Source organism: Flavobacterium sp. P1_E4, assembly GCF_056405915.1.
Map to the genome: position 1 here is coordinate 1 of NZ_JBFUBE010000006.1, position 57,671 is coordinate 57,671.

A 57,671-nucleotide genomic window follows, 5' to 3' on the forward strand; every position below is an offset into this window, starting at 1 on the left:
ATATAAAAACGGCTGTCAATTCAATATGTCTAGGAACGTGTTCTTCTTGTTTCTTATGCACTAGTCTTTCGATTAGCGGGTGCAAAAGTACAAAGCTTTTTCTTTTCTCACAAGCTTTTTTGAATCTTTTTTGAAAATAAATTTTCAGTTTCAATTCGTTTGCTTGTCAGTATGTGAAAGAACTTGTGCGTTGTTGCGGGTGCAAAAGTAGCACGTTTATTCGTTTAAACAATGGCTTTTTACATTTATTTTACTTTAATTTTACAATTAATTTTTAACGCATTGATATATTGAAATTTACAGATAACCTTTTTTGTGGATTTCAAAATTTCAATAGGCTGTTTCTTATAATTTAATCGCTTTTGCTCCTTTCTGGTTTGTTTTGGGGTTGGAATGGCTTGAAAAAAATGTAAAAAAAACGGATTTCTGCGGCTCTTTCCTTTTTCAAACCGCATCTCCTATATATAAGAAGTGGTTTTCCTTCTGTAAATGGATCTCCTATATATAAGCTATGAATCTTTTGCTTTCTTTCTTATGAAAAACCCAAGCCCTAGCCCCGATAGTAGCGAAAATCCTTGTGGTCCGGGGTTCGGACCACAAGATTGTAGCGGATAGCGGGAAATAGCTCCTGAATATTGGGATTTTGGCTACCTTATATATTACCCCTTCTTTTCGACCTTCTACAAACTATACTTGCGGTTTTTATTACTGCTTAAAAAAAACGAACTTTGCAATCTAAAAATTACATTAATGACACTTCATATAGAAACTCCTGCTTTACTGTTTTCGGCAACTTCATTAATCTTGTTGGCTTACACTAATCGGTTTTTGACACTCGCGACCATTATACGCGGCCTGAAGAAAGCCTATAAAGAAAAGGAGAATCGATTGATTTTGCTGGAAATAAAAAACCTCAACCTGCGATTGACTCTTATTCGCTTTATGCAGATGGCAGGTGTGTTGAGTTTATTTCTGTCTGTTTTTACAATGCTGGTATTATTCTTAGATTATCAGCTGACTGGAATTTATTTATTTGGTTTCAGTTTGCTTGCTCTGTTAATCTCTTTGGCACTTTGCTTTTGGGAGATTAACATTTCGGTTGATGCACTGCGTTTGCATTTGAGTGATTTGACCCATAAAGAGCTCGAAAAAGAACAACAGCCGACTATCTAATCAAAGTCGATTTCTTTTTATCACAAAGAAACATCTAAACACACACATTCAAATATGTTTAAAAACAATACACTCAAAGGAGTATTTTTGGTAGGATTTGGCGCGACTAGTTACGGAATGCTAGCCACATTTGTAAAAATGGCTTATGACGAAGGATATACTACCGCCGAAGTTACTATCTCACAATTCGTATTAGGAATTACCGGAATTCTTATCATTAATTGGTTTCAAAAAGCCAAAAGCGAAAATGACGTTATCAAAGCCACAAAGAAAAACATATTCCAGTTGATGATTGCGGGCACTTCTATGGGACTGACCAGTGTCTTTTATTATATGGCCGTTAAATATATTCCTGTTTCTATTGCCATTGTATTATTAATGCAAACGGTGTGGATTGGTTTGATTCTGGAAATGATTCTGGAAAAAAAAATCCCTTCAACACAAAAAATAGTGGCGGCTCTTGTGGTTTTAACAGGAACACTTTTGGCTACCAACATCTTTAAAAATGAAATTCAGTTGGATTGGAGAGGACTTGTTATGGGAATGTTGGCTGCCTGTTCATTCACAACCACTATGTTTACTGCCAATCGAGTTGCCTTAGGAATTTCTTCAGCACAACGCAGTTTGTATATGCTTTTGGGAGGAGCTGTAATTGTTTTTGCCTTTGGAATCGCGACACAAAACACAGAATTCCATTATACAATATTCCTTAAATGGGGAATCATACTATCCCTTTTTGGTACAATTATCCCACCAATGCTTATGAATGCTGGATTTCCGCTTACAGGAATTGGATTAGGAAGTATAGTTTCGGCACTTGAACTTCCTGTTTCGGTTTTAATGGCTTATTTTCTTTTACATGAAAATGTTGTTTTGTTACAATGGGTAGGTATACTCCTCATTATATTGGCTATCATTATAATGAATATCAACTTCAAAAAAGAGTAATCTCACTGATTATCAGCTTTAAAAAAATACAGTTATAGTTATTATTTGTTAATTTTTTTATAAATTCGTAATCCATACAATTCTTATTAAATTACAGAGGCTTTGTATTGAAAACTATTTTAAACATTTTACCTATTAGCTATTAACTTAATTTTTTTATCATGAAAAAACTTTTTGCAGAATTTTTCGGAACGTATTGGTTGGTTTTTGGAGGTTGTGGTAGTGCATTATTCGCCGCAGGCATACCTGATTTAGGAATTGGATTTGTGGGAGTTTCATTGGCCTTTGGTTTAACTGTTTTGACCATGGCTTACGCTGTTGGACATATCTCAGGAGGGCATTTTAATCCAGCTGTCTCTTTTGGATTATGGGCTGGCGGAAGATTTTCGGCTAAAGAATTACTTCCTTATATAATAGCACAATGCGTAGGTGCTGTTGCAGCTGCCGGAACACTTTATACTATTGCTTCTGGAAAAGCTGGATTTATGATAGATAATACTAAAGCTGGCGCTTTTGCATCTAATGGATATGGTGCTTTTTCTCCAGATGGTTATTCTATGCAAGCTGCTTTTATTGCTGAATTTGTACTAACATTATTTTTCCTTTTAATTATACTTGGCGCCACTGATAAATTTGCCAATGGAAGATTTGCCGGGATTGCTATTGGACTTGGACTTACCCTTATTCATTTAATCAGTATTCCAATTACGAACACTTCTGTAAATCCTGCAAGATCATTATCTCAGGCTATTTTCGTAGGTGGTGAACCACTATCTCAACTTTGGTTGTTTTGGGCCGCTCCTATTTTGGGTGCTATTGTAGCTGGTTTTATCTATAAAAATTTATTGCAAGACCATTCTGAAGCTTAGATTTTATAATCAAAAAATAAATTATAAAGAGAAAAACGAAATACTAGATTTTGTTTTTCTCTTTATTTTTGCAATATGAATTCACTATTTCAATCCGAGCCCATAGTTTTTAATTTACCAGATGCTGAAATCATATACTTCCCTGCTTTTCTTTCAAAAGAAGAAGCTGATTCACTTTTTCAGGAATTACTTGAAAACATTCCTTGGCAACAGGATGAAATTACGGTTTATGGCAAAAAACATCTACAGCCGCGATTAACCGCTTTATACGGGAACGAAGGAAAACCTTACTCCTACTCTAATATCACTATGCAACCTCATCATTGGACATTGTCTTTACAAAAAATTAAATCGCTTGTAGAAAGTGTTTCCAAAACTAATTTCACAACCGTTTTATTGAATTATTACAGAGATGGCAGCGATAGTAATGGATGGCATGCGGATAATGAAAAAGAATTAGGCATAAATCCCGTAATCGCATCATTAAGTTTAGGAGCAGAACGCAACTTTCAATTGAAACACAACTTTGATACCACTCAAAAAAAGAACCTTATTTTAGAAAACGGAAGTTTGTTATTAATGCAAGGAACTACACAGCATTTCTGGAAACATCAAGTCCCAAAAACAGCCAAACCTATCGGGCCAAGAATAAATCTAACCTTTCGAGTAATCAAATAAGCTAACTGAAAAGAAAACAATCGATCGGAAATTAATTTAAACTCTTTTTAAAAAGTATCGCACGTCAAAAAAGAATTAAAAATTTGAATATTTTTTTTAATTAAAATAAAAAGTAATAATTATTTTTATTAATATTGGTATAAGATTTAAAATCAGATTTATTAATCATTAACACCAAATAGAATTAATTTTCACGTGATGAAAAAGAGTAACCGCAAAGAATTAAACTGGGAACAAACAGAAAGACTTGTTACATTGGCCCAAGAAGAAAGAAATCCGTTTGAGATTATCAAGAAAGAATTCGGCTTAGACGAGAAAGAGGTTCTTGAAATTATGAAAAAGAAAATGCCAACCGAAAAATATGAAATGTGGAAAAAGAAAGCTATTGCAAGTAAACCAAAGCCGAAACCTCTTAAAATCGATGATTTTGACGAAGATTTAGATGGAAAATATTACATAAAAAACAAACTAGACTAACCAAACCTTTTAAACTCCTGAATTTCAGGAGTTTTTTTTTATTCCACTTTTAATCCGTTGAGCGCTGTGAATCAAGCAAGTATTAACATTTGAAACAATAAAACAGTTCTTTCCAGCGAGTAGCAGCTACCCTTTTTAGTTATTTTTTTGCAACAACCTCTTTAATTAAAACATTTTTGTAACATTTTTAGTTTTTGAAATACTAATGCACAAAACAAACACTTACAAAATGAAAAAAATAATCTTTGCATTTGCTTTTTCTTCTCTAATTTGGACAAGCAAAGCTAGCACTACAAATCCAGTAGATTCAAAAAAAGAAGAAATTGAAGTCAACATCAATCTTATTGATGTAAAGGATGACCAAGTTTTGGTTACTGTAAAAGCTCCAAAAATCAAAACAGACGAAATCACTTATAGTCTTCCAAAAACAGTTCCTGGAACCTATTCAGTAGATGATTACGGAAAATACGTTGCTGATTTTAAAGCCTATGACAGCAAAGGAAACTTATTGACTGTTACCAAAACAGATGATAACACTTGGTCAATCAAAAAAGCAAAATCATTAGCAAAAATTACTTACCTAGTAAACGACACTTTTGACACTGAAAAAGGAAGAGGTTTTGGAAAAGATGATGTATTCTCTCCAACCGGTACAAACATAGATGTGAATAAAAACTTTATGCTAAACTTACATGGTTTTGTTGGATACTTTCAAGACAAAAAAGAGATTCCTTATAAAGTTACCATTACTCATCCTGAAACAATTTGGGGAGCAACTTCAATGATTGACAAAGATGCTTCTTCAACAGTAGATCTTTTTGAAATGCCACTTTATTCAGAATTAATCGAAAACCCTATCATGTATTCCAAACCTGACTACACTTCTTTTACTGTAGATGGTATGGATATTCAAATTGCAGTATACTCACCATCAGGAAAATTCACAGCAGAGAGTATTACTCCAGAAATGAAAACAATGATGACTGCTCAAAAAACTTTTTTAGGAAAAATCAATTCCACAAAAAAATACACTGTAATTCTTTATCTTTCTACAATGTCACCAACCGATGCAAAAGGTTTTGGTGCATTGGAACATCCTACAGCAACTACTGTTGTTATGCCAGAAATGATGCCAAAAGACGAATTGGTAAAACAAATGAAAGATGTAGTTTCACATGAATTTTTTCATATCGTAACTCCATTAACAATCCATTCAAAAGAAATCCAATATTTTGATTATAATGCACCAAAAATGTCTCAACATTTATGGATGTATGAAGGTGTAACTGAATATTTCGCCAATCTTTTCCAAATCAATCAAGGATTAATAAATGAGAATGAATTCTATTCTCGTATATCCGAAAAAATAGAAAGCGCCAACGCTTTGAATGACACCATGCCATTTACAACGATGAGTGCTAATGTACTAACTGAGCCTTATAAAGATCAATACTTAAATGTATATCAAAAAGGAGCATTAATCGGAATGTGTTTGGATATACAAATCAGAGAAAGTAGCGGAGGAAAAAGAGGAATATTAGATTTAATGCATCAATTATCTAATGAATATGGAGTTTCAAAACCATTTAATGATGCTGATTTATTTGCAAAAATAACGTCATTAACCTATCCTGAAGTTGGAACTTTTTTAACAACATATGTATCTGGACCAACACCTATTCCTTACTATGAGTATTTAGCAAAAGTTGGAGTAACAAAAGTTACCAAAAAAACATCAGAAGGGATATTCCTAAAAGGTCAGGCTCCATACATCGCTGTTAATCATGAAACCAACGAGATTTTTGTAGCTCCAAACAAAGAATTGACTATTTTCTATACAGCATTAGACTTAAAAGGTGGAGATATCATCCTTGCCATCAATGACAAACCTTATTCTCTAAGCAACATTTACGACATGATTTCAGAAAGTCAAAAATGGAAAGAGAACGATGCAATCTCTATAAAAATTAAACGCGACGGAAAAGAGCAAGTATTAAAAGGAACAGTAAAACTTCCTTATATAGATACCGATGGTCTTGAAGCAACCGATGCTTCAAAAGCAGCTTTGAGAGAAGCCTGGCTGAAAGGATAATCTTAATACCGTTTGTTATTTCAAAATACTCCAATAAAAATTGAGCCAAATGAAAATATACAACGGCATTATACCAACCTCATTAGATATAATATAATGACGAAAGGTATAACAACCTTACACAAAATCCCATTCGCGGCGGCGAATGGGATTTTTTTTTGAAATTCACTCTCATTAAAACGGTTCATTCCAACAATTTTCTTTATTTTGCGCCAAAAATAAACAAAACTAAAATCGCCCTAATTCAACAATGAGAATAGCGTTTTTATGTTTCCCAAAAAAACAAATATTATTTACACATGAAAAATTCAATTATTGCTTTTGTTACTCTATTTCTTTTGGTTGCTTGTAACAAAAATGAATCCAAAACAAATCTGCATATCACAGGAAACATCAAAGGATTAAAAGAAGGAACTTTGTACATTCAAAGATATGCTGACTCTTCCCTTGTGGCGATCGATAGCATCAAAATTGACGGAAATTCTGCTTTTGAAAGTAACATTGACTTAAAATCTCCCGAAATGCTGTACCTATATCTTGACAGAGGTGTAACTAACTCACTTGACAACAACATCATGTTTTTTGCAGAACCTGGAACAATCAATATTGACACAAACTTAGATTCATTTATTTCAAGTGCCAAAATTACTGGTTCAAAAAACCAGGAATTATATGAGGAATACAAAAAAATAAATTCTCGTTTCAGTGACGAAAATCTAACCTTGATTGAGCAAAAATTTAAAGCTATAAAAAGCAATAATGCAAAAGCAATAGATAGCATAAACGCTTTGCAAGACAACAATATAAAACGTAAATATCTTTACGCAACCAATTTTGCAGTAAACAATAAAGATCATGAAGTATCTCCGTATATTGCATTAGCCGAAATTTATGATATCAACATCAAATATTTGGATACCATTCAAAAATCAATGACTCCAAAAGTAGCCAAGTCTCTTTATGGTAAAAAACTGACTAAATACGTTAATGCCATAAAAGAGACTGAAGCAAAATAATTCAACTTTATTTTATAAATCGAAACCGCCTATCAAGGCGGTTTTTTTGTATCCATAATTCAACAAAGATTTACTTCATCAGTTCATCAAAACTCATTTGGGCGAGACCCCATTTTCGGGAAGGGCCAAATCCACTTTTTCGCTTATACGGCCCTTTCCAAAAATACGGTCGGGCTATCCACGCTACTTCGGTAGCTAGCTTCTATCCCTCTCGCGAACCAATAGGAATCAACAACAATAGTGAAAGAAATCAAATTCTATTTAAAACAAAAAAGGATATTTGTCTATTGCAACAAATATCCTTTTTGAAATAAAATATTCAACCTTTAAATATACTATCTAGTTAATTTCAAGGCATCGTTCAATCGCAATGCCACATTATCCCAATTGATAATATTAAAAAGTGCATCAACAAAATCAGTACGCTTGTTTTTGTATTTCAAATAATAGGCATGTTCCCAAACATCAATAACCAATAATGGAATCGCTCCCCATTGTGTAAGTTTTTCGTGGTTTTCGCATTGCAAGATTACTAAGCTATCACTGTAAGGTTGATAAGCTAATATCCCCCAACCATTACCATCTACATTTTTGGCAGTTGCAGCAATCAATACTTTAAGTCGATCGAAACTTCCAAAACTTTTCTCAATTCGCTTTAATAAATCTCCTTGAGGCAAATTGCTTTTATTAGTGAGATTTGTCCAAAATATAGAATGTAATATATGAGATGAAAAATGATAAGATAACTTTTTCGTCCAAAAATCAACTGTTTCCAAATTGTTTTCGTCTAATGCCTTTTTTATCATTTGTAAATCCTTGTTAGCTCCTTTTACTGCTCCACCATGATGAAAAGTATAATGCAAATGCAAGGTTTCTGCATCCATATAGGGTTCTAGAAAATTTTCGCTGTATGGCAAAGTTTGCTGAATATAATTACCATTAACATCCACCAATTTGTCAATTGAATTATCGGCTAAATTTTCAGCAAACGCATTGGTCGTAGGAAGCACTAATGCCGCTGCGCCAAATAAAGTACTCGATTTTAAAAAATCTTTTCTGTTCATAGTATTAATTTATAACAATCCCTGCAACTGTTGCAACAACAATAATTTGAAGTTCTTGAATTTTAGTAATTATAAAGTAAAGAAAAAAAATATAAAAATAACCATTAGTACTGTATGAATATGTGACCTTTAGAAATTGACTAAAATCATAAACAGTCATAAAACAAAAAAACCACCTAACAAAAGTTAGATGGTTTTACTAAAGAGCCGGCGGAGGGACTCGAACCCACGACCTGCTGATTACAAATCAGCTGCTCTAGCCAACTGAGCTACGCTGGCGGACTCAATATATTTTGTAATGTGTCAACTTAAATAAAAAACCATCTAAATGAATAGATGGTTTTTTTTAAAGAGCCGGCGGAGGGACTCGAACCCACGACCTGCTGATTACAAATCAGCTGCTCTAGCCAACTGAGCTACGCTGGCGACTCATTACGGGTGCAAATATAAGTCTGAATTTCGTTTTTCCAAAATAAATTCAAACTTTTTTTGCCCTTTTTTTTACTGCAAATCGTTGATTTTACCAATCAATTGATTAGCAGTTTGTTCCAATTCTACATTTATTTGTTTGAAATGTGCTTTTTTGTTTTCAACATTTTTAGCATTCACTTTAGTGATCAAAACATCAAAAGCAGCGATAGCTTCGTCAATCAATGCATTCGTTTCTTCAGTAGGTTTTCCTGTTGTAGAAATTTCAAACAAGTAAACTGCTTCAATAATATCTCCTAAAACGTAGTTGATGTCTTTCTTTAAATTCTTAACGTTTGCCATTTTATTTTTTATTTAATTTGCGTTTGCAAAAGTACACATAATCTTTCTATTCCCAACTATGAAATGTAAATTTCTAAAATAGAAGCTTTTCCCTTCAAATTATAATTCTTCATCGCAGCAGGAACTAGAACTGTATCCCCTTTTTTATATTGATAAATTACACCATCGTAATCAATTTCAAAAGAACCTTCCGCACACATATATACCACAAAAGAAGTCCCGGAATTCAGAACATTTTTCTCATTTTCAAGTGGAATAAAATTAGTGGTAAAGTATGGGCAGTCAACTACTGTATTCGATTTATTTACCTCTTTGGTATATTCTTTATAGGTGTCGACTTTTTTGTAATTTATGGCATCCAAAGCCAAATCTGCATGAAGTTCCCTAGTATTTCCCTGAGCGTCTTTTCGATCAAAATCATATAAACGATAAGTAATATCAGAAGTTTGTTGTATTTCGGCTATGACCAATCCAGCACCAATAGCGTGAACCGTTCCCGTTTCCAAGAAAAAAACATCTCCTGGTTTTGCTTTTACGGTATCCAATATATCAATCAACGTTTTATTACTAAGATGTTCAACATATTCTTTAGAATTGGAATCATGCTTGAATCCTACAATAATTCTAGCATCGGTATCAGCCTGCATAACATACCACATTTCGGTTTTCCCAAAAGAATTATGTCTTGCTTTAGCCAATTCATCATTGGGATGCACTTGGATCGATAAATCTTCACGGGCATCCAAGTATTTAAAAAGTAAAGGAAATTGATTCCCAAATCTTTTATAAACCGCTGTTCCTAGAATTTCATTTGGAAATTCATTGATTAATTCTGTCAATGCTTTTCCTTTATAATCACCATTTGCAACAACGCTTACATCTCCTTCAACGGTGGACAACTCCCAACTTTCCCCAGTAATACTAGATGTAATTGGTTTGTTCAAAATTGTTTTTAGTTTTTCCCCACCCCAAATTCTTTCTTTCAAGATTGCATCAAACTGTAACGGATATATTTTTGAGTTCATATTTTTTATTTGCAAATTTCAACACTTTTATAATCAAACAGTAATACTATTTTGTCAATTTTTTACTGTAATTTTTTAATCGCTTCAAGAGCTTTTGGAATATGCAGTTTAGCCATCATACTGTCAAATACCATGATGACTGTTCCGGTTTTGTCGGCAACATAAGTAACTCTGCCCGGCAATATCCCAAACAAACCGGAAGGCACTCCAAAAAGTTTCCTTATCTTCTTATCCGTATCCGACAAAAGAATAAAAGGCAAGTTGTATTGTTGGCTAAATTTTTGATGTGACTCAATACTATCGCTGCTAATTCCGATTACTTCGGCACCCAAATCTTTAAAATCTTCATATTGATCTCTAAAACTACAGGCTTGAACTGTACATCCGGGTGTATTATCTTTTGGATAAAAATAAATAACTAATGGTTTTTGCCCAATTATTTCCTGACTGTCAAAGTCATTCCCATTGGTGTCTTTTGCCTTAAAATTTGGAATTTTATCTCCTACTTTCAATTCCATTATTCTCCTTTATAGGTTACAAAATTGCGTGGTGTTTCATAAAGAACCACTTCCAAATCCAAATCCAATTTTACTTTTTTACGTATTTTATTCCAAATCACCACTACAATATTTTCTGCAGTGGGGTTTAAATCTAGAAATTCGGGTACATCCAAATTCAAATTTTTATGGTCAAATTGATCCTCAACCTCTTCCTTAATAATATCGGTTAAAAATTTCACATCCATAACATAGCCTGTTTCTTTGTCTATTTCCCCCGTAACACTAACTATTAATTCATAGTTGTGTCCGTGAAAATTAGGATTATTGCATTTGCCAAAGACGGCATCATTTTGTTCGAAAGTCCAATCTTTTCGATACAAACGATGGGCTGCATTAAAATGAGCTTTTCTGGATATGGTTACTCTCATAGGGAATTTTGAGGTTTAGGAGTTAAAATTTTTGATTTCTACATTTTGACCCGAGCGACATCGAACAGGCGAAGCAAATCTAAAATATGCAATCTTATATTGTATGCTCTTCCAGAAAATGATAAAATTCATCAAAAATAATTTTGAACCAAACGGTGTAAATTTCTGGATTTAAAAGCATATCACTTTGTATATCTTCAATTTTCATCCATTTCCAATCTTCAACTTCTTCGGGATTAATCATAGGTTCCTCATTGTAATAGCCAATCATTACATGATCAAGCTCATGCTCAGTCAAACCATTATCAAAAGGAGCTTTGTAAATAAAATTAAAAAGTTCTTTTAACTCCGTCTTAAAGCCCATTTCCTCATACAATCTACGGCTACCGGCTTGAATATTTGTTTCACCGTCTCGCTGATGACTACAGCAAGTATTCGTCCATAATAAAGGGGAATGGTATTTTTGATGTGCTCTTTGTTGGAGCATAATTTCATTTTTATCATTTAGAACAAAAACTGAGAAAGCACGATGTAAAATGGCTTTTTCATGTGCTTCCAATTTGGCCATTAAACCAATTTGTTCATCTAATTCATTTACTAATATTACTTGTTCTTCTTCCATATAATCTATTAATAGAACAAAAGTACAAAAAAGATGTGCTTCCCAAAGGCTTTAACATTCTTTTGCTTTTTGTTGAAGATATTCTTTTCATAAATCTTGGAATTCTAACCCTAGAAATTCTACATTTCCTTTTTGTATATTTGATACTATAAAATTCAGTCGCAACACAATGATTTATACACGAAAAGCTACCCTAGATGATCTAGCTATACTCCTTGAATTTGAACAAGGAATTATCGCCGCCGAACGTCCATTTGACCCAACATTGAAAGAAGGGAAAATAAGTTATTACAACATAGAAAAAATGATTTCGGCTACCGATATAGAAGTCGTTGTTGCCGTTTTGGATAAACAAATAATAGGCTCTGGATACGCCAGAATAGAGAACGCAAAACCATATTTAAATCATTCATTGTTTGCCTATTTGGGTTTTATGTTTACACATCCAGACCACAGAGGAAAAGGAGTAAATACCCAGATTATTGAAGCACTGAGCAAGTGGGTTCGCTCCCGAGATATATTTGAAATGCGATTGGATGTCTATAATGATAATCCTTCGGCAATAAGAGCATACGAAAAGGTAGGGTTCAAAAAACATTTAATCAATATGCGCATTGGTTTATAGAAAAAACTTCATCTAATTATTTTTTTTAAAACCAAAAAGTCGTTTTTAACGTAACTAACAATAGTTAAAAATTCTATAAATAGAAATTGAATTGTAAAATACCCGACATTTTGATTGTTATTTGTCCTTTACATTTGGGTATAAAAACAAACACCTTGAAATCGTCATGATTCAAAAGTCACAAATTAAAATTGAAGAATGACGATACCATTTTCAATTAAAAAACAAATTTAACTTCTAATGAAAACAACATCTTTTTTTTGCATTTTACTACTGCTTCCACTATTTGTTTTTCAAGCTTGTGGACAAAGTAAAGAAACGAAGAGTAATGCGATGGCTTCGGTTGAAACATATCAAAGTAAACCTGGAAATCCATATTACTCACATACCGACACTACAAAACTGAATTTGACCGATGCCGAGTGGAAAAAAATTCTACCAGAAGACGTTTATCAAGTTTCTCGCAAAGCCGATACCGAAAGAGCATTTACTGGCAAATATTGGAACACAGACGAAAAAGGAACCTATTATTGTGCAGCTTGTGGCAACCTCCTTTTTCGTTCGGGAGCCAAATTTTCCAGTAGTTGTGGCTGGCCAAGTTTTTTTGAACAAGAAAACAAAAAAAGTATCGTATTTAAAAACGATAATTCTATCGGAATGGAAAGAATAGAAGCTCTTTGTGGAAGATGTGGCGGACATTTAGGACATTTATTTGATGATGGCCCTGCTCCAACGGGCAAAAGATATTGCATGAATTCCATAGCTCTTGATTTTGTTCCAGATGCTAAATAAAACTCAAATTTTATAAAAATGAAAACAATAATTTTAGCCTGTTTGCTATTTACCGGGACACTATTTTCTCAAAACAATAATACAACTAAAAAAATGACACAATCTAATTTTGAAACCATAACACTTGGCGGAGGATGCTACTGGTGCGTAGAGGCTGTTTACGAAAACTTGAAAGGAGTAAAATCTGTAGTTTCAGGTTTTTCAGGAGGAAAAATTGCAAATCCCAGCTATGAAGAAGTTTGTTCTGGAACTACTGGTCATGCTGAAGTAGTTCAAATTACTTTTGACAAAAACGTGACCAATCTTGATGAAATTTTCAAGGTATTCTTCACCGTTCATGACCCAACAACACTTAATAGACAAGGTGCCGATAGAGGAACACAATACCGTTCTGTAATTTTTTACAATAATGAAGAACAAAAACAAGAAGCACAATCTATAATTGCCGAATTAAAAAAAGCTAAAGCGTTTGATAATCCTATCGTGACTACTATAGAACCCTTCACGAAGTTTTACAAAGCTGAAGATTACCATCAAAATTATTATGCCAATAATAAAAACCAGCCGTATTGCCAAATGGTCATACAACCAAAACTTGAAAAATTTGAGAAAGTTTTTAAAGACAAACTGAAAAGCAAAAACTAAAATAGAAACCGTCTTGTTATAAAACAGACGGTTTTTTTTATATCAAACCATTTGTTTTATATCAATCCAATTTAAAGATTTATATTTGGGTGATAATACATTAAAACTAGCATTAACCAAATAAAAAAATCCATTATAAAGAATGAAAAAAAACAAACTCATTGCCATCTTTTTATTCATAAATGGGATAGCATTTACACAAAACACGAACTTAAAAGTAAAAGTTTCACAAAAAGCCAACTCATTAGAATCTAAAGTCATTGCTTGGCGCAGGGATTTTCATCAAAACCCAGAGTTAGGAAACAGAGAATTCAAAACTGCTGAAAAAATAGCCTCTCACCTTCGTTCTTTAGGAATCGAAGTCCAAACAGGGGTAGCAAAAACAGGAGTAGTAGGTATTTTAAGAGGTGGAAAACCAGGTCCTGTTGTTGCACTAAGAGCTGATATGGATGCTCTACCAGTAAAGGAAAGAGTAGATATTCCTTTTGCATCAAAAGCCGAAGCAGACTATAACGGAAAAACCGTAAACATAATGCATGCTTGTGGTCATGATTCTCATATTGCCATTTTGATGGGAACTGCCGAAATTTTGGCATCAATTAAAGATGAGTTACATGGTACTGTGAAATTTATTTTCCAACCTGCAGAAGAAGGACCTCCTGAAGGTGAAGAAGGAGGAGCAGAACTAATGGTCAAAGAAGGTGTTCTTGAAAACCCCAAAGTAGATGTTATCTTTGGACTGCATATCAATGCTCAAACCGAGGTTGGAAAAATAAAATACCGCCCAAAAGGAACTATGGCATCTTCAGATTGGTTTACAATAAAAGTAAAAGGAAAGCAATCTCACGGCGCATATCCTTGGATGTCGATCGATCCAATTGTCACCGCTTCACAAATTATTTTAGGCTTACAAACTATAGTAAGTCGTAATGTAGAGCTTACAGAATCTGCAGCAGTTGTTAGTGTTGGGCAAATAAATGCAGGAGTTCGAAGTAACATTATCCCTGAAGAACTTATAATGAACGGTACCATTCGTACATTGGATAGCAAAACACAAGATTTAATACATTCCAGAATAAAACAAATTTCAACCAATATTGCCGAAAGTGCAGGAGCAACCGCAGATGTTTCTATTACTAAAAAAACATTAATTACTTATAACGACCCCACATTAACACAAAATATGTTACCGACATTAGAAAATGTAGCTGGAAAAGAAAATGTAATATTGACAACAGCAGTAACAGGAGCTGAGGACTTTTCTTTTTACCAAGCAAAAGTTCCAGGATTGTTCATTTTTTTGGGTGGAATGCCAAAAGGAAAGCAAGCTTCAGAAACTGCCGGTCATCACACACCTGATTTTTATATCGACGAAAGTGGCTTTGTATTAGGGATGAAAGCAATGTCTGAATTAACGATTGACTATATGAATATGAATGCGAAAAACAGTAAAAAATAGTAATAAAATGGAGTGTAGTTAATCTGTAAAACTAAATTAACTTTTGTACTTTTCTTACATCTTTAACAAATAGAATGAATTTACATAAAAATGATTTGACAGCTCAAATTACTCCAAAAGGTATTTCGAAAGATTTAATATTAATCCGAGAAATACTTTCTGGCAATTGTAATTTCAAAATCACCCAACTCACTCTTGAAGCTGAAAGTTCTGAATATGGAGCCTGTACTTTCATCTTAAATAATTTAAACATTCTTTTCCGAACTGCAAAAATCACCCCAACCAAAACAGGGCAATTTGTTACGCTTTGGAAAAGAATAAATCAAGGTCCAATTCAGCCTTTTGATTCTACCGATTCAATTGACTTATTTATTGTCAGCACACGAAAAGATAATCACTTTGGGTTATTTGTTTTTCCTAAATCAATTTTGATAAGCAAAGAAATCGTATCAGATAAAAAAGAAGGTAAACGCGCCATTCGAGTTTATCCACCTTGGGACATAACAACCAATAAACAAGCCCAAAAAACGCAAAAATGGCAATTGGATTATTTCTTGGAAACACAAGAAAACAATTTATTTGATATAGCACTAGCAAACCAACTTATTCTCCAACAAGGCAAATAGTTACCGATATTTTTATATATTTAGTTTAATTTCACAAGTAAATAACCCATGAGTATAAGCCGTTCCATACTGTTCATTGTATTGCTTTATTGCTGTATCCAAAATTGTTTTTCACAGAATTCAATTAAAGAAAAAAACAGAATAGTAGCTTATATTCCTGACCGCGATTTGGGCGAATTATTCATTACCGTACAAAAAGAACATATATTTCCTGACTCCAAAACCTTTGTGGATTGTGTTCCCAATGAAGACCCAGCAGAAATCTTAAGCAAATACCAAAAAGAAAAAATTTCCAATTCTTTTATTTTAAAAGAATTCATTCAGCAAAATTTTACTCTCCCACCAAGCATTCCTCCAACTGTCATTGACACCAATAAAAATATGATTTTACATTTGCAAAATCACTGGCCAAATCTAGTAAGAGAATCAAAATCTGATGACGAATACACCACATTAATTAGTCTTCCCTATCCTTTTGTCGTTCCTGGCGGTCGTTTTAGAGAGATGTTTTATTGGGATAGCTACTTCACAATAATAGGGCTATTGCAAAGCAATCAAGATGAATTAGCTCTTGATATGATTCACAACTTTGCTTATTTAGTCGAAACTTATGGGCATATCCCTAACGGTAATCGAACGTATTTTTTGTCGCGCTCTCAACCTCCATTTTTTGCGGAAATGATTAAAGTATATTCCCAAAAACACGGTATTAATTCTGTTATAGAATTTTTACCAGCATTAGAAAAAGAATATCAATATTGGACAACTGACGCTAAAAATGTATCACAATCGAAAATTGCAGTAAACAAATCCGTTTGGGTAAATGGAACCATTTTGAACAAATATTCAGGGACTCTCACCACACCAAGAGCCGAAGCCTATGATAAAGAACACAAATGGTCATTGGCTTTGAATGAAGAATTACGACCTGCATTTCATCAAAATTTACGTGCCGCTTGTGAATCGGGCTGGGACTTTAGCAGTCGATGGTTTGCTGACGAAAAAAACAGAACCACCGTTCAGTGTGAGAACTTCATTCCGGTTTGTCTAAACAGTTTATTATACAATTGCGAAAAAGAAATTGCCGCTTTATACCAATTTCAATCCAATTCTGAAAAAACCAAAAAATACGAAACATTAGCCGAATCAAGAAAAAAAGCCATTCTTAAATATTGCTGGTCTGCAAAAGAAAATGTTTTCAATGATTATAATTTTGTAACCCAAAAACAGAACTCAGTACTATCATTGGCAACTGTATATCCGTTATTTTTTGGTATTGCATCGCAACGACAAGCCAATCAAGTTGCCAAAACAATACAAGATAAATTCCTGATGAAAGGCGGTGTAGTAACCACTTTGAATACAACTGGAGAACAATGGGATGCACCAAACGGCTGGGCTCCTCTTCAATATTTAACTGTAATGGGACTAGCTCGATACGGACATATAGAATTAGCCAAAACCATTACAAAAAGATGGCTTGCACTCAATGAAAAAGAATATTTAGCCGAAGGAAAAATGATGGAAAAATACAATGTCGTAGATTTAGATTTACCTGGAGGTGGTGGAAATTATACCAATCAAGATGGCTTTGGTTGGACAAATGGAGTTGATATAGCATTAAAGAATTGGTTATTGGCATTAAAGAAGGAATAAATAACTTTAAATAAAAAAAACAATGAAGCGTAAATCCCAACAACCACTAATATTTTGTACAGTTTTTCTATTCTTAGCAGTTATAAGCATCACTCAAGCCCAAGAAAAAAAAGTAGCTCCAACTTCGCAAGAATTGTATACTGAAATTGCAACAATGGATACCAATCTTTTTGATGCATTCAATGCAAAAGATATGGCCAAATTCAAACCCTTGTTTACCGAAGATTTGGAATGGTACCAAGACAATGGAGGACTACTTTCCTATGAAACCGTTTTTAGCAATTTTGAAAAAATGTTTAAAAACGAGAACAAACTGACTCGTCAATTAGTCAAAGGTAGTCTTGAAGTACATCCCATAAAAGATTTTGGAGCAATCGAAATAGCCACTCATCAATTTCGACATATGGAAAACGGAAAAGAGGAAGTAGGAACCTTTAAATTTGTCGCAATTTGGAAAAAAGTGGACAACCAATGGAAAGTTTCAAGAATGATAAGTTATGACCATTAATTTCATTTTTATAACATTCCAAGCGCTCATTAACTCTTAAAATTTAGCTTTCTTTGTACCTTCAAAAAATAAAAAAATGAAAGCACTTACCTTCTCCAAATTTGGAAATTCCGATGTACTTGAATATATAGAAATCCCCTCACCAGAATTAAAATCAGGTGAAATATTGGTCGAAATGAAAGCGATTGGTCTCAACTTTGCCGATGTTTACAGGCGCAAAGGAAATTACCACCTCAAAGGAAATCCTCCGTTTATTGCTGGCTATGAAGGCGCTGGAATTGTGGTGAAAACCAATGGAAATTCAGATTTTAAAATTGGTGACAGAGTAGCATTTGCCGATGTTCCTTTTGCCAATGCCGAGTTGGTTGCCGTTCCTCTTGACCATGTAATCCCAATGCCGGAGAGTATCTCTTTTGAAACCGCAGCTACCATTTTATTACAGGGTTTGACCGCACATTATTTGGCAACCGACAGTCATAAAACTCAAAAAGGAGAAACCGTATTGGTTCATGCTTCGGCCGGAGGAGTCGGACAATTCTTGACGCAAATCAGTAAACTTTTAGGTGTTAGAGTTATTGGACTAACCTCTTCTCCTGATAAGGCTAAAGTTTCAAAACAAAATGGAGCCGACGCTGTTTTTCTATATTCTGAAGATTGGAAAAAACAAGTAATTGATTTTTGTCCAAATGGTGTGGATGCCGTTTACGACAGTATTGGCAGTACTTTGACTGATAGTTTTGAAGTAACCAAAATGTGCGGACAAGTCGTGTTTTTTGGAATGGCAGGTGGTGATCCCGAATTCGTAAACCCACGAATGCTGATGGACACTTCCAAAACACTGACCGGTGGCGATTTATGGAGCTATTTGATTTCTAAAGAAGAACGCATCAAAAGAGCCCATCGATTATTTGATTGGATTACCAATGGAGATATAACTATTGCAGCACCCACAATTTTCAAATTATCCGAAGGGAAATTGGCCCATGATTATCTGGAAAGCCGAAAAAGCACTGGGAAAATCATATTGATTCCTTAAAAAAACTTCATTTCACTAATTTTCAATTTTGTTCCTCCAGCTAAAGCTGGAGGCAATTCAAAGCTGGAGGCAATTCAAAGCTGGAGGCAATTTAGATTTTTTGATGAATGGAGTGAATGATCAGCAAAAACCAAACTTTATTCTTTCAAAGCTTCGGCAATTTTCAAAGCACATTTTTCTCCATCAATGGCGGCAGAAATAATTCCACCAGCATAACCTGCCCCTTCTCCACAAGGATACAATCCTTTTATCTGTAAGTGCTCATAGGAAATTGCATCTCTAGGAATACGAACAGGTGAGGAAGTTCTGGATTCTGGTGCATGCAGAATAGCTTCGTTTGTCAAGTAGCCTCTCATGGACTTTCCAAATTCGGTAAATCCTTCCCTCAATATTTGGGATAAAAATCCCGGAAACACCTGTCCCATTTCTACGGAAGTAGTCCCTGGAACATATGACGTTTTTGGTATACTAGAAGAAACTTTATTTTGTGTAAAATCAACCATTCGTTGTGCTGGTACTTTTTGTGTTTCCCCAGCCAAATGCCATGCTTTTTGTTCGATACTTTTTTGAAATTCCATTCCTGCCAAAGCTCCAAATTTTGCAAAAGGTTTGAAATCTTCCAATTTCAATTCTATTACAATTCCGGAATTGGCTGTTGCTTGGTCTCTTTTGGATGGTGACCAGCCATTGGTTACAACTTCTCCTGGGCTGGTAGCGCAAGGTGCGATTACTCCTCCCGGACACATACAAAACGAATACATTCCGCGACCATTAACCTGTTTCACTATAGAATATGGTGCGGGCGGTAAATGCTCCCCGCGATAATCACAACTGTACTGAATACTGTCGATCAACGATTGTGGATGCTCGGCTCTTACACCCAACGCAAAAGGTTTTGCTTCAATAAGCACTTTCTTTTTATCCAACAATTCAAATATGTCACGAGCTGAATGTCCTGTCGCCAGAATTAATTTATTTGCTAAAATCGTATCTCCACTTTGGGTTACAATTCCTTGCACTTCATTATTTTTTATCAAAATATCGGTCAAACGGGTTTCGAACAAAACTTGCCCACCACATTCGATAATTTTCTCTCTAATATCTTGTATAATTTGAGGTAATTTGTTTGTCCCAATATGCGGATGGGCATCTACCAATATATCTCCAGTAGCTCCAAAGGCGACAAGTAACTCTAATATTCGAGTGACATCACCTCGTTTTTTGGAACGTGTATATAATTTTCCGTCAGAATAGGTTCCTGCCCCTCCTTCTCCAAAACAATAATTGGAATCCTCGTCAACAATATGATCTCTATTAATAGCTTTCAAATCGCGACGACGACCACGAACGTCTTTTCCGCGTTCAATTACTATTGGTTTCAAACCCAACTCAATTAATTGCAAAGCGGCAAAAAGCCCCGCTGGTCCTGCACCTACAACAATAACTTCTTGGGCAGCTGAGACGTTTTTATAATCGGGAAGTTCTATTTTATGCTCCTGAAAAGGTTCTCCTTTCAAATAAATTGAAACTTTCAAATTGATTTTGATCGCTTTTTGACGCGCATCAATGGATCGTTTCAAAATTGCAACATGCTGAATCTCATTTGCAGAAACTTTTATCTGTTTGGACAAATAGTCGCTCAACAACATTTCGTTTGAAGCTATTTCTGGTGTTACTTGAAGTAAAAGTTCTCTTGGCATTGTATCTTATTTATTCTATTAGCTTTTCTTTTTATGAAAAGAACATGCAAAAATAACATTTTGAAATGAAATTAGTTCTTTAATATAAAATCCATTTTCAAAATAGACTTTGTACCTTTGCTTCTTTGAAACTTTGCACCTATAAAATAATGTCCAGAAAAATAAAACTAATATGGGATTTTCGTGGTCCTGCTTCTGCAAAAACAGCCGAACATCACGAAATTCATCTGAAAGAATTCATCGCCATTGAAAAATTACCACTAAACATTACTGGATTTCAAATCTTGGATGAAATGTACGCGATTGCTTATATGGTAGTAACCGACGAAAATATGATTCAAGTACGCGATGCATTGAAACCGCACCGTGGGGAAGTTTATCAGTAATCAGATAGCAAAAAGCAGACTTCAGTTATGCAGAAAACAAAAAAATCCCATCTCTATGAAATGGGATTTTTTTCTATAATCTGCATTCTATATTCTGCTAACTAATTAGCCACTTCGCTAATGAATTTTATTCGCATTAAGCGTAATTCATCCAAATCATAGTCACCATCAAATTCTTTTAGCGCTTTCTCTATATTATCGGATTCGGATTCCATAAAATACTCATGAATTTCTTCTTGTTGATCGTCATCCAACATTTCGTCTATCCAATATTTGATATTCAATTTGGTTCCCGAATAAACAATTTGTTCCATTTCTTTGATTAAATCGTCCATTTTCAACCCTTTTGCGGAAGCGATATCCGTCAAAGCCAACTTTCTGTCGATATTTTGAATAATGTATAATTTATTGATTGAGTTAACTCCGGTAGATTTTACAACCAAATCATCAGGACGAATAATATCGTTCTCTTCAACGTAACGGTTGATTAACTCAATAAATTCTTTACCATATTTTTTTGCTTTTCCTTCCCCAACACCGTGAATATTAATCAACTCAGCTTGAGAAATTGGGTATTTCAAAGCCATATCTTCCAAAGAAGGATCTTGAAAAACCACAAATGGAGGAACACCTAATTTTTTAGCCACTTTTTTACGCAACTCGCGCAACATTGCCATCAATAATTCATCGGCAGTTCCAGATGATTTTGCAGCTGTTACTATAGCTTCATCTTCAGACTCATTGTATTCGTGGTCTTCAGACATCATGAAAGATTCTGGATTTTTCATAAAGGCCAACCCTTCCTTCGTAATCTCTATAATACCATAGGTTTCTATATCTTTAGACAATAAACCTGCAACAAGTACTTGTCGCAATAATGCCATCCAAAATTTCTCATCATGATTAGAACCTGATCCAAAAAAGGACTGAGAGTCTGTTTTATGGGCATTGATAACTGCATTCACACGACCAATTAAAGTAAAAACTATCTCTTTTGATTTGTATATATGTTTGGTTTTCTTGACAACTTCCAATAGCTTAATCACCTCATCTTTGGCTTCCACTTTTGTTTTTGGATTACGGATATTGTCATCCATATCAGCTCCTTCACCAGTTTCGCTGTCAAATTCCTCTCCAAAATAATGCAATAAGAATTTACGTCTCGACATCGATGTTTCGGCGTAAGCTACAACTTCATGCAATAAAGCAAAGCCTATTTCTTGCTCGGCCACTGGTTTTCCAGATAGAAATTTTTCTAATTTCTCAACATCTTTATAAGAATAATAAGCTAAGCAATGTCCTTCGCCACCATCTCGACCGGCTCTTCCCGTTTCTTGATAATAGCTTTCTAATGATTTTGGGATATCGTGATGGATAACAAAACGTACATCGGGCTTATCGATTCCCATTCCGAATGCGATCGTTGCCACTACAACTTCTACATCTTCCATCAAAAACATGTCCTGATGTTTGGCACGTGTTTTGGCATCCAATCCTGCGTGATAAGGAACGGCACTTATTCCGTTTACTTGTAAAACTTCGGCAATTGCTTCTACCTTTTTACGACTTAAACAGTAAATAATTCCAGATTTCCCTTTATGTTGTTTTATAAACCGAATGATATCCGATTCAATATTTTTTGTTTTGGTACGAACTTCATAAAACAAATTAGCTCTATTAAATGACGCTTTAAATGTAGTCGCGTTGGCCATTTCTAAATTCTTCAAAATATCCTCCTGCACTTTTGGAGTAGCCGTGGCGGTAAGTCCAATAATAGGAACTTCGCCCAATTGCTTAATGATATTTTTTAGATTTCGATATTCCGGTCTAAAATCGTGACCCCATTCTGAAATACAGTGTGCTTCATCAATTGCTACAAATGAAAGAGGCACTGTTTGAAGAAAATTCACATATTCCTCTTTGGTCAAGGATTCAGGAGCTACATATAATAATTTTGTAATACCCGCTGAAATATCGGCCTTTACTTGAGCAATTTCTGTTTTGGTAAGAGAGGAATTTAAAACATGGGCAATTCCATTTTCGGAAGAAAGACTTCTGATAGCATCTACTTGATTTTTCATTAATGCTATCAAAGGAGAGACGACGATTGCAGTCCCATCTTGGACTAAAGCAGGCAATTGATAACAAAGTGATTTTCCTCCTCCTGTTGGCATAATAACAAATGTATTTTGTTTATTAAGCAAACTCGTTATTACTTTTTCTTGCAGGCCTTTGAATTGGCTAAAGCCAAAATATTTCTTTAATTCTTTGTGTATGTCAATTTCGTTTGAATTCATTCTTTAATATGTGGTATTTTATATAAATTTGCGGAACATAAAGATACAACTTTCTTTTAGACTTACAAATTTAAAATTATCAGTTTTGATTACAAAGGAAAATATACTGGCCAATGCCAAGAAAACTATTGAATCTGAAAGCCAATCTATTGCAAAATTAATTGATTTCATCGATGATACTTTTGCCGAAGCGGTACAGTGTATCTACAATTCCAAAGGAAGGCTAGTTGTTACAGGAATTGGCAAAAGTGCCATTATTGCTCAAAAGATGGTAGCCTCATTCAATTCAACCGGAACACCTTCTTTATTTTTGCATGCTTCCGAAGCGATTCATGGGGATTTAGGGATGATTCAAAAAGACGATGTTATCATTTGCATTTCCAAAAGCGGTAATAGTCCAGAAATCAAATCATTGGTTCCACTTTTGACTCGTTTTGGCAATAAATTAATAGGGATGACAGGAAATATGACTTCCTTTTTGGCCAAAGGTTCTCATTATGTTTTGAATACAACCGTTGATTCTGAATCTTGCCCATTGAATCTTGCGCCTACAAACAGTACTACAGCACAATTAGTAATGGGTGATGCCATTGTAGTATGTCTAATGGAAATGAGAGATTTTAAAGCCGAAGATTTTGCTGTTTATCATCCAGGTGGTGCTTTAGGTAAAAAATTATTACTTCGCGTAAAAGATATGCTTGAACATACACTAAAACCAGAAGTAGGTCCTGAAACTTCAATTAAAAAAGCAATTTTCGAAATTTCAGAAAAACGTTTGGGTGTAACAGCTGTAGTAGAAAACAACAAGGTAATCGGAATAATTACCGACGGAGATATTCGAAGAATGCTAAACGACAGAGATACTTTTGCCGAATTGACCGCTAAAGACATTATGACGAAAAACCCAAAAACAGTACAATCAACAGATATGGTAGTAGATGCCTTCAACATTATGGAAGATTTCTCTATCACACAATTAATCGTTGTTGACAACGGAGAATACAAAGGCGTATTACATTTGCATGACATTTTAAAAGAAGGAATCGTATAATGGCAAAGAAAAACCTAGGCGAAATGTCCTTTTTAGACCATCTTGAAGAGTTAAGATGGCTTTTAGTTAGAAGTACAACAGCTGTGATAATCATGGCATGTGTAACCTATTTTATTAGTGATTACTTGTTTGACACCATTATATTTGGACCAACAAGACCCACCTTTTTTACCTACCGTTATTTTTGTGAATTATCACATCAATTGGGTTTTGCTGATAGCATTTGTATAACCGAAATGCCTTTTATCATTCAGAACACTGAAATGGAGGGACAGGTAAATATTTTTGTTTGGATGTGTATCTTGGCCGGCTTCATTTTGAGTTTCCCCTATATTTTGTGGGAAGTTTGGAAATTTATCAGCCCTGCTTTGTATGAAAAGGAAAAGAAAAACGCCAGAGTATTTATATTTACTTCTTCACTGCTTTTCTTTTTAGGAGTACTATTTGGATATTATGTTGTTATTCCAATGTCGGTGAATTTTGTGGCCACGTTTTCAGTAAGTGATATGGTCAAAAACCAATTTACTTTGGACTCCTATATTGGAATGGTAAAAACCAGTATTTTGGCTAGTGGATTGTTCTTTGAACTTCCAATAATCATTTATTTCCTAACCAAATTAGGCCTGGTAACACCCGAATTTTTAAGGAAATATTGGAAGTATGCCGTTGTAATAATCTTGATTGTTGCCGCAATTGTTACCCCACCTGATGTGGTGAGTCAAACCATTGTTGCCATTCCAATGCTGATTATTTATGAAGTAAGTATCTTGATTTCAAAAATTGTAACATTAAATAAAAAGAAAGAAAATGTCTGATATCGTAGAAGAATTCAATGAATACCGTTCTAAAATGAACGAAAAATTATTGGCAGACAATAATAAAATAGTAAAACGTATTTTCAATCTGGACACCAATGCTTATGCTGCCGGAGCTCTAGATGTAAAGACCAAAGAACTTTTAGGACTAGTGGCCTCGACTGTTTTACGTTGTGATGATTGCGTAAAATATCACTTAGAAACAAGCTACAAAGAAGGCGTGACCAAAGAAGAAATGATGGAAGCTATGGGAATTGCAACTCTTGTGGGAGGTACAATTGTAGTCCCTCATTTACGTAGGGCATACGAGTTCTGGGAAGCATTAGAAGGAACCAAATAATTGTTAATTCGTTGATTTGTTTAATCGTCAATTGTAACGATTAAATGCTTAAACGGTTAAACATTTCAAACAATTAAAGTAAAAAAAATGAAGCTAAGAGCAGAGAATTTAATAAAAACCTACAAAGGTCGTTCTGTTGTAAAAGGTATTTCGGTAGAAGTAAACCAGGGTGAAATCGTTGGGCTTTTGGGACCTAATGGTGCTGGAAAAACAACTTCTTTTTATATGATTGTAGGATTGGTAAAACCAAATTCAGGAAATATTTATCTTGACGATTTGAATATCACCGATTATCCAATGTACAAAAGAGCCCAACAAGGAATTGGGTACTTGGCACAAGAAGCTTCTGTTTTTAGAAAATTAAGTATCGAAGACAATATTTTGAGTGTACTGCAATTGACTAAACTTTCCAAAGAACAACAGGAAGCCAAAATGGAGAGTTTAATTGCCGAATTTAGCTTGGAACACATTCGTACCAACCGTGGAGATTTGCTCTCAGGAGGGGAACGTCGTCGTACTGAAATTGCTCGTTGTTTAGCCACAGATCCAAAATTCATCTTACTTGACGAACCTTTTGCGGGTGTCGATCCAGTTGCCGTAGAGGATATTCAAAGAATCGTAGCCCAATTAAAAAATAAAAACATCGGAATCTTAATAACAGACCATAACGTACAGGAAACGCTGGCCATTACTGATAAAACCTATCTTATGTTTGAAGGAGGAATTCTAAAAGCGGGTGTACCCGAAGAATTGGTTGAAGACGAAATGGTGCGTCGTGTATATCTAGGTCAAAATTTCGAATTAAGAAAGAAAAAATTGGAGTTTTAGTATTATCTTTTCAATAAATGATTTTGCCATGATTCCAAAGAAAAATAATGACGATTGGAAAGATAATGATCCTGATAAAGAAACGTGGGAGAAATGGAAAAAAGACCCTAATAAATGGAAATGGGGTGGCATTTATTATAACAAAGAAGACAATCGCCTTTTTGTTCCCAAAAAAACAGAATGGATGGGGATAACTATCAATTTTGCCAATAAGAAAGCAAAATGGGTCTGTCTTACATTCATACTGTTCATTTTAATGGTTTTGTTTTCTTCCAAAAACTAAAAAAAATAAGGTTACTCGACAAAAACAAACCAATACAGCTGTTTTTTCAACATATTCAAAATCACGAAACAATCAAATAATTTTACACATTTGATTTATGCAATTAATAAACCAAAATAAAGAAATAATTAAAAATTTATGTGAGACACATAATGTAGAAAAATTATATTTTTTTGGTTCTGCAATAACTTCTTCTTTTAATGAAAAAAGCGACATTGATTTTTTAGTAAAATTCTAAACTTTTGACCTTAAATTATACTTTTTAAATTATACTGATTTAAAAAGTAAACTAAAAAATTTACTCCACCTAGATATTGATTTAGTAGAAGAACAAACCTTAAAAAACCCCTATTTAATTCGACCCATTGAAGAAAACAAAGAATTAATCTATGAATAACAACGTTTTAAAAAAGTGATCAAGTCATAAAATTAATAAAACAATTATTTTTTTTACAAACCAATAACTGATCACTCAAAAACTGAAAACTGAACACTTCTCCTCTACTCAACAGTAATAAATTCCAACTGCTGTAAATCGCCATTGTAAATATTAACATCAACATTACAATCAATTCCTGGTACGCTAGCTTTCTCGGTAAATTGCCAAAAGAGCCAATCCTCCTGAATTTCTTCGCGATAAAAGTTATAATTGGCTATCCAAAAAAGATAATCACTAAACTCCTCTTTCAAAAAATCGTCATAGTATTTCTCCCCAGTATAAATTATGGGCCTTACTCCGTAATGCAATTCTACAGCTTTCAGCCAACGTCTTAACCCTATTTTTAATCGCTCAATAGACTGTTCTTTTGGKAGTTTTTCRATATCCAAAACKGGMGGAAGATCTCCTTTTTTCAGTTTAACGGTTTTAATAAAAAGTTCCGCTTGCTCAAGAGAATTTTCATTTGGTCGATAATAATGATAAGCACCTCTTATCATTTTATTTTCTTTGGCGCCAAGCCAATTTCTTTTAAATTGATTATCTACCCTATCATTTCCAACGGTTGCCCGAATAAAAACATAACGCAAAGGATATTTTTTTTCAATCGTATCAACATAAGACCAACGGATTTTTCCCTGATATTCGGAAACATCAAGACCGACTACTTTATCCTCTTTTTTTTCTAAAACCTTTAAATTTCTGGCCTCGGAAAAAACATCAATGCTACTTTTAGAATGTGATTTAAAGCCCAAGTAATTAGCCAAACCTGATCGGTAATGATAGGCAATTGAAAGAATAAAAAGTATCACAATTCCAATAAAAAAGAAATCAATCCACCTTCCGGAAAAAACGTTTTTTTTCTTTTTTGGTTTTCGCCTTGGCATAGTTCTGCTATTTTTTTTCATCCAAAAAAATTACTTTTTCAGAAACTTATTGTTGATTACCGAAAGTAAAACGTAGAAAATAATTACTAATGGGATAGCCAAATAGTCTAGAAAAACCAAAAACAAAAGAGAGCTGATCAGAAAAATTACCTGAAGTGCATTGTCCTTAAAATTAAACTTTTTTATTTTTAAGGAAAATAAAGGAATCTCTGCATTCAATATATAGGCGCTAAACAATGATATCAAAAGCAAGACCCATTTCTCTGTCAAAATCTCAAGTATCATCAATGACTCACCAGAATAACATTCTTTAACCAAAGGAAGGCTCAATATAAAAAGAGCATTCGCAGGAGTTGGCAATCCTATAAACGAATCAGTTTGACGAGTGTCGATGTTGAATTTTGCCAAACGAAAGCACGATCCCAAAGTAATGATAAAACCTAAATAAGGGAAAAATTGCAGGTATCCTTCACTCATATAAACAGAGCTACTTTGCATCATTTTGAACATCACAAATCCTGGAACCACACCACTTGTCACCATATCCGCCAAAGAATCCAATTGTAATCCCAATGGTCCGGACACTTTAAACAAACGGGCAAAAAAACCATCAAAAAAATCTAAAAAAATTCCGAGGCAGACAAAAAAGAATGCCATTTCAAATTGATCTTTACTTACAAATACCACAGCGATACAGCCACAAAAAAGATTTAATAAAGTAATTGTATTTGGAATGTGTTTTTTGATGTTCATGGTTTTTAAATTGAATTATAAGCTCGACAAATTTAATACAATAAGTGAAAGTGATACTTGTTTTGTTAAGAGATTTTAGTTCCTTATTAACAAAAATTATTAATTCATTGAATTGAAGTAGCTACATCATCAAAAAACTTTATTTTTGGTAAAAATTAAAAACTCACTAAGTCTCCAAATATTATCTTTTGAAAAAAATACAGCTCATTTTATTCCTTTTTATTGCGAACACAATCTGTAGTCAAACCGTTCGGAAATATTCGAATGAATTTATGAATATTGGTGTAGACGCAGCAGCTTTAGGGATGTCAAATGCTGTAGTCGCTTCTACATCCGATGTTAATTCGACCTATTGGAATCCAGCAGGGCTCGTTCATCTAGAAGACAATCAAATCTCTTTAATGCATTCCAATTACTTCGCTAATATTGCCAAATATGATTATGCAGCCTATGCCAGTCCTATAGATGACCGAACGGCTTGGGGAATTTCGTTGATTCGTTTTGGTGTAGATGATATTTTGAACACCACCGATTTAATAGATAACGAAGGCAATATAGATTACAACAGAATTAAGCTTTTTTCAACAGCCGATTATGGATTTACATTTTCGTATGCCGTAAAATTACCCATAGAAGGGTTTCAATATGGAGTAAATGCTAAAATTATCCGAAGAATCATTGGGGATTTTGCAACTTCTTGGGGATTTGGTTTCGATTTTGGACTGCAATTTGAAAAGGATGACTGGCAATTTGGACTAATGCTTCGTGATATCACGACAACTTACAACATTTGGAACATCAACGAAGAAGCCTATCAAAAAATAGCTGACGCCATTCCGGGGCAAAATCAGGAAATGCCCGAGAGTACTGAAATTACACTTCCTAAAGCGCAACTAGGAGTGGCAAAAAAAATTATTTTTCATGATGATTACAGCCTTTTGGCTACTGCCAATATGAATATGCAATTTACACAGACCAATGATTTAATTTCAAGTAGCTTTGTTAGTATAGATCCAGCGATTGGTTTGGAATTCGGTTATACCGATCTTGCCTTTTTAAGAGCTGGCGTTGGTAATTTCCAGCATGTAACACAATTGGATAATGGCGAAAAAATAGGATTTCAACCTAATATTGGTTTGGGATTTAAATACAAAGGAATCGCTATTGACTATGCATTAACCTCATTAGGCAATCAAAGTACAGCATTGTATTCCAATGTATTTTCTCTGAAAATTGATTTATCCCTTTTTAGAGGTTAACTTTGAATGTTGAAAAAATTACATCTTAAATTTATATTAAAAAAAATGTCAAAATGAAAGCTACCTTATTAAAAAAAATATTCGTTTGTATTCTTTTGTTGGGTTCCATTTATAACTCTTACTGTCAAGATGTTTTATTATCCAAAAACGCTCATATTAGCGTACTTACTTGTGGAACTGGTAATGAATCCTATTCTTTATTTGGTCACACCGCGATAAGAGTTAGCGACATTGACAACAATCTGGATGTGGTTTATAACTACGGTGCTTTTGACTTTGATACGCCCAACTTTGTAATGAAGTTTACCAAAGGCGATTTAAATTATTTCATAGTAAACAATCGATACATTGATTTTATCAATCAATACAATTATGAAAAAAGGGATGTTTATGAACAAGATTTAGATATTCCATTTGCTCTCAAACAAAAATTATTTGACAATCTATCTCAATCACTATTGTCGGACGAACGTTTGTACCAATATAAATTCATCGACAATAACTGCACTTCTAAGGTAGTGGATGTTATCAATAAGACATTAAATGGAAAAGTAATAACAAAAAAAACAGATACTGATCAAACTTACAGATCCATTTTGTTTCCTTATTTTGATAACCATTTTTATGAAAAACTAGGAACAAGTATTGTTTTTGGAACAAAAGTGGACCAAATGGGAAGTAAAATATTTTTACCGTTTGAGCTTCAAAAAAGTTTAAAACTCATTCAGTATCAAAACCATCCTTTATGCAAAGAAAATAAAACATTGATAGCTTTCGAAAAGGAAATTCCAAGCTCTTGGTGGAATAACTGCTATAGTTATCTTTTACTTTTAGGATTTGTAATTCTGATAAATAAGAAAAGCATTGATTATATTTATCTAATGACTATAGCTTTATTGGGTTTGCTATTTGTGTTTTTAGGATTCTATTCTTCCCATCAGGAATTGGGATACAATTACAATATTTTATTGTTCAACCCTATCCTTTTTATAGTATTGTATTTTTGGAGCACAAAAAACTCCAAATGGACTTACAAACTTTCTGTTTTAAATATTCTTTTGATGACTGTGTACTTCTTTTTCATCATCACAAAAGTTCATTGGCTTATCGTTTCTCCTATACTAATAACCAACATAGTAGTTTTAACTCGATTGGCTATCAAACATAAAAAGCGTATTCCAATAATTATTTAATCTTACTGACCTCTATAAAACAAAACCGTTGAAACTGTTTTAAAAGCAATACTTAAATCCAAGTAAATGCTTCTGTGTTTGATATAGTACAAATCGTATTGCAATTTTATCAAGCTGTCTTCCAATTTTTCCCCATAGGAATAATTGACTTGAGCCCAACCTGTAAGACCTGGTTTAATAATATGACGGGTTTCATAGAATGGCATCATTTTAGCAATTTCACTCACAAATTCTGGTCGTTCAGGCCTAGGACCAATCACAGCCATATCCCCTTTTAGAATATTAATAAATTGAGGAAATTCATCTATTCTGGTTTTTCTTAAAAATTTTCCAAATTTGGTAATCCTAGAATCATTGAGTTTAGCAAAAACTGCTCCTGCTTTTTCGGCATTATGGACCATTGTACGGAATTTAATAATCTTAAAAACAATACCGTCTTTTCCCACTCGTTTTTGGGTATAAAACAGCTTCCCTCTGTTCCAAAAAACATTGCATATCAATATTAAAGGAAGTAAAACCAAACCTATTCCCAAACCAATCAATGAAAAAGCAACCTCAAATATTCTGATGAAATACAAGTATAATTTATTCTGATTACTGCGGCTGAAAGGAAAAAATCGATAAAAATCCCTGGAAATATACTGAACCGGAATACGTTGTGTTTTACTTTCATACACATGGGTATATTCTCTAATACTCTTGCCCGATTCTAATAAGTGAAGCAATTGTTGGTATAAATCTGTAGTAATTCCATCTGTATGTTGGGAAGCTACTACTATTTCCGATATCCCATTTTGGGAAACAAATAAAGTTAAATCTTCTCTTTTTATATGTTTCACATATTGATACTCTAATTCATTTTCCGAGTGAAAATCTGAATTTACATATCCAATTATTTTATAATGAGGATCAACACTCTCCAAACCTAAAACAAGCTCTTCTACCTGTTCATTATCACATATTAAAACAGCATTTTGGACAAACCTATTCGACGCTAAAAACCGAACATAAATCATTCTCCACATATACAGTGACACGAAAACGGTTATATAAAAAACAACCAATTGCCAACGGTTTTTGGGCAATTGTGGAGAAAAAACCGGAGTCAATAAATAAAATAATACAGTAGTAGAAGTGGTTAGAATTGTGCTTCGTAACACTTGGAAATTATTACTGGCAACTTGAAGATTATACATCTCAAAAATAGCTCCAAATATATTAATGTAGAGAGCCAGAACAACGGCCCAGTAGATAATCGTAGTCGAAAATTTAAAATAATTAAATTGAAAAACAAAACCGACAAAATACAAACCAAACAAAACAAAAAACACATCAAAAAACCGTAAAAGAATTTTACGTTCGGAAATTTCGAAGTGCATTTTTTTTTGATTATCCATTGATTTCAAAATTGAATTGTGCTGCAAGTTACTTATTATATAAAAATTAAACCTTCTTTATTTTAAAATAGTCATCCATTGATTTTTAGTCACATTCCAATCGAATTGTTCAGATTTTCGTCTTGCATTAGTAGTGATTTTGCAGACCAATTCAGAATCCTCAATTAATCTATCAATTGCCTCAACCATTTTCTCAATATCACTATCTGGAATTAATATTGCTTCTTTTTGATCTTCTAACAAAAAAGGAATACCGCCTACATTGGTAGAGACTACAGCCAGTCCCAAAGACATTGCTTCGACAACACTCACCGGCATGTTATCAAAATGAGTGGTATTGATAAAAATATCATAGGCGGAAGATCTATTTATCCAATCTTGTTTGGACAATTTTCCTGTAAAAAGTATATCCAATTTTAAATCTTTGGCTTTCTGCTTGGCACTCGATAAACTTCCGTCTTTTTCGGGGCCCACCATACAAAGTGTCGCTTCTGGATATTTATTTTTTATGGAGGCAAATACTTCAACAGCCATTGTGGGGTTGTATATTTTAGCAAAAGAACGCACCCATAATAGATTGGGTTCCGCTTTTTTTCTCTCCAAAAACGGGTAGTTTTCTAATTCAATTGCATTAGGAATATAGATCAGATTTTCAAATCCCGCTGTTTTAAATTGTTCCATTAAAAAAAGAGACGGAGCCACATTCTGAAAAGAATGTTTGAAAATCATACTGCAAATTTTAGGGTTATTCTTCAATCTAAAAGCCAAATTACCTCCGTGTAAAATGGGAATGTATTTTAACCCAAACAATCTGCACAACTGGGAAATGGCAAATGCATACCAAAAATTAGACGTACTGTAAGTGTCTATCAATACACAATTCACTTTTCTATATCGCAATACACTCCACAACATCGCAATAAACCGTAGCGCCTTGTTTTTTGTTGAAGAACTATAGGATACCGCAAACCCCTCCTGTTCCAAAAGCGGACCAAGAATTTCAATAGTGGTTGGGGTTACCCCATGCTTGGATAACTTATTCCCTATGTAAAGTAGTCTTTTCATTTTAGATAATACTCCCCCTAAATTCTTTAATATGTATTCTTTACTCTTTCTTCTTTACTCTTTCTTCTTTAATCTTTACTCTTTAATCTATATTCTCTATACTGCCTTCTGCTCCCTGCCTTCCTCACCCCTTTACCCTTTCACCAGTATACACTTTTAACAATGAAAGTGCATAAACGAAGGCTGGGGCGGCGATCCGCATAGCGGCATGATTGATGGTCAGCAACCAAAATGCTACAAAAGAAAATGCCAATATATTTTGGCGATTATTTACAAATAGTAACAACGGAGTAAAAAACAAAATCATTAAATCAATCAAACCAAGAGAGCCATGCTCCGCCAACATTCTGGAAATTTCATTATGCGAAGCAGCTATTATTCCGGTTTCTTCTGCCCTAATTTCTTTATTTCTTCCGACCCCTACTCCAAAAATAGGATTATCAAAAAACATCTGCAGTTCAGACGCTATAAGATCCTCCCTCCCAGATAATTTGCTTTTTTTCTCTCTTCCTAAGGCATCTTCATTCGCATACCGTTTATTAATCAATCCGCCAGTTTGAATGGAGCTGTAACCCCAAACACCCAGTCCTCCAAGACAAGAGAACATAATAACCAACCCGATTTTGGGTCTCGTTTTAAAATTAGCCTGTAAATACAGTACCATAATAAGCAAAAAGATCATTACCATTGCTGTTATTATTCCACCCCTAGAAAAAGTCACTAGCCCTCTAAAAGCAAAAGTCAAAACAAATAGTGCATTTACAATTTGAAGCAGTCTGCTTTTGGAATTCAGCAACAATTGCACAAAAAAAACAAAAATTCCTAAACCCAATATCGTCGATACCTGATTGGGGCCAAATCCTCCTGAGGTTTCAAAATTGGATGCCGTTCCGGTAACTACATCTTTCACGCTGGGTGTATATAAAAACAGGTAAAATACCACAGTAACCAAAGGCAAAGAAAAAGCTGTAATTACTCCCAAGAAACGATCAAATGTTATTTTTCTTTCGTAACAATAGATGGAAGACAACCCCAAACAAACCGGACCCAAAATATTAAATACTAAAGCTTTGCGAACATCCATTTCAAAACCTAGATTTAAAACCCCTAAGACAATTCCCGGTACAAGTAACAATAGAAATATCCAATACGGCATCGCCTTCTTTGAGATTCCACTAAAATACATCCCTAGGGACATAAAAATAATGACCCCATATTTGGCAAATTCATTCCCTATGTTACCTTTGGTCATTCGCAAAAAAACCTCAGCAGCCACGATATAAGCCGACCAAATCAAAACCTCATTGTTGGCATTCTTGTTTTTAATAATAATGTAGCATCCAAAAATGAATAATAATGCGGCATATACAATCGATAAAGGGCGAAACAAAAAAATGGCAACACCCAAAAACAAATGGAGCAGTATCATTTTTAAATAAGAAGCATCTGTATTAGGCATACTAGCAATTATTGTTTAATTATTGTTTTTACTTATAATTGCATCCAAAGAATGCATATAATTTACAAAAGTAAACCTTTCCGCTACCTCAGCTATGCTGTTCGATTTATCTTTAAGAAGTTTGGGATTAGTATGTATTGCTTTAGAAAGAACCTCATCGAAAGCGATAAAAGAAGTGGTATCCCATAAAAAACCATTATCGCTATTTATGTAGTGCGGAATACTGCTAACATTGGAGACCACGGGAATGGTACCGTAGCAAGCGGCTTCGGCAATAACTTTTGGAAAGCCTTCGGATGCACTTGGTAACAAAAAAAAATGTGATTTAGCTAAAATTTGATGAACTTCCTGTTTATCAAGGAAACCATGAAATTGTACTTTTTCATTCAAGAAACTAGCTTTTTCTTTATAAAAATCTGTTTTATTCCCATCTCCTATAAAATGAACTTCCGCAATCATTTCAGAAGAAACATTCTTCAATGCCTCTATAATTCTGTCCACTCCTTTTGCAGTCTCCAATCGGCCAACAAATGAAAAAATGAACGGTGGACTAAATTCTTTTTGTGCTGAAACCCTTAATCCCTTTTCAATATCCTCAAGGGTCAAACAGGGATTTTCGAATGACAAACATTGAACGGGTTGATCATCCCAAAATCCGTTAATGGTCACTTTGCATTTGGCATAATTTTTTATCAGCCACCAACGTTGCATTCGATATGATAAAGGAGGATTTTCCTGTTTCCAATTACCCGCATATTTCACCCAAAAAGTGAATTTTCTTCGAATAAAAAAAGAAAACAAAGGCAACAAAAACAATCCCATGCTGGTAGGTAAACGCAACTGAACTTCAGATGCTCCTTTAATACTAACAACAACTTGATATATAATTTTAGGAATTTTGAATAGAATTAAAAACTTATCCCATACTCTTTTTCCCCCATAAGGAGGAATAGGTACAAAATGGATGTTTTTCTTGATATAAGACGAAGAACTAGGAGGTACATTCCCTGTGTGCAGACACCCAACATGATATACTTCTTCCCAACTGTCGGCCAGAAAATTAATTTCATTTACCGTAGAACCCCAACCGCGCAAAACTCCATTCAGATCAAGATAATGCTCCGTATGTGATATGACAACTAACTTTTTCCGTTTCATCATCCGATCAGTTTTAAATAATTTTTAATCACAACCGTCCATTCAAAAACTTTGGACCAAGCTTTAGCATTTGAAGAATAGTGCTCATAATCGTTCATAATGGTTTCCAAGGCACTATTAATAGCAGTAATATCATTGGCCAATACTAACTTTCCGGAATAATTATCTTGTATAGCATCAGCAATACCACTGTCCGAAGAACCAATAGCAGGTAATCCTAAAGCATTCGCTTCTAAAACGGCAATCCCAAAACCTTCCACATCGCCATTATGCAACCGCTCACTCAGCATGACAAATATATCACAAGAAGCTAAAAAGGAAAACAATTGATCCTCGGGCAAAGCGCCATGAAAGCTGACTGAATCAAAAACACCCAACTCTTGGGCTCTCTTTTCAAAAGCTTTTCTTTCGGTAGGCAATCCCACAATATGATAATGAACTTCCGGAAATTTCTGCTTTATTTTTGGCAGTGCATCAATCAAATTGTGTTGTCCTTTACGATAGGTTACATTTCCAACGGTAACCAATTTTGGATATCCTTTTAATTGTATCTCATTACATTCAGCATCAATCTTTGGAACTGAAAAACCATTATTGATCACGCTAATATCCCATTTTGAATTTATGGACAGGGCAAGATTTTTAGTGAACTGCGATACTGCAATTATAACATCAAATTGGCTTAAACTCCATTTCGTCATCTTTTTACTAATGATGTTCCCTGCATACAATTCGGAACCATGTATGACCGCCACAAATTGTTTTTTAAAGAAAAACAACTTCAAAAAAGCCCCCTGCCACAAAGAAAATTTGCCTGAAGCAATAATAGTATCCGGTTTATTGGAAATAGTCATTTGAAAACTCATCCAAATTCGTTGCACATAAGTCCATATTGAAAAGGAATAGCGTTGAATTCTATGAATAGCAAATGACTGTTTATGATCAAACTCCAAATCATCAGCTAAAACCGAAGAACGCTGATTGGTACAAACTGTAATTTCAAAACCGTTTTTAACCAATTGATCTGCCAGATGATAGGCATGATTACCTATACCACCTGGTAAAGGCGGAAATTCGGATGCAATAATTAATGTTTTTTTTATATTATTCAATTTTACCTTTAAAATATGAGTAGTTAAATATATCGTCTTTTTCCGAATACATGTAATTCAAATACATTTCGATATTTTCCTTTACTCGGCTATTTATAACGCTTTTACCAACAACACCTTTTCTATCAAAATGAAATTCACCACCAATACCTAAATCTAACCCATAAATTTCTAATGGAAGATTCATTTTAACAGATAGCATGTATCCAAATAACAATAAAAACACACCACTATTTTGTATTTTAACAGGTAGTCCTCTTTTTTCATAAAAATCATGAAATCCTTTAAAATTTGCCAATGATGCTTCTGTTGCATCCAATTTTGTTAGAAAAAATATTTTTTTACTGTTTAATAATTTATAGCATTTTGATAAAAACTCAAATCCTTTATTATGTCCTTCCGTTTCTTCATAATAAAAAATAATTTTTTGATTTTTTTTCAAAAACAAAGAATGCATAGCAAGCAATTTCTTTATATAATAACCATCATTTACATAATACAAAAACTCAGATTCATTCACCAGAGAATATCCTGAATTAGTCACTAAATATAGGTTATTGGAACAAACTTCAACTTTATTTGCGCTTGGGCCACTACATAAAACAACAATTTTTTTCTTCTCTTTATATTCTAATAAAATATCATCAACCAAAAAGACCGATTGTATTGAATTACTCTTTTTGATTTTTTTTATATAAATTATCAATGAGTATACTTTTACTAAGAATCTTTTTTTAAATAATTGCATATTATAGTTTTATCATAACACATTGCAGAGTAGGTCCTTTAAAATTTCCAAAAATTGACTTAATAAAAAATCTATAGGTATCAATTTTTTTCCAATTAAAATATGGAAATCTTTTAGCGTCACACAAAACTATTTTAAAACCAAAATGATTTGCTATAATTCGGATGCTCTCAATGGTAAAAAAATTCAAATGGATTGGTGGACCTGATTGATAAATTTTATCACCTCCATTTTTATAATTCATTCTTTTATCATAATTAGGAACGGTAAATCCTAAATAACTTTTTACTTTTAATTTCTTAGATGCAATTTGAAAAAATAAATTTAAATCCTGCAAATGTTCAATTACCTCAAAAGCAATAATAGCATCAAACTCTCCTTCAATATCATTTAGTATCGTAAAATCTCCATTGACTATATTCAAATTTATCGATTGCGCTTTATCAGCTGTAATTTTATCCAATTCAATTCCAATATAATCAACATTTTTATTTTTTAAATAGCTTGCGACAATCCCTACACCTGCCCCTACTTCACAAATTCTTTTAACATCGTTCTTTAAAAGATAATTTAAAACCTTTAGTTTAGGACGACCTATATGTAAAGCTTTGCTTTTTTGCAGTTTTTCAAACTCTCGCTGATGTGTACTATACTGCAAAGTATCATTATAGAGTCTATTATAAGTCTCCATAAAATCTTGTTCCGAGAATATTGTTTTAGAAAAAACTAATTTACATTCTTCGCACTGTACAAGATTATATTTTTTGTTTAATAACTCTACTTTGGAACTACAAACCTTACACAATAAAAACTCTTTCATATTCAAAAATTATAATTTTCCTTCATTTAATTTTTCTGTAGCTGAATTCCATGACTTCCTGACTTGATAACACACCAAAGGCAATAAAAATGGAATCAAAACAAACGAAAGCACTTTCAACATCTTATTACTTTTAAACTGATAAGGCACTAAGGACGGCAAAATAGTATGCAAAACATACCATCGGGACAATCGATCGCCAAAATACTTTCGGGATAAATACAATACACTTGGAACCGGTCGGGGTCCCAATAGTTTTTTTGGGCGCCAGCCATCCCAACTTCCCATTTGACGCAAACCGCCTTCACTCACTTTCAAATGAATCCGTTTGGCTTTGGGATTCGAAATGTTTTTATATCCGGCCAGATAAGCCCGTAATCCGTATTCTCCATCGCCCATCCGTTGTTTTTCAAATTGGCGGTCAAAAAATCCAATTTCGGCAAAAATAGTTTTTTTTAATAATACATTACCGGTATCCAATTGATCACTCCATTTAAAATAGCTATAATTTTTGGGGACTTCGGCACCAACAGTGCTAATAGAAACTCCCGAAGATAAATCAGCATCAAAGAAATCTAAGGCTTTTAGGTGTTCCGCAATCCAATCGTTCTCCACCAAAGAATCATCATCATACAACAAAATATAATCGCCTTTGGCAGCTTGTATCGCTTCATTTCGGGCGCGCCAAAGTGCCTTTTCTTCTTGGAACCAATAGTTCAAATCCAAATTCCAGCCTTGATAAAAATCGTTTCTAAAGCCATCCGTTTGATCAACAATAATAACCTCAAAATTTTTATACGTTTGATTTTCCAAATCTCTTAAAACATCTTTTAAATAGACGTATCGATTAAGCGTTGGAATCACAACCGACACCAAAGGCTTTGAAGCTGTAAGCGTACTTTGAAAACTATTATAGTCAGAACTGGCCATCACATTTTTGGAAAAATCAACCCTACGTACTTTTCTGGTATTGAAAAACGAAAGAATTTCGGCAAAAGGATTATGAAATGTTAGGATTCTGACCATTACAACATAACAGACCCAGGCCCAGTGAAAATTTTTTCTCAAAAAAACATATTCATCGTGCACCGGGAGCTTCACTTTTTGCCATATATCAAATCCCGCTTCCTTTTTCGGATTGATAAAACCCTGTTGAAAAGCCGTCCACCCCAAATCCCTATCCTTTGCAATTTCACTTTGGTATTGAGAATCTTTGGTGGTGATATACCCCGCCTCTTTGAGTTGCTTTTCCGTTGGAAAATAACCAAAATCCTGTTGTGCTTTAAGGTTAAAGTACCAAATTGGTTTTAAGTATTGTAAAAAATTAAATATCATATTTGTTTTTGAATCTCTGTAAAATTTACTTTGTCACATCTTGTGAAGTTGAGACGCGTTTTGCTTTTCATAAGAATCTCGACTTCGCTCGATTTGACAAAGATTAACTTAATAAACATTTAGAACCCTCTCAATGTATTCCGTCACGTCGAGCGAAGTCGAAACGCTTTAATCATTTTCTTTTGAAATATTTCGATAATGTGTATCATTTTTACATTCAGACAGTTTATGTAATTTATCATAATTATCATCAATCAAACACTCTTTCTTTGACCTACTCCATTTTTTTATTTTCTTTTCAAACACAATGGCCTGATTGGGCTCCATAAAATCCTGATAAAAAACCAATTCGACAGGTCTTCGCGAATGGGTATAAGCTTCTGGATATTTACCTGCATTATGTTCCATTACACGTCTTTCAATATCCGAAGTCACCCCTACATAAAAGGAGTTATCACTGCATTTAAGAATATAAACATAATAGAATTTCATTTACTTAATATTGATTTATTCAATAAAAATCTCATCCAAACACTCTGTCAGGTCGAGCGGAGTCGAGACCCTTTTCTTTATTAAACAATAATCTCGACTTCGCTCGATTTGACAATAATTTATTTTAATAAACACTAAACATCTACAAACGCACTTTTTCACATCGAGCGAAGTCGAGATGCGAGCGAAGTCAAGACGCAATCATCTCCAGCATCCCATTAACAGAAAGCCTTTCTTTCCATAATTTTCGATTATTTAATTGCAGCTGTATAAAATCTTCATTAGATAAGTTTTGGTGAAATTCGCTCAGAATATCAGCTACATTTTTCCTGTCCTTCCATTCCACCCAAACTACGTGTTGTTTCCAATCAATCTGATCGTCAAAGGGTAAAAGACAATCGGTGTTTACAAAAACAGGTGTTTTTCCCATCATGAGCGTTTCATAGAACCGTACTGAAAAATTTCCGGCACCACGCACACACAAAACATAATCAGAAGATACAATGTTGCCATAATAAGTAAGGGTAGTTTCCTCTCTTTCCAAATCCGTTTGTGCCCCAGCCCTATATTGATTTCGATAGATAAAATTGGTTTTTATTAAGGTAGAATCTTCAAAATTCCTCAGCAATTGAGCCCGCTCATAAGCTGATGCAAACAGAGGTTCCCAATCCTTTCGAAATGGGTTTTGCAAAAACCGTTTTCCATTTTCTTTCAAACATTTAGCCAGTTCCTTTCCTCTTTTTAAAGGGGATAAGGTAGCATGACCACAAAAACCAACAACAGCCAACTCTCTTTTAGCAACTGGTTGAATTGTATCCCTCTGATAAATTCTTTGAAAATGATCAGAAAGTGCAACCGGAAAGCCTTTATTACATTGAGACAATTGCGATCGAAATCCTCCCATCCGAAAATAGGTAATATTAGGAAATTCAGGAAAAGCCACACCGTAATCACCCGAAACATAAGCATACCCTTTGATGTTATACTTTTGACAAAGCGAATCGACTTCCTTTAATAGAAACATTTTATTGTTCCCGTAATACCAATTCACAGGAAAAGGAATCAAGACAATTGAAGCTTTGCCACTATCTTCTACCCTACAAAAGCCAAAATTCAAACTTTGTGTTGATTTATCCTCATTAGAATCTCCCCAATTGGTCTCCTTAAAAAAAGGACGCGTCAATACAAAAAGAACCTTTTTATTGGATACAGGTAAATGGGTATGAGAGATACAGATATTCACTTAATCAGTAGTATAAAATTCCAAAAACTCCTTTTGTTGTTGCTCTAAAGTAAACTCATTCTTCATGCGGCTAATCGCTTTTTCAGTCATCATTCTCTTTTCGTTTTCTGCCAATTTAGTAACGGCTTGAATTTTCTCGGCCAAAGATACTGGATTTCTTTTGGCAACCACAAAACCGGTCACACCATCAATGACATTTTCCGACAGCCCTTCTGCATCACTAACAATACATAACTTACCCATCGCCTGTGCTTCCAAAACCGCATTGCAAAATCCTTCCTGAATACTGTATTGCACATACAATGTAGCGTCACCCAGTAATTGTCGCACTACTGTAGGTTCCAATTTTCCTGTAAAAGTGACCCTGTCAGTCAACCCCAATTGATGAGCGGCAAACAACAACCGCTCTTTCTCGATACCATCACCAACAATCGTATATTGAAATGCAACACCCTTCTTTTTAAGCAGCGCCAAGGCCTCCAAGGTGTATTCCAGACCTTTTTTCCAATGCAGACGTGCTATCGTCAAAATTTGAATCGTCTGAGTCGCTTCTGTTTCCTTTACATTTGAAAAATAGTTAACATCAATAGCTGGGCAAATCTTAAATACTTTTTCTTTGTTTTCAAAACCATTCTTATAAACTAAGTCGGCTATGTCGTCAGAAATAACATGAACCTTATCTACCTTCTTCCAAAGCTTATCATAACAATTTGGATTTTTTAAAGGATAAATAGCAATGTCAAATCCCCGAAAACTTACTGCCATTTTTGCCCCAATGGCCTGGGCCACATTTTCGCGCTCCAAAGCCATCGTTCCAAATCCAAAATGAAGCCAGTCTAATTTTGCCGAAAGCAAATGATGGTTCAATACCATTTTTTTCAGGATTGAAAAAAAGGAAGATTCATCGTTTCGTTCCAAACGATAAAACTGCCTTACCACTTTAAAATTCAACAGCAGTAAAATCAAAAAAGAACAACTTTCTTGTAAAAATAGCAACGGTAAATTGCCTGACAGTTTGGGTGAAGCCACTACAGTAGCTCCTTCAAAAGTTTTTATTTTATGGGAACCTGAAACAAAAAGAACCACCTCATGCCCATGCGAATGCAGACCTCTTATTTTGTTGACAAAAAAGGTCTCGGAATAGCCCGGAACAGCGGGCAAAACTAATCCTATTCTCATGATGGATCTTTTAAAACAGATTCGTATAAGCTTTTCATATCTGCAATCATAATTCGATGCGAATGCTGATTTTCTATAGTTTTTCGGGCAGCAAGGGTCATTTTATGATATTCAGTAATCGATAAGTCAGCAACTTTACGCAAAGCCTCAGCTATAGCCAACAAAGATCGAACAGGAATTAAAAAACCATTTTCTCCATCAGTAATTACTTCGTTCATTCCTCCGCAATCCGTAGTAACAACCAGAGTTCCCAACGCCATAGCTTCCAGAACCACATTCGCAATCCCCTCTTCAACACTGGAAAGCAATACAACATCGGCTTCGCGAATAGCCAAAAGAACGGCATCAAATGGCGCAGCAGTAACAAAACAAACTTTTTTTTCCAGACCCAATTGTGAACGTTGAACCAATAGTTCTTCATCAATACCGACACCAATAATTGAATACTCAAAATCAAATTGTTGCTCTTGTAAAATGGCTAATCCATCCAAAGCATACGAATACCCTTTTACCCAATGAGAGCGGCCAATCGAAACTATTTTTAATGGGCTATTTATTTTTCCTTTTTGTACAAAAGGCAACCTTTCTAAATCCAAACCACTATAAACAGTCTTTATTTTAGTTGCATCCGCCCCATAAGTTTGGGCCAGCATTCCTGTGGCATCAGATACCGCATGAAAACCATTCAATTTTGGAAAAAGTTGACTATACAGTTCTTTCCAATAAACATTCCCTATGGGGCTAATGGTGACATGTGTTCCTCTAAGGCTCAAAACAAGTTTGATTCCAAATTCCTGAACCCAAATCCAATCCCCAACTCCCTTTGCCCATTGCAAATGAAAAATATCTGGTCTGTGATACAAAACGGAATAATACTTCACTTTGGTTCCATAAGAGTCATTCCCCTGTTGCGCAAGCAAATCATCTAACTTGTTTTTGCATTTTCTCTGAAAAACACTTAACAAAAAGCTATAATATAAAAGCTGAACTGTCTTTTCAAAACGATTGCTATAAGCCACCACCTCAACATTGGTGCCGTAATTCTTTTTCTTTTTTAAAGTTCCAAAAAGATAAATACGGTAACCCGAATTAGCCATTCCATCCACTAACCGTTCAATAAAAGTAGTCGACGGAATTTCTCCGGAATAGATAGCGATTTTTTTTTGACTCATTATATTTTTTGCTTGCTAAACAAAGATAGCGTTAACAACATACTGACCGAATGAGAATAATAAACCGGATTCTCGTGGACAAACTTACCATAAAATTCAGAAACGACCTCAGGTGAAATAAACATTGAAAATTCGGGATTCTCAAAAAGCCAATGTTTCAACGCTTTTTCATTTGCTGTTCCAATAAACTGCAATTCCCAGTTGCGTTGTACCAGTGGCTTGGGGTTTACTGTTCTTCTTATTTTATCCAGTATTTTATACGGTAAATTCCAAGGGCGTTTGTCCCAATGGTAGCGATATAAATTAAAAGGACGATGGTCTTGCCAGGTAATTTTTGCCAAAGCTGGCAACCGCATTTTTAAGTATTCAATTTGGATTTGACGACCAGATAAATATTTTTCAGGTACCGAGCAAATAAATTCACACATTCGATTATCGTAATACGGAACCGTAATAGGTCGGACTGATTCAAAAACAGATAGGTTCGTACTAGTCCATCGTGTTGCCCAATACAAACTTTTGAACGCTCGTATTTGTGCATTCGCGTTCTGTGGAATATTAATTTTCAAAAGTAATTGGCCTATTCTTTCTTTTAAGTACTCCACAAAATCCCCTTCTAGCTGCCAAGATTGCCATAAATCGTTTGCCAACTCCAATCCTCCTTTTTTGACTATTTTTTTAACCAATACAGTTACTTGTTCTTCAAAAGGCAAATCATCGGAAACTCCCATGTCGTCAAACAATACATCCCCCCAATGTCCCAAAGAAAAAATCTCACCCAAAGAAGCATACTGATCAATAAATGCCATTTGCCTTGGATGCGTAAACTCTGAATAACAGTCGTTAATTTGGGATAATTGCTCTATTTTATCCCATAAATAACCATTAGGAACTTTCCAATCTTCAAAAGCAAAACCGCAAACCTGCGCTATTTTTTTGCTATATACTGTTTCGTCATGACCGCCGTCAAAAGCGTAACTATAGGCCTGCACTTCATTCCTTAAATGACTAAAAGCTACTGCTTGGGTACGGCTGTCTAAACCTCCTGACAAGGGTAATATTACTTTTTGGTCACCAACTTGTTCCTTTATTATGGTTTCAAATAAATGGGCAAACTCCTCCACAATTTGCGACAGAGGACGTTCTACAGGGGAATAATGCCATTGAAAATAGGCTTGTTCAGACAAAATGGTGCTATTTTCAATCTGGTAGTCATGCGCGGGTTTTAGTGCCTTTTGTTCTTTGTAGTAGGTATCATTATCCAGAAAAAAACCAGTAGCCGCAAAAACACAGATCGCCTTATGATCGAGTGTCAGTTTTTTACCTACAAATGTAGATTTGTTTGGTATTATGGGTATTTTAATTGATTTCATTTTTCTTTAAAATAGCATAACGCAATGACAAAAAAGGTTTTTCTATTAGATAATAAGACCCTATTGAGCAAGTGGTTATACCTAAAAACTTAACTATTAAAGGTATATCCCAAGAATAAAGCCATACTTGTTGCCACAAATAAATTGAATAACTCCACAGCCCAATAGTTATCATTATCTTGTTATTCAAAAATTTGAATATTCTCGAACTCGAAAAATTTAAAACGATCAATAGAATAATAGTTAAAGAAATATTTACGATCGATATTCCAAACAAATTATAAAAATATCTTACTTTCAAACCAAAAAGCTTTACAAAGAGAGAACTATTAAGCATCATTAAAAGAAAGATAACTATTAACAAGATGTAAATTTTATTTTTAAAAAAAACAAACCACTTCTTTGAAATAATTTCCTGTTCTAATAATGTGGCTATACCACCTAAAGCCAAAACATCGGCTACTGTCTCAAAATTAAAATTTACAGAACCCCTTAAAACCTTAGGAAAAAAATCAAAATAAAGATAGGAAACCCTAAGTATTGGTGAAATCAAAAAGACAATCATTAAAATTTGTATCAGGTTCTTTTGACTAATTATTTTTTTATAAAATAGATAAAATAATATTGAAATAAATACATAAAATTGTTCCTCAACTGCAAGTGACCAAGAATGTCCTACAAACCATTCTTGAAATTGCCAATCTGATCTGGATTTATAATTTGCTAAATAAATTGGTGCTCTCCAAAATTGTTCCCAATTAAAAATATTTAATGTTTTTAGTAGGATATAAACGACTATTAGATAAATATAAAATGCAGGGAAAGTTCGTAAAATTCTTTTAAAATAAAATATTTTTAAACTAAACGTATTCTTCACTACATCGCGATATAAAATCCCGACAATTAAATATGATGAAATTAAAAAAAACACTCGTACCCCTAAATTACCGAAATTAATTAGTTTCGGTTTAAAAGCATGACTGAATAATACCAATAAAATTGAGATTGCTCTTAATCCATCTAAAGAATCAATTCTTTTTATATTTTCTTTATTCATTTTTATACAATTTCATATATAAATCTTCATGCGCTTTAATAAATGCACCTATTGAGAATTGATTAATGCAATAATCGCGAAGCTGCTGTCCAATTACTTTTCGATCTTCTTCTGCTTTTTTATAAATAAGTTCCACTTTCTGACTTAGTCCTTTATTATTGGACGCTTCAAACAATAATTCCGTAAAGTCCTTTAATACAAAATTAATTCCTGATATGTCCGATCCCAAAACCGGTATCCCCATAGCCATAGCCTCGACAAGTGCCATGGGCATCCCCTCTTTTCTCCCTTCGTTTAATGTTGGAATGACATACAAGTCAGCTTGAGCCAAAAACGGACGAACATCAGTATGCTTACCTAAAAATGAAATTTGATTTTCTAAGTGTAAATCTTTTACCAATTGCTTCAATTCATTCGCATAAGAATCTCTGTCATCGCCTAAAACTTCCAAATGAATATTGAGATTATCTAAAGATTTAATCGCCTGTATCAAAACTTCTATCCCTTTTACAGGCACCAGATTCGCAACGGTGATAATTTTAAATTTATCGCTTTTCGATTTATGTGGAAATAAATTGGAGTTATAATATTCTGTATCCAAGCCCAAAGGAATCAGCTTTTGTTGCTTTTTATTAGGAAAATAATTCTTCATTTCCTCATTGATTGTAATAATGAAATTGCTCAGATAAGAGCGAATTTTCCAGTGAATGTTACCCCAAGTCATCGCTTTCTTGGTATAAACAAATTTGGCCCCGCCTAATCTGGCGGCCAAGACTTCTGTCCAGTCACTGCTCCAATTCCAAGAATGAATTATGTCGAACCTATTTTGTTTTACAAATGAACGGAACGGCTTTACCCGGAATAACAAATTAAAATACGGTCTGGGAGCAACGGTCATGTTGATAATATAAATAGGAAAACCCAACGCTTCCACTTCTTTAAAGAAAGCTCCTTTATTAGTTTTGCAGGCGATGGCTACTTCAAATTTTACTGTATCCAATCCCTTAGCCAAATCATACAAAACTCTACCGCTTCCTGCAGTATCAAAATTGGGAATGGTATAGAGAATTTTTAGTTTATGCACTGTTCTTATCTGTTTTTAGAAGTTCTTTTAATGCCAATACTTTTTTTAAATTTCAAAACAAAATTTGCTGGACTATAATTAAACGGTATTAAACCAATATATGGAACAAAAATTCTCTTGTAATGAATTCTATTTATTTTTTTTGCAAACATATTCATTTGATCAAATGTCATAAAAAATGGCGTCCAAGTCTTCCAATTACTTCCTAATCTTTCATGAATCACTTTTACCTCACCATGTAACATCAACATTGATTTATAACCATGAGAATTATATTCTTCTGGTAAAATTGAAAATTTTATAGTATCAAAATTCTTCAAAATCGCTTCTCTCAATCCTGGCATGTCCATTTGAATTTTAAGCTTATTACAAATTTCCAACCAATCATTAAATAATTTTAATACGTTTTCATTTTTTTTGAAGAGAATTACTCCTGAATTAAATTCCGGTAAAATATTTTTATATTTCATTTCAGGAAAAGTGTATGTATGTTTTTTGACTTCTTGAGTAGTTGCAATATCAACCAAATCTAATAATTCAAATAATTCATCAATATCTGAACATACAAATGTATCTGAATCAAGAAAAATAGTTTGATCAAATGGGGAATTAAGTAATCCTACAATTTTAGATAAGTAAGTGTAATTATTTAGATCTTCTACAATTACAATTTGATCAAAAAAAGATAAAACAAAATCATTCACAATATCTTGGGTAGCAATCAAAGCAATTGGCAAATTAGAAAATTGCCTCACTGATTTAGCAGAAACAATTGCTTCATTAATAAATTTTGGTTTATTAGCAACGTATAAATAACCTAAGGCCATTATTTTTGTTATTATAATTATTACTTGACGATTGTATTTTTATGAAAACTTAAAATCTCTACAACTACTTTCTCCCATGCAAAATCCAAAGAATTAACTCTCGCCTCTTTACTCATCTGTATTTGTTTCTCATTATTTTTAAGTAATGAAATAGTTTCATCCACTAAAGCTTTATAATCATTAGAAGGCACTAATACACCTGAGTCAGTTTTAACATAGCCTTTATTTCCTCCAATATCTGTTGAGATTATAGGTAAACCACACGCCATAGATTCTAAAATAGAATTGCAGGCAGTTCCGTTTTTTAAAGGCAAGAATAAGAGAGTCGCTTCTTGATACATCGTTCGCAAACTCACATCATCAATTCCTGAAAAAACAGTTACAACATCATTTGATACTATTTTATTGGCAAAATCATGTCGCAAAACAGCATTGATTTTTATGGAAGGAATTTGTGCTTTCAATCTGGGGATGGCATAATTTAAAGCTTCAAAATCCCTGAGATGCTGTCCAACAAACAATAGGGTATTTTCTTTTCTTTTACTGTCATCCGGCCTAAAAAATGCAGTATCTACACCATGAGGAATAAATTTGACGTTCTCTAGATTCAGCCAATTTTGTATAAAATCGACTTGGTTAGAACCAACTGCAATGGCACCGTCAAGTTTTTTTAAATACTGGGTGTCTTCAATAGTGGTTGAGAGAATTTCTGGCGGTTTATGAAAAGTGGCACAAACTTTAGTTTTAGAAAACAAAGATGCTACCTTGATAGAATAGCGAATATCTCGCTCTCCATTGAGATAATGAATGATTCTATCTTTATTTTTGGAAAGCAATAAATATTGAATGAGCTCCCAATCCTTAAGTACGCTTGTCGATCCATACAGTCCTGCTTTTGGGCTTGCTTTTTGCGAAATATACTTTGCCACATTATAAGGCAAACGCTTTTTTCCTGAAGGTATAATTTGGGCTTCTACATAATCCATTAATTTACCATAACCAGAATTATGGGCATGGTGCGCGGAACGATGGTGTATCAGTATTTTTTCCATCAGCTTTTTTGACTAATCATAAAGTTAATGATTCTTTTTACGTTCTGTTTTGGATGCACATGGGAATCAAAATATGCTTTGCTATTATGTGATAACTTTTCACAAAGTAAATCGTCCAGCAAAGCTTCTTCAATAAGTGAAACCATTTCCTTTACATTTTCAAATAACAACACTTCTTTGCCGTTTATCAAAGGAACCGGAAGTTCAGCGGTCAATTTTTCTGCGATAATAACTTTCCCTTGCGATAAATATTCTGCCATTTTCCAAGCTGGGGAATTCACAAGTCCTCTTGTATAGACAACAATCTTAGCTTTTTTAACTTCATTTAAGTATTCCGATGGCTCCGCAGATAGATTAGAAATCGTTTCGGGATAATTTTGTAACGCCATAGCCGAAGGAATAAATCCACCTATAAATTGAGTCGGAAATTTTTGCCGCAATGTTATAATAATATGATGGCGTTGCGAGTGAATTTCTGCTACATCTTCTTGATTTTCAGCTTGGAAACATCGGGTTTGAAACAATATTTTTTCGCTTTCGTCAATAGCTTTATAACTTTCAAAGTCTGGAATAAAGCGAGAAGTGTTAATAAATTTCCAATGGCTTTTGATAAACGTAACCCCTCTTTTTAATCTTTGAAAAAAATAAGAATCAATTTTAATATTCAAGATTACATTCGTTACCCAGAATCCAATATAAAACGTATTCCAATCTTTTTTATACTTTGAATGACATCCAAAAGTTAAACCTAAAGGATAAATTTTTTGCTGCATTTCCTTTGGAAGCAGGGCTATATACTTCGATTCAAAATTTCGCTTAAAAACATAATCACAGTTTTCTAAAGCATATTTTGAGAAAGAATTAGAAGCATCATACAAATCGGTTGCAAAATTTACTTTTCTTCCGGATGTAGCATCTATTAATTGATAAAAAGAGGTTTTGGGATGGGGTTGATTCGTCTTTTCTAAACCAGAATCAGCCACTCTAATGGTTCCCAAACGTTTCGCAAAGGAGAGAACAACATTGGTTTTGAGATAGGACTCCTTTTCTAACTCAAACAATCCAGTTTGAATATAGGAAGAATGATTCAGCTCTTGCGGTGTGTATATTTTAACTATAAAACGACTCATATTGAACTTAATGCTGCATTCACTGATTCTGTTAAAACCCGGGTCGTTTCTTCGATGCTATATTTTGATACTGCTTTTTTTCTGGCATTCAATTTCATCTCACGCAACAATTCTTTGTTCTTAAATAAATCAAGAATGCCTTCTGAATAGTTTTCTCTAGAACATAACAATCCATCAATAGTATCAGTAATAATTTCATCAGGACCACCCGAGCCTTTCAAAGCCGCAACTGGGACTCCACAACTCATCGCCTCCGTCATAACCATTCCGAAAGACTCATGTTGGCTAGGTAAAAGCAGCAAATCTGCTTTTTGATAATAATTGACTAATGCGGAATGTTTAATAACTCCAATAAAAGTAATATTTTTTGAAAGTCCTAATGTTTCAACTAATTCCTTTAATTCATTATAATATCCTGAATCACTTACCGGGCCAATTATGGTAAGCTCAGCATTAGAAAAATTATGCGTTTGTAAATAGTGGACCGTTTTAATAGCAATTTCAATTTGCTTTAATCTTGTAATTCTTCCAACAAACAATAATCCCCCATTATTTAATAATTCATTGTCTTCTTTTGGTTTGAACACTGATGTATCAACCCCCAAAGGCAAAACTCGAATATCAAAACTCGAAAAATCCTTTTTTTGAATTATAATTTTTTTTTGGTAGTTAGTATGTACAATAATATGATGTGCATTTTTAAAATACTCAAATGCTTCTCCGATGTAGGACATATGCATTCCTCCAATCATGGCAATATATGGTTTTTGTTTTTCTCGAAGCAATTTGGCTAATTTAAAAACATATTTGCTACCATGACCTGACATATTAATAATAGTTAAATCGGGTGTTTTCTTTGCAACAAAATTGAAATGTGACTTTGAATACTGCTTGCGCCAATGATGTCTTTTCTTAAAGATGGGATACGAAATAGGCCAAAATCGTTTTTCTATTTTATCTATCGTTTTTGAACTGCAAAATAGACTTCCCGTAAAATAATCAATCGTGACTTTAATGTCTGCTACATTCATTATATTCTTTAAAGCAAACACCTGCGGTTTACTATGAGACAACAAAATGTCTTCAAGTGATAAACCAATCGCCTGTGCTGAAAAAGGATGTAGTAATGATATGGTTTTCAAAAGAATATATATTAAATTAAGACTACTTTTTAAATCGATTTTTTAACAAATCAATTTTAATATCAACTAGGTGCACAATAATAAAACTAATAAGAAGAAGCAGAAAAAAATAAGGCACAAATGCAATGCTTTTTAATTTCAAATTTTCTACAGAAAGCCCAAAATTATTAAATATTAACAAATACAATATTAACACTAACTCATGTGCCAAATAAAAAACATAGCTATATCTTCCAATATAACTATCTATTCTCTTAATTTTTCCGTCTTCAATTTGTAAATTAAACAATGAAATTATTATGAAAGCCCCTATAACAAAATTTAGATAAATGGAGCATTGTTTTATCAGGAATCCTTCTCTTGATAAAAAATAAGCATTTAAAAAAAATAGGATATAAGCTATAATTATAACAAATAAATTTACTCTAAAAATTTTCATTTCTTTTACCCAATATAAAACAGCTCCTATTGCAAAAGGGAGTGAAGCAGCCAGAATTGCTCCATATCTATAATTATCTAAGTTAAAATAGAAATAGGTTATTAAATAATATATAATACTTAGTACAAGCCAAACTACAGTCCTGCTTTTTGTTTTTGAAACTCCTAATGAAATAAACACATAAAAAAATATTTCATTTGTTAAAGCCCAACTAGTTGGCAACAACTTAGGTTTTATTCTAGTTGGAATTCTATCAGGATAAATTATGGTTAAATTATAAAACCAATCTTTTACTGATATTGGCATATTTATTAAGGAACTTCTAGGAGCTTCGGGAAAAATTACAATAACTATGATACATATCAATAACAATAACCAATATATTGGATATAACCTTAAAAAGCGATTAACCCAAAATAATTTAATTCCTCTTGCATCAAAGTGATAGTTTTCACACATGACATAAGTCATTAAAAAACCCGACAAAATGAAAAAAAAATGAACCGAATAATTACCTAAGGCTGGAATTCCAAAAATATGCAAAAGAATAACATTTATTGCCAATAGCGTTCTTAATATCCCAAACATTAAATATTTTTTTTATTTTTTTTTTATTATCCTTCAAGCTGTTTTTGAAACCTCTTTTTTTTATTAACCTATATTCTTTCACATAATAGCCATTAAAGACGTTTTATAAACATAGCCTTTTTTTAAATATGGAATGCAATTGAAAATGAATTGATGAAATAAAATAACAATCTGTCAAATTTGTATATTCACTTCACTCTTTTTCAATGTTTTGTTCCAATTAATAAAGTGTAAATACATAATCTCATCATTTTTTTTCCATACCCAAATCTCAATATCTTCTCATCGTTTCTTTAGCCATTTATGCAAATGATATTATTGATACGGATCTCATTCTTGAATTAATAAATTGAAGCTCAATAAATTAAGAATCACGAAATGCTTTTCATTGAATACATCTGTATAACTTGGCTTTAAATATAGCCCATGTTAATTTAAACATATACTCAATTCTTTTCTGAATAAAAAGATTGCAAACCTTAATAGAATATTTAAAATTTACTTTCGTTTCAAAATAAAATCCCTTCATTATTAAGCCAGAATATTCTGTACTTATATTGTGCTTTTTATGGTCAAATACTATCCAACGTTCTGGAAAAAAATCACCATCATCATGTTTTTTAGAAAAATTATGGCTAAAATTTTTCAGAGGTCTAATTATTTTTCCTCCTCTTTTCTCTGCTAGCCAAGCCATCCACCAAGAAAATGTAGAATTACTTATAATGAAATCATCTCCTTTGGAACTGATTGCGAGCTGCTCAATAGCCGATAAATCCTCGATAAAAAAAGCATTTTTAAGAAATTTAAAATGATACTTGCAGTAATTTATATCATCACTCATAAAAATCAAATTCTTTTCTTCCCAATCTGGAAAATTCTTAATTAATGCCAAAAAATAGTATTTATATGACAACTGATAATAATTTGGATGATTAACGAAATCCCCTCGTCTGACTGTAATAATAATGTTTTTTCTTTCAAATAAATAACTATATCTAGCTAAAATAGGTTTTACAAAATCACCCTTAAATTCAAATATTTTTCTTGTTTTGTCTAGATCAAAATATTTTTCCGATTGAAGATACCCCTTAATATCGTAATTCCCTTCTCCTAATTCCCATTCATAATAAGATAATGATTTCTCAACAATCCTTTCAAACTTTATATTTGAATCATTTTCTATAAAAGAGAAATCATAATTAAAATAATCTGCGTAAATCCATTTTAGAAAAATATAATTTTGTCTGTTTTTTTCAGCTATCCCAATCGTTGAGGCTATCTGAAAAAGCTGATTTCCTAAATTTCCTTTTTTACCAAGAGTTGTATGTGTAATCATTTTTAAACTTACTTTAATTGCGAATCTTGACTAAAAAAAACTTAAGTTATTCATTTTTTTTAAATTTATTGATGTGCTTTAATTAACACACTTATCTTAAAACCTAGTCCTGATGATATTTTTAAAATTTGAATTACTCCTAGACTTAATATCTTTTATAGGCTTAATTTGTCAATGACTGCATAGTCGCTTCAAAGATGGTTTTGCAACCAAGTTTATAATTATTAAAATTTATTACCAAAAAGTGTGAATTTAAAAAAAGTTTTACAAAACAAATCAATTACAAATTTTTCACTTTTTAATTTTAGAGAAAAATCAAAATTGACCTTCTCAACCTTTCTATTTAGCTCAATAAACGAACCTAAATATTTAATAAAAAAATCCGCATGCTTAAGGCTCATATAATTAAACAAATATTCTCTCTTTTTTTTATCCATTTGTTTGTACATGGAATCCTCTTTAATTCTGTAAAAAAAACAAACATTCTCCAAACAAAGTACCCCGCCTCCATTTTTAAGCATCGAAATCCAAAATTCCCAATCTTCAAAACCATACAACATTTTTGGATCGTAACCTCCAATCACTTCCCAATCTTTTTTTCTATAAAGTGCTGAACAAAAAATCATATTATCTTTGGCTAATCTTTTCAATGAAAATTTAGGCAATTCCCACTTACCTGTCTTTATTCCAAATATCTCTGCTTTACAATAAACTACTTTTAAATTACTATCTATATCAAATTCCTTGATTGCCAATTCGATATATTGCATTGAAATTTTATCATCTGCATCTAACGGAAGTATAAATTCACCTCTAGCATTTAATATGCCAAAATTTCTAGCATTACTCAATCCTTCATTTTCTTTATTTACATATATAAAACGGGGATCTTTTTCAACCCATCTTTTGGCGACTTCCTCTGTATTATCTGGAGAACCATCATTTACAATGATACACTCCCAATTTGCATAGGTTTGATCCAATACCGATTGCAAAGCCTTATCCAAATATTGAGATTGATTATAACAAGGAACTATCACTGCGACTAAAGGATTATTCATTTTTTCTTAAAATAAATGATCGATTTTATTACTAATTTTAGTTCATCAATCGATCTTAATTTAAACTTATATTTACTTCTAATCGTAAAATACTGAAAACAAATAATAGGATAATATTTTTCTCTGTCAAAAAAATATTTTTTAAAACTCTGCTTTTGTAATTCAAACAAATATTCTTGAAAACCATTGGAATCAAAAAAAATATTTGAATTTGCTAAAAGCATTTTTTCTCTTAAAATAAAAAATGCTTTAATTTCATCAAGAGTAACAGAAAGATTTCTTGATATTATTTTTTTCAATAAATCAGATTCTTTCACATCAAAGAAGCATTCTAAATGGTTCAACATTTTAAGTCTTGACTCTAATGCCGATTGAATTTGTTGTGTCTTTCTTTTTTGAGAAACTTGTGTATTATGAACTCTATAATTAAGTAAAACTTCTTGCAAATTATGTAGTTCCCCAATTGTCAACAAACGAACCCATAAATCATAATCTTCTGCAGGCTCTTTTTTGGAATCATAGAAAATTTCTAACTGTTGCAATTTCTGATTTCTTATCATAACAGAAGGATGTGCTACACAATTGCCCTTAAGTAATGCCAATTTAATCATTCCATTTTTTTGAGGTAGAACAACTGTTTTTTCTGTACCAATAACACTGAAATTGGTTCCRCACAAAACCACATCTGGATTAGCTTCTAAAAAAGTGAGCTGTTTTTCAAACCGCATAGGCAAACTAATATCATCACCATCCATTCGTGCAATATACTTACCCTTCGCCAATTTTAATCCTTGATTCAAACTGTTCGTGTAACCTGTATTTATTGGCTTTTCTATTAATTGAATTCTAGGGTCAGTATATGTTTTAATAACATTGATAGTATTATCTGTAGATGCATCATCAATAATCAAAAACTCAAAATCTTCAAAAGTCTGACTTAAGATACTATCAATTGCATCTTTGATATACAATTCACAATTATATACCGGCATTAAAACTGTTATTTTCGGATGCTTAATTACCATTATTCAAATTTATACACTTTTTTATTTCATACAATAAATCCATATTTTCAATAATTTTTTCCGAAGATAGTATATCGTGATTGTCTTTAATAACTTCACTTGACCAATCCCACCATTTTAATTCTTGCAATTTAAAAATTACATCTTCTGGAAACCTTTTAGATTTCATTTTCCCTGGGACACCTACTGTTATAGAATATGGTTCAACGTCTTTTAGTATTACTGAACCAGCACCAATTACAGCCCCATTTCCAATCTTAATTCCATTCTTGACAAAGACATTTGCTCCAATCCATACATCATTACCAATCTCAACTTTTGAATGTCCAAAAAACAAATCTTTATTTGGACCTAAATCAAAACCTGTTTTCTTAGTATAAAAAACTGGAGATGTCGATAAAAGATGAATAGGATGATCTCCGTAACCAATAACAACATTTGGACCAATTGAGCAAAATTTTCCAATTTTGGTATTATGCACAATAGTGTTTCTTGCTATATATGAATAATCACCAATTTCTGAATTAACAAAATCAACATTATGAAATAATACTTTATTAGTTAATTTTTGCTGATTTTTTATTACAGCGTATTTTCCCCCTTTAAGTTTACTCAAGATTAACCTTAATACTTTTTTAATTCTTTTCATCCCACTTACATTTCACAAATATACTTCCGTAGTTACTATCAAAATGCATATCAGAACCAGTTTCCAGAATAACCACTTGACATATATCGTGCACATAATCATAAACTTGTCCACTTATATCAAATATAGCTACATCAAAAGAATATATACCAGGACAAATGGTATTTGGAGGAATAGAGCAAATCAAGTTCAGTTTTGAACTCTTGAATTGATTAGACAAATCAAAATGTGTCGTAAAGATTTTATTCTTATTCCTGTCAAGCAAAGCAATTCCAACCTTGGTAGAAAATCTACTTTGACAAATTCCCTCAATAGCAATTTTCAATTCATCGTTTATTCCACATTGATTAGATTCCAAACCGTTGATTAAAACTCTAACTGATGAAATATAATCATATTTCTCACTAATTGCTATATAATTATCTGAATTTGAATCTGAACTAACATAAGCATCAATAATTTTAGAAATATTATCTTTAAAAATTATTTT

The 57,671-nt window shown here is 33.3% G+C and carries 59 protein-coding genes and 2 tRNA genes (1 of these 61 running past the window's edge); 24 read left to right on the forward strand and 37 right to left on the reverse strand.

Annotation, left to right across the window (positions count from 1 at the left end):
* Positions 1-750 precede the first annotated feature (750 nt).
* From AC1DY0_RS07720 to AC1DY0_RS07750, 7 genes are all read left to right on the forward strand, one after another.
* Positions 751-1,173, forward strand: coding sequence for a DUF2721 domain-containing protein (locus tag AC1DY0_RS07720; RefSeq protein WP_116797295.1), 423 nt, complete (start codon positions 751-753; stop codon positions 1,171-1,173).
* A 54-nt stretch (positions 1,174-1,227) separates the two neighbouring features.
* A complete protein-coding gene (locus tag AC1DY0_RS07725; RefSeq protein ID WP_477188053.1) occupies positions 1,228-2,121 on the forward strand; it encodes an EamA family transporter in 894 nt (297 codons plus the stop codon).
* 161 nt (positions 2,122-2,282) lie between these two features.
* Positions 2,283-2,990, forward strand: coding sequence for an aquaporin Z (gene aqpZ / locus AC1DY0_RS07730; RefSeq protein ID WP_477188054.1), 708 nt, complete (start codon positions 2,283-2,285; stop codon positions 2,988-2,990).
* Positions 2,991-3,065: 75 nt separating this feature from the next.
* Positions 3,066-3,668, forward strand: coding sequence for an alpha-ketoglutarate-dependent dioxygenase AlkB family protein (locus AC1DY0_RS07735; protein WP_477188055.1), 603 nt, complete (start codon positions 3,066-3,068; stop codon positions 3,666-3,668).
* A gap of 198 nt (positions 3,669-3,866) precedes the next feature.
* The gene (locus AC1DY0_RS07740) at positions 3,867-4,145 is read left to right on the forward strand and encodes a DUF2805 domain-containing protein (RefSeq protein ID WP_310008660.1); all 279 of its coding nucleotides are present in this window, start codon (positions 3,867-3,869) and stop codon (positions 4,143-4,145) included.
* A gap of 229 nt (positions 4,146-4,374) precedes the next feature.
* A complete protein-coding gene (locus tag AC1DY0_RS07745; protein WP_477188056.1) occupies positions 4,375-6,237 on the forward strand; it encodes a M61 family metallopeptidase in 1,863 nt (620 codons plus the stop codon).
* 299 nt (positions 6,238-6,536) lie between these two features.
* Positions 6,537-7,253, forward strand: a complete 717-nt coding sequence (locus AC1DY0_RS07750) for a DUF4369 domain-containing protein (protein ID WP_477188057.1) — start codon at positions 6,537-6,539, stop codon at positions 7,251-7,253.
* 335 nt (positions 7,254-7,588) lie between these two features.
* Here AC1DY0_RS07750 and AC1DY0_RS07755 read toward each other — a convergent pair whose 3' ends face one another.
* The 8 genes from AC1DY0_RS07755 to idi all read right to left on the reverse strand — a co-directional run bounded on the left by AC1DY0_RS07755 (position 7,589) and on the right by idi (position 11,663).
* Positions 7,589-8,317, reverse strand: a complete 729-nt coding sequence (locus tag AC1DY0_RS07755; RefSeq protein WP_477188058.1) for a superoxide dismutase — start codon at positions 8,315-8,317, stop codon at positions 7,589-7,591.
* 205 nt (positions 8,318-8,522) lie between these two features.
* Positions 8,523-8,596, reverse strand: a tRNA-Thr gene (locus AC1DY0_RS07760).
* A 73-nt stretch (positions 8,597-8,669) separates the two neighbouring features.
* Positions 8,670-8,743 (reverse strand) — tRNA-Thr (locus AC1DY0_RS07765).
* A gap of 75 nt (positions 8,744-8,818) precedes the next feature.
* Positions 8,819-9,088, reverse strand: a complete 270-nt coding sequence (locus AC1DY0_RS07770; protein ID WP_111410923.1) for a hypothetical protein — start codon at positions 9,086-9,088, stop codon at positions 8,819-8,821.
* A 56-nt stretch (positions 9,089-9,144) separates the two neighbouring features.
* Positions 9,145-10,113 carry a type I phosphomannose isomerase catalytic subunit gene (locus AC1DY0_RS07775; RefSeq protein WP_477188059.1) on the reverse strand — a complete coding sequence of 323 codons (969 nt, stop codon included), beginning with the start codon at positions 10,111-10,113 and terminating at the stop codon, positions 9,145-9,147.
* Between the two features lie 62 nt (positions 10,114-10,175).
* Entirely contained in the window at positions 10,176-10,631 is a 456-nt protein-coding gene (locus tag AC1DY0_RS07780; protein WP_477188060.1) for a peroxiredoxin, read from the reverse strand.
* Entirely contained in the window at positions 10,631-11,041 is a 411-nt protein-coding gene (locus tag AC1DY0_RS07785) for a 6-pyruvoyl trahydropterin synthase family protein (RefSeq protein ID WP_477188061.1), read from the reverse strand. Before AC1DY0_RS07785 ends, AC1DY0_RS07780 begins: the two co-directional genes overlap by 1 nt.
* A 94-nt stretch (positions 11,042-11,135) precedes the next feature.
* A complete protein-coding gene (gene idi, locus AC1DY0_RS07790; RefSeq protein ID WP_477188062.1) occupies positions 11,136-11,663 on the reverse strand; it encodes an isopentenyl-diphosphate Delta-isomerase in 528 nt (175 codons plus the stop codon).
* 169 nt (positions 11,664-11,832) lie between these two features.
* Here idi and AC1DY0_RS07795 point away from each other — a divergent pair, with 169 nt between their 5' ends.
* The 8 genes from AC1DY0_RS07795 to AC1DY0_RS07830 all read left to right on the forward strand — a co-directional run bounded on the left by AC1DY0_RS07795 (position 11,833) and on the right by AC1DY0_RS07830 (position 19,010).
* Positions 11,833-12,288 (forward strand): GNAT family N-acetyltransferase, encoded by a 456-nt coding sequence (locus tag AC1DY0_RS07795; RefSeq protein WP_477188063.1) that lies wholly within the window; start codon positions 11,833-11,835, stop codon positions 12,286-12,288.
* Positions 12,289-12,528: 240 nt separating this feature from the next.
* Entirely contained in the window at positions 12,529-13,080 is a 552-nt protein-coding gene (msrB, locus tag AC1DY0_RS07800; RefSeq protein ID WP_477188064.1) for a peptide-methionine (R)-S-oxide reductase MsrB, read from the forward strand.
* Positions 13,081-13,098: 18 nt separating this feature from the next.
* Complete coding sequence (gene msrA, locus AC1DY0_RS07805; protein ID WP_477188065.1) at positions 13,099-13,725, forward strand: peptide-methionine (S)-S-oxide reductase MsrA; 627 nt, start codon at positions 13,099-13,101, stop codon at positions 13,723-13,725.
* Between the two features lie 142 nt (positions 13,726-13,867).
* Positions 13,868-15,184 carry an amidohydrolase gene (locus AC1DY0_RS07810; protein ID WP_477188066.1) on the forward strand — a complete coding sequence of 439 codons (1,317 nt, stop codon included), beginning with the start codon at positions 13,868-13,870 and terminating at the stop codon, positions 15,182-15,184.
* Between the two features lie 74 nt (positions 15,185-15,258).
* On the forward strand, positions 15,259-15,810 hold the full coding sequence (locus AC1DY0_RS07815; protein ID WP_477188067.1) for a MepB family protein: 552 nt from the start codon (positions 15,259-15,261) through the stop codon (positions 15,808-15,810).
* A 48-nt stretch (positions 15,811-15,858) separates the two neighbouring features.
* Positions 15,859-17,466: a trehalase family glycosidase gene (locus tag AC1DY0_RS07820; protein WP_477188068.1), complete on the forward strand. Its 1,608-nt coding sequence runs from the start codon at positions 15,859-15,861 to the stop codon at positions 17,464-17,466.
* A gap of 22 nt (positions 17,467-17,488) precedes the next feature.
* Positions 17,489-17,974 carry a nuclear transport factor 2 family protein gene (locus AC1DY0_RS07825; RefSeq protein WP_477188069.1) on the forward strand — a complete coding sequence of 162 codons (486 nt, stop codon included), beginning with the start codon at positions 17,489-17,491 and terminating at the stop codon, positions 17,972-17,974.
* Between the two features lie 76 nt (positions 17,975-18,050).
* Positions 18,051-19,010, forward strand: a complete 960-nt coding sequence (locus AC1DY0_RS07830; protein WP_477188070.1) for a quinone oxidoreductase family protein — start codon at positions 18,051-18,053, stop codon at positions 19,008-19,010.
* A gap of 137 nt (positions 19,011-19,147) precedes the next feature.
* On the opposite strand, the gene AC1DY0_RS07835 is transcribed toward AC1DY0_RS07830, so the two are convergent.
* Complete coding sequence (locus AC1DY0_RS07835; RefSeq protein ID WP_477188071.1) at positions 19,148-20,710, reverse strand: NAD(P)/FAD-dependent oxidoreductase; 1,563 nt, start codon at positions 20,708-20,710, stop codon at positions 19,148-19,150.
* Positions 20,711-20,859: 149 nt separating this feature from the next.
* On the opposite strand from AC1DY0_RS07835, the gene AC1DY0_RS07840 reads away from it, so the two are divergent.
* Complete coding sequence (locus AC1DY0_RS07840) at positions 20,860-21,096, forward strand: hypothetical protein (protein ID WP_477188072.1); 237 nt, start codon at positions 20,860-20,862, stop codon at positions 21,094-21,096.
* 101 nt (positions 21,097-21,197) lie between these two features.
* Here AC1DY0_RS07840 and recQ read toward each other — a convergent pair whose 3' ends face one another.
* Positions 21,198-23,393, reverse strand: coding sequence for a DNA helicase RecQ (recQ, locus tag AC1DY0_RS07845; protein WP_477188073.1), 2,196 nt, complete (start codon positions 23,391-23,393; stop codon positions 21,198-21,200).
* A gap of 85 nt (positions 23,394-23,478) precedes the next feature.
* On the opposite strand from recQ, the gene AC1DY0_RS07850 reads away from it, so the two are divergent.
* The 6 genes from AC1DY0_RS07850 to AC1DY0_RS07875 all read left to right on the forward strand — a co-directional run bounded on the left by AC1DY0_RS07850 (position 23,479) and on the right by AC1DY0_RS07875 (position 26,948).
* A complete protein-coding gene (locus tag AC1DY0_RS07850; RefSeq protein WP_477188074.1) occupies positions 23,479-24,444 on the forward strand; it encodes a KpsF/GutQ family sugar-phosphate isomerase in 966 nt (321 codons plus the stop codon).
* On the forward strand, positions 24,444-25,259 hold the full coding sequence (gene tatC / locus AC1DY0_RS07855; RefSeq protein WP_477188075.1) for a twin-arginine translocase subunit TatC: 816 nt from the start codon (positions 24,444-24,446) through the stop codon (positions 25,257-25,259). Before AC1DY0_RS07850 ends, tatC begins: the two co-directional genes overlap by 1 nt.
* Complete coding sequence (locus AC1DY0_RS07860) at positions 25,252-25,599, forward strand: carboxymuconolactone decarboxylase family protein (protein WP_477188076.1); 348 nt, start codon at positions 25,252-25,254, stop codon at positions 25,597-25,599. Before tatC ends, AC1DY0_RS07860 begins: the two co-directional genes overlap by 8 nt.
* A gap of 87 nt (positions 25,600-25,686) precedes the next feature.
* Complete coding sequence (gene lptB, locus AC1DY0_RS07865) at positions 25,687-26,427, forward strand: LPS export ABC transporter ATP-binding protein (RefSeq protein WP_219316880.1); 741 nt, start codon at positions 25,687-25,689, stop codon at positions 26,425-26,427.
* Between the two features lie 28 nt (positions 26,428-26,455).
* Positions 26,456-26,710 (forward strand): DUF5808 domain-containing protein, encoded by a 255-nt coding sequence (locus tag AC1DY0_RS07870; protein WP_477188077.1) that lies wholly within the window; start codon positions 26,456-26,458, stop codon positions 26,708-26,710.
* Positions 26,711-26,807: 97 nt separating this feature from the next.
* Entirely contained in the window at positions 26,808-26,948 is a 141-nt protein-coding gene (locus AC1DY0_RS07875; protein ID WP_477188078.1) for a nucleotidyltransferase family protein, read from the forward strand.
* Positions 26,949-27,211: 263 nt separating this feature from the next.
* On the opposite strand, the gene AC1DY0_RS07880 is transcribed toward AC1DY0_RS07875, so the two are convergent.
* On the reverse strand, positions 27,212-28,054 hold the full coding sequence (locus AC1DY0_RS07880; protein ID WP_477188079.1) for a glycoside hydrolase family 25 protein: 843 nt from the start codon (positions 28,052-28,054) through the stop codon (positions 27,212-27,214).
* Between the two features lie 9 nt (positions 28,055-28,063).
* Positions 28,064-28,786, reverse strand: a complete 723-nt coding sequence (locus AC1DY0_RS07885; RefSeq protein WP_477188080.1) for a CDP-alcohol phosphatidyltransferase family protein — start codon at positions 28,784-28,786, stop codon at positions 28,064-28,066.
* Positions 28,787-28,974: 188 nt separating this feature from the next.
* On the opposite strand from AC1DY0_RS07885, the gene AC1DY0_RS07890 reads away from it, so the two are divergent.
* Both AC1DY0_RS07890 and AC1DY0_RS07895 read left to right on the forward strand, forming a co-directional pair.
* Positions 28,975-30,045 (forward strand): putative type IX sorting system protein PorV2, encoded by a 1,071-nt coding sequence (locus tag AC1DY0_RS07890; RefSeq protein WP_477188081.1) that lies wholly within the window; start codon positions 28,975-28,977, stop codon positions 30,043-30,045.
* Positions 30,046-30,098: 53 nt separating this feature from the next.
* Complete coding sequence (locus tag AC1DY0_RS07895; protein WP_477188082.1) at positions 30,099-31,238, forward strand: lipoprotein N-acyltransferase Lnb domain-containing protein; 1,140 nt, start codon at positions 30,099-30,101, stop codon at positions 31,236-31,238.
* 2 nt (positions 31,239-31,240) lie between these two features.
* Here AC1DY0_RS07895 and AC1DY0_RS07900 read toward each other — a convergent pair whose 3' ends face one another.
* The 25 genes from AC1DY0_RS07900 to AC1DY0_RS08020 all read right to left on the reverse strand — a co-directional run.
* Entirely contained in the window at positions 31,241-32,635 is a 1,395-nt protein-coding gene (locus AC1DY0_RS07900) for a sugar transferase (RefSeq protein WP_477188083.1), read from the reverse strand.
* A gap of 57 nt (positions 32,636-32,692) precedes the next feature.
* Positions 32,693-33,700 carry a glycosyltransferase family 4 protein gene (locus tag AC1DY0_RS07905; protein ID WP_477188084.1) on the reverse strand — a complete coding sequence of 336 codons (1,008 nt, stop codon included), beginning with the start codon at positions 33,698-33,700 and terminating at the stop codon, positions 32,693-32,695.
* Positions 33,701-33,824: 124 nt separating this feature from the next.
* A complete protein-coding gene (locus AC1DY0_RS07910) occupies positions 33,825-35,159 on the reverse strand; it encodes an O-antigen ligase family protein (RefSeq protein ID WP_477188085.1) in 1,335 nt (444 codons plus the stop codon).
* Between the two features lie 15 nt (positions 35,160-35,174).
* On the reverse strand, positions 35,175-36,320 hold the full coding sequence (locus AC1DY0_RS07915) for a glycosyltransferase family 4 protein (protein ID WP_477188086.1): 1,146 nt from the start codon (positions 36,318-36,320) through the stop codon (positions 35,175-35,177).
* On the reverse strand, positions 36,317-37,429 hold the full coding sequence (locus AC1DY0_RS07920; RefSeq protein ID WP_477188087.1) for a glycosyltransferase family 4 protein: 1,113 nt from the start codon (positions 37,427-37,429) through the stop codon (positions 36,317-36,319). The genes AC1DY0_RS07915 and AC1DY0_RS07920 overlap by 4 nt, the downstream gene beginning before the upstream one ends.
* Entirely contained in the window at positions 37,422-38,177 is a 756-nt protein-coding gene (locus tag AC1DY0_RS07925; RefSeq protein WP_477188088.1) for a hypothetical protein, read from the reverse strand. Before AC1DY0_RS07925 ends, AC1DY0_RS07920 begins: the two co-directional genes overlap by 8 nt.
* A 1-nt stretch (position 38,178) precedes the next feature.
* Positions 38,179-38,997, reverse strand: a complete 819-nt coding sequence (locus AC1DY0_RS07930) for a class I SAM-dependent methyltransferase (protein ID WP_477188089.1) — start codon at positions 38,995-38,997, stop codon at positions 38,179-38,181.
* 9 nt (positions 38,998-39,006) lie between these two features.
* Positions 39,007-40,332: a glycosyltransferase family 2 protein gene (locus AC1DY0_RS07935; protein ID WP_477188090.1), complete on the reverse strand. Its 1,326-nt coding sequence runs from the start codon at positions 40,330-40,332 to the stop codon at positions 39,007-39,009.
* A gap of 168 nt (positions 40,333-40,500) precedes the next feature.
* Entirely contained in the window at positions 40,501-40,824 is a 324-nt protein-coding gene (locus tag AC1DY0_RS07940; protein ID WP_477188091.1) for a GIY-YIG nuclease family protein, read from the reverse strand.
* Between the two features lie 190 nt (positions 40,825-41,014).
* The gene (locus tag AC1DY0_RS07945; protein ID WP_477188092.1) at positions 41,015-42,067 is read right to left on the reverse strand and encodes an exostosin domain-containing protein; all 1,053 of its coding nucleotides are present in this window, start codon (positions 42,065-42,067) and stop codon (positions 41,015-41,017) included.
* Positions 42,068-43,246 carry a glycosyltransferase family 4 protein gene (locus tag AC1DY0_RS07950; protein ID WP_477188093.1) on the reverse strand — a complete coding sequence of 393 codons (1,179 nt, stop codon included), beginning with the start codon at positions 43,244-43,246 and terminating at the stop codon, positions 42,068-42,070.
* Positions 43,243-44,418 carry a glycosyltransferase family 4 protein gene (locus tag AC1DY0_RS07955; RefSeq protein WP_477188094.1) on the reverse strand — a complete coding sequence of 392 codons (1,176 nt, stop codon included), beginning with the start codon at positions 44,416-44,418 and terminating at the stop codon, positions 43,243-43,245. The genes AC1DY0_RS07950 and AC1DY0_RS07955 overlap by 4 nt, the downstream gene beginning before the upstream one ends.
* A complete protein-coding gene (locus tag AC1DY0_RS07960; RefSeq protein ID WP_477188095.1) occupies positions 44,418-45,791 on the reverse strand; it encodes an asparagine synthase-related protein in 1,374 nt (457 codons plus the stop codon). The genes AC1DY0_RS07955 and AC1DY0_RS07960 overlap by 1 nt, the downstream gene beginning before the upstream one ends.
* Positions 45,778-46,848 (reverse strand): acyltransferase family protein, encoded by a 1,071-nt coding sequence (locus AC1DY0_RS07965; RefSeq protein WP_477188096.1) that lies wholly within the window; start codon positions 46,846-46,848, stop codon positions 45,778-45,780. The genes AC1DY0_RS07960 and AC1DY0_RS07965 overlap by 14 nt, the downstream gene beginning before the upstream one ends.
* Positions 46,841-47,932 carry a glycosyltransferase gene (locus AC1DY0_RS07970; protein ID WP_477188097.1) on the reverse strand — a complete coding sequence of 364 codons (1,092 nt, stop codon included), beginning with the start codon at positions 47,930-47,932 and terminating at the stop codon, positions 46,841-46,843. The genes AC1DY0_RS07965 and AC1DY0_RS07970 overlap by 8 nt, the downstream gene beginning before the upstream one ends.
* A 5-nt stretch (positions 47,933-47,937) precedes the next feature.
* Entirely contained in the window at positions 47,938-48,759 is an 822-nt protein-coding gene (locus AC1DY0_RS07975; RefSeq protein WP_477188098.1) for a glycosyltransferase family protein, read from the reverse strand.
* Positions 48,760-48,779: 20 nt separating this feature from the next.
* On the reverse strand, positions 48,780-49,811 hold the full coding sequence (locus tag AC1DY0_RS07980; protein WP_477188099.1) for a glycosyltransferase family 4 protein: 1,032 nt from the start codon (positions 49,809-49,811) through the stop codon (positions 48,780-48,782).
* Complete coding sequence (locus AC1DY0_RS07985; RefSeq protein WP_477188100.1) at positions 49,811-50,941, reverse strand: glycosyltransferase; 1,131 nt, start codon at positions 50,939-50,941, stop codon at positions 49,811-49,813. The genes AC1DY0_RS07980 and AC1DY0_RS07985 overlap by 1 nt, the downstream gene beginning before the upstream one ends.
* Positions 50,938-52,083, reverse strand: coding sequence for a glycosyltransferase family 4 protein (locus AC1DY0_RS07990; RefSeq protein ID WP_477188101.1), 1,146 nt, complete (start codon positions 52,081-52,083; stop codon positions 50,938-50,940). Before AC1DY0_RS07990 ends, AC1DY0_RS07985 begins: the two co-directional genes overlap by 4 nt.
* Before the next feature lie 22 nt (positions 52,084-52,105).
* Complete coding sequence (locus AC1DY0_RS07995; protein ID WP_477188102.1) at positions 52,106-53,110, reverse strand: acyltransferase family protein; 1,005 nt, start codon at positions 53,108-53,110, stop codon at positions 52,106-52,108.
* 385 nt (positions 53,111-53,495) lie between these two features.
* On the reverse strand, positions 53,496-54,446 hold the full coding sequence (locus AC1DY0_RS08000) for an alpha-1,2-fucosyltransferase (RefSeq protein WP_477188103.1): 951 nt from the start codon (positions 54,444-54,446) through the stop codon (positions 53,496-53,498).
* Between the two features lie 224 nt (positions 54,447-54,670).
* Positions 54,671-55,507, reverse strand: a complete 837-nt coding sequence (locus AC1DY0_RS08005) for a glycosyltransferase family 2 protein (protein ID WP_477188104.1) — start codon at positions 55,505-55,507, stop codon at positions 54,671-54,673.
* Entirely contained in the window at positions 55,504-56,532 is a 1,029-nt protein-coding gene (locus AC1DY0_RS08010; RefSeq protein ID WP_477188105.1) for a glycosyltransferase family 2 protein, read from the reverse strand. The genes AC1DY0_RS08005 and AC1DY0_RS08010 overlap by 4 nt, the downstream gene beginning before the upstream one ends.
* Positions 56,522-57,181, reverse strand: coding sequence for a xenobiotic acyltransferase family protein (locus tag AC1DY0_RS08015; protein WP_477188106.1), 660 nt, complete (start codon positions 57,179-57,181; stop codon positions 56,522-56,524). Before AC1DY0_RS08015 ends, AC1DY0_RS08010 begins: the two co-directional genes overlap by 11 nt.
* Positions 57,168-57,671, reverse strand: partial view of an ABC transporter ATP-binding protein gene (locus AC1DY0_RS08020; RefSeq protein WP_477188107.1) — the end only. The gene runs 735 nt beyond the window's last position; only the last 504 of its 1,239 coding nucleotides appear in the window; the start codon falls outside the window, past its right edge — the gene reads right to left on this strand; its stop codon occupies positions 57,168-57,170. Before AC1DY0_RS08020 ends, AC1DY0_RS08015 begins: the two co-directional genes overlap by 14 nt.

What these genes read in the sequence shown, in the direction of transcription:
- AC1DY0_RS07720 (WP_116797295.1), top strand. Translation starts at nt 751, where the DNA reads ATGACACTTCATATAGAAACTCCTGCTTTACTGTTTTCGGCAACTTCA.
- AC1DY0_RS07725 (WP_477188053.1), top strand. Translation starts at nt 1,228, where the DNA reads ATGTTTAAAAACAATACACTCAAAGGAGTATTTTTGGTAGGATTTGGC.
- aqpZ (WP_477188054.1), top strand. Translation starts at nt 2,283, where the DNA reads ATGAAAAAACTTTTTGCAGAATTTTTCGGAACGTATTGGTTGGTTTTT.
- AC1DY0_RS07735 (WP_477188055.1), top strand. Translation starts at nt 3,066, where the DNA reads ATGAATTCACTATTTCAATCCGAGCCCATAGTTTTTAATTTACCAGAT.
- AC1DY0_RS07740 (WP_310008660.1), top strand. Translation starts at nt 3,867, where the DNA reads ATGAAAAAGAGTAACCGCAAAGAATTAAACTGGGAACAAACAGAAAGA.
- AC1DY0_RS07745 (WP_477188056.1), top strand. Translation starts at nt 4,375, where the DNA reads ATGAAAAAAATAATCTTTGCATTTGCTTTTTCTTCTCTAATTTGGACA.
- AC1DY0_RS07750 (WP_477188057.1), top strand. Translation starts at nt 6,537, where the DNA reads ATGAAAAATTCAATTATTGCTTTTGTTACTCTATTTCTTTTGGTTGCT.
- AC1DY0_RS07755 (WP_477188058.1), bottom strand. Translation starts at nt 8,317, where the DNA reads ATGAACAGAAAAGATTTTTTAAAATCGAGTACTTTATTTGGCGCAGCG.
- AC1DY0_RS07770 (WP_111410923.1), bottom strand. Translation starts at nt 9,088, where the DNA reads ATGGCAAACGTTAAGAATTTAAAGAAAGACATCAACTACGTTTTAGGA.
- AC1DY0_RS07775 (WP_477188059.1), bottom strand. Translation starts at nt 10,113, where the DNA reads ATGAACTCAAAAATATATCCGTTACAGTTTGATGCAATCTTGAAAGAA.
- AC1DY0_RS07780 (WP_477188060.1), bottom strand. Translation starts at nt 10,631, where the DNA reads ATGGAATTGAAAGTAGGAGATAAAATTCCAAATTTTAAGGCAAAAGAC.
- AC1DY0_RS07785 (WP_477188061.1), bottom strand. Translation starts at nt 11,041, where the DNA reads ATGAGAGTAACCATATCCAGAAAAGCTCATTTTAATGCAGCCCATCGT.
- idi (WP_477188062.1), bottom strand. Translation starts at nt 11,663, where the DNA reads ATGGAAGAAGAACAAGTAATATTAGTAAATGAATTAGATGAACAAATT.
- AC1DY0_RS07795 (WP_477188063.1), top strand. Translation starts at nt 11,833, where the DNA reads ATGATTTATACACGAAAAGCTACCCTAGATGATCTAGCTATACTCCTT.
- msrB (WP_477188064.1), top strand. Translation starts at nt 12,529, where the DNA reads ATGAAAACAACATCTTTTTTTTGCATTTTACTACTGCTTCCACTATTT.
- msrA (WP_477188065.1), top strand. Translation starts at nt 13,099, where the DNA reads ATGAAAACAATAATTTTAGCCTGTTTGCTATTTACCGGGACACTATTT.
- AC1DY0_RS07810 (WP_477188066.1), top strand. Translation starts at nt 13,868, where the DNA reads ATGAAAAAAAACAAACTCATTGCCATCTTTTTATTCATAAATGGGATA.
- AC1DY0_RS07815 (WP_477188067.1), top strand. Translation starts at nt 15,259, where the DNA reads ATGAATTTACATAAAAATGATTTGACAGCTCAAATTACTCCAAAAGGT.
- AC1DY0_RS07820 (WP_477188068.1), top strand. Translation starts at nt 15,859, where the DNA reads ATGAGTATAAGCCGTTCCATACTGTTCATTGTATTGCTTTATTGCTGT.
- AC1DY0_RS07825 (WP_477188069.1), top strand. Translation starts at nt 17,489, where the DNA reads ATGAAGCGTAAATCCCAACAACCACTAATATTTTGTACAGTTTTTCTA.
- AC1DY0_RS07830 (WP_477188070.1), top strand. Translation starts at nt 18,051, where the DNA reads ATGAAAGCACTTACCTTCTCCAAATTTGGAAATTCCGATGTACTTGAA.
- AC1DY0_RS07835 (WP_477188071.1), bottom strand. Translation starts at nt 20,710, where the DNA reads ATGCCAAGAGAACTTTTACTTCAAGTAACACCAGAAATAGCTTCAAAC.
- AC1DY0_RS07840 (WP_477188072.1), top strand. Translation starts at nt 20,860, where the DNA reads ATGTCCAGAAAAATAAAACTAATATGGGATTTTCGTGGTCCTGCTTCT.
- recQ (WP_477188073.1), bottom strand. Translation starts at nt 23,393, where the DNA reads ATGAATTCAAACGAAATTGACATACACAAAGAATTAAAGAAATATTTT.
- tatC (WP_477188075.1), top strand. Translation starts at nt 24,444, where the DNA reads ATGGCAAAGAAAAACCTAGGCGAAATGTCCTTTTTAGACCATCTTGAA.
- AC1DY0_RS07860 (WP_477188076.1), top strand. Translation starts at nt 25,252, where the DNA reads ATGTCTGATATCGTAGAAGAATTCAATGAATACCGTTCTAAAATGAAC.
- lptB (WP_219316880.1), top strand. Translation starts at nt 25,687, where the DNA reads ATGAAGCTAAGAGCAGAGAATTTAATAAAAACCTACAAAGGTCGTTCT.
- AC1DY0_RS07870 (WP_477188077.1), top strand. Translation starts at nt 26,456, where the DNA reads ATGATTCCAAAGAAAAATAATGACGATTGGAAAGATAATGATCCTGAT.
- AC1DY0_RS07875 (WP_477188078.1), top strand. Translation starts at nt 26,808, where the DNA reads ATGCAATTAATAAACCAAAATAAAGAAATAATTAAAAATTTATGTGAG.
- AC1DY0_RS07885 (WP_477188080.1), bottom strand. Translation starts at nt 28,786, where the DNA reads ATGAACATCAAAAAACACATTCCAAATACAATTACTTTATTAAATCTT.
- AC1DY0_RS07895 (WP_477188082.1), top strand. Translation starts at nt 30,099, where the DNA reads ATGAAAGCTACCTTATTAAAAAAAATATTCGTTTGTATTCTTTTGTTG.
- AC1DY0_RS07900 (WP_477188083.1), bottom strand. Translation starts at nt 32,635, where the DNA reads ATGGATAATCAAAAAAAAATGCACTTCGAAATTTCCGAACGTAAAATT.
- AC1DY0_RS07905 (WP_477188084.1), bottom strand. Translation starts at nt 33,700, where the DNA reads ATGAAAAGACTACTTTACATAGGGAATAAGTTATCCAAGCATGGGGTA.
- AC1DY0_RS07910 (WP_477188085.1), bottom strand. Translation starts at nt 35,159, where the DNA reads ATGCCTAATACAGATGCTTCTTATTTAAAAATGATACTGCTCCATTTG.
- AC1DY0_RS07915 (WP_477188086.1), bottom strand. Translation starts at nt 36,320, where the DNA reads ATGATGAAACGGAAAAAGTTAGTTGTCATATCACATACGGAGCATTAT.
- AC1DY0_RS07925 (WP_477188088.1), bottom strand. Translation starts at nt 38,177, where the DNA reads ATGCAATTATTTAAAAAAAGATTCTTAGTAAAAGTATACTCATTGATA.
- AC1DY0_RS07930 (WP_477188089.1), bottom strand. Translation starts at nt 38,997, where the DNA reads ATGAAAGAGTTTTTATTGTGTAAGGTTTGTAGTTCCAAAGTAGAGTTA.
- AC1DY0_RS07935 (WP_477188090.1), bottom strand. Translation starts at nt 40,332, where the DNA reads ATGATATTTAATTTTTTACAATACTTAAAACCAATTTGGTACTTTAAC.
- AC1DY0_RS07940 (WP_477188091.1), bottom strand. Translation starts at nt 40,824, where the DNA reads ATGAAATTCTATTATGTTTATATTCTTAAATGCAGTGATAACTCCTTT.
- AC1DY0_RS07950 (WP_477188093.1), bottom strand. Translation starts at nt 43,246, where the DNA reads ATGAGAATAGGATTAGTTTTGCCCGCTGTTCCGGGCTATTCCGAGACC.
- AC1DY0_RS07955 (WP_477188094.1), bottom strand. Translation starts at nt 44,418, where the DNA reads ATGAGTCAAAAAAAAATCGCTATCTATTCCGGAGAAATTCCGTCGACT.
- AC1DY0_RS07960 (WP_477188095.1), bottom strand. Translation starts at nt 45,791, where the DNA reads ATGAAATCAATTAAAATACCCATAATACCAAACAAATCTACATTTGTA.
- AC1DY0_RS07965 (WP_477188096.1), bottom strand. Translation starts at nt 46,848, where the DNA reads ATGAATAAAGAAAATATAAAAAGAATTGATTCTTTAGATGGATTAAGA.
- AC1DY0_RS07975 (WP_477188098.1), bottom strand. Translation starts at nt 48,759, where the DNA reads ATGGCCTTAGGTTATTTATACGTTGCTAATAAACCAAAATTTATTAAT.
- AC1DY0_RS07980 (WP_477188099.1), bottom strand. Translation starts at nt 49,811, where the DNA reads ATGGAAAAAATACTGATACACCATCGTTCCGCGCACCATGCCCATAAT.
- AC1DY0_RS07985 (WP_477188100.1), bottom strand. Translation starts at nt 50,941, where the DNA reads ATGAGTCGTTTTATAGTTAAAATATACACACCGCAAGAGCTGAATCAT.
- AC1DY0_RS07995 (WP_477188102.1), bottom strand. Translation starts at nt 53,110, where the DNA reads ATGTTTGGGATATTAAGAACGCTATTGGCAATAAATGTTATTCTTTTG.
- AC1DY0_RS08000 (WP_477188103.1), bottom strand. Translation starts at nt 54,446, where the DNA reads ATGATTACACATACAACTCTTGGTAAAAAAGGAAATTTAGGAAATCAG.
- AC1DY0_RS08005 (WP_477188104.1), bottom strand. Translation starts at nt 55,507, where the DNA reads ATGAATAATCCTTTAGTCGCAGTGATAGTTCCTTGTTATAATCAATCT.
- AC1DY0_RS08015 (WP_477188106.1), bottom strand. Translation starts at nt 57,181, where the DNA reads ATGAAAAGAATTAAAAAAGTATTAAGGTTAATCTTGAGTAAACTTAAA.